At 71.4% G+C, this 57,671-nt stretch carries 49 protein-coding genes, 2 pseudogenes and 1 riboswitch (2 of these 52 cut by a window edge); of the genes and pseudogenes, 28 read left to right on the top strand and 23 right to left on the bottom strand.

From position 1 onward, the window contains the following. Positions 1–20, bottom strand: the start of a protein-coding gene (locus OHA73_RS06860) for a GNAT family N-acetyltransferase (protein WP_327654521.1). 724 nt of this gene lie to the left of the window's left edge; only the first 20 of its 744 coding nucleotides appear in the window; its start codon is at positions 18–20; its stop codon lies beyond the left edge, outside the window. A gap of 178 nt (positions 21–198) precedes the next feature. Between OHA73_RS06860 and def the strand changes: the two genes are divergently transcribed. Continuing rightward, positions 199–846 (top strand): peptide deformylase, encoded by a 648-nt coding sequence (gene def, locus OHA73_RS06865; protein ID WP_327654522.1) that lies wholly within the window; start codon positions 199–201, stop codon positions 844–846. Positions 847–849: 3 nt separating this feature from the next. Here def and OHA73_RS06870 read toward each other — a convergent pair whose 3' ends face one another. Next, positions 850–1,644: a VOC family protein gene (locus OHA73_RS06870; RefSeq protein WP_327654523.1), complete on the bottom strand. Its 795-nt coding sequence runs from the start codon at positions 1,642–1,644 to the stop codon at positions 850–852. Positions 1,645–1,795: 151 nt separating this feature from the next. Next, entirely contained in the window at positions 1,796–2,506 is a 711-nt protein-coding gene (locus tag OHA73_RS06875) for a class I SAM-dependent methyltransferase (RefSeq protein ID WP_327654524.1), read from the bottom strand. A 346-nt stretch (positions 2,507–2,852) separates the two neighbouring features. On the opposite strand from OHA73_RS06875, the gene rho reads away from it, so the two are divergent. The 7 genes from rho to OHA73_RS06910 all read left to right on the top strand — a co-directional run bounded on the left by rho (position 2,853) and on the right by OHA73_RS06910 (position 11,218). Further along, positions 2,853–3,998 (top strand): transcription termination factor Rho, encoded by a 1,146-nt coding sequence (gene rho / locus OHA73_RS06880; RefSeq protein WP_327654525.1) that lies wholly within the window; start codon positions 2,853–2,855, stop codon positions 3,996–3,998. A 29-nt stretch (positions 3,999–4,027) separates the two neighbouring features. Next, the gene (locus OHA73_RS06885) at positions 4,028–4,519 is read left to right on the top strand and encodes a GNAT family N-acetyltransferase (RefSeq protein WP_327654526.1); all 492 of its coding nucleotides are present in this window, start codon (positions 4,028–4,030) and stop codon (positions 4,517–4,519) included. Between the two features lie 65 nt (positions 4,520–4,584). Further along, the gene (locus OHA73_RS06890) at positions 4,585–5,103 is read left to right on the top strand and encodes an inorganic diphosphatase (RefSeq protein WP_327654527.1); all 519 of its coding nucleotides are present in this window, start codon (positions 4,585–4,587) and stop codon (positions 5,101–5,103) included. Then, positions 5,103–5,318: riboswitch (cobalamin riboswitch) on the top strand. (Overlaps the previous gene by 1 nt.) A 31-nt stretch (positions 5,319–5,349) precedes the next feature. Beyond that, entirely contained in the window at positions 5,350–6,468 is a 1,119-nt protein-coding gene (locus OHA73_RS06895) for a HoxN/HupN/NixA family nickel/cobalt transporter (RefSeq protein ID WP_266716333.1), read from the top strand. Positions 6,469–6,612: 144 nt separating this feature from the next. Further along, positions 6,613–8,619 (top strand): translation factor GTPase family protein, encoded by a 2,007-nt coding sequence (locus tag OHA73_RS06900; RefSeq protein ID WP_327654528.1) that lies wholly within the window; start codon positions 6,613–6,615, stop codon positions 8,617–8,619. 448 nt (positions 8,620–9,067) lie between these two features. Beyond that, positions 9,068–10,399 (top strand): hypothetical protein, encoded by a 1,332-nt coding sequence (locus OHA73_RS06905; protein ID WP_266716329.1) that lies wholly within the window; start codon positions 9,068–9,070, stop codon positions 10,397–10,399. A gap of 81 nt (positions 10,400–10,480) precedes the next feature. Then, positions 10,481–11,218, top strand: a complete 738-nt coding sequence (locus OHA73_RS06910; protein ID WP_327654529.1) for a dienelactone hydrolase family protein — start codon at positions 10,481–10,483, stop codon at positions 11,216–11,218. A 220-nt stretch (positions 11,219–11,438) separates the two neighbouring features. On the opposite strand, the gene OHA73_RS06915 is transcribed toward OHA73_RS06910, so the two are convergent. The 5 genes and pseudogenes from OHA73_RS06915 to OHA73_RS06935 all read right to left on the bottom strand — a co-directional run bounded on the left by OHA73_RS06915 (position 11,439) and on the right by OHA73_RS06935 (position 18,212). Next, a complete protein-coding gene (locus OHA73_RS06915) occupies positions 11,439–13,400 on the bottom strand; it encodes a M13 family metallopeptidase (RefSeq protein WP_266716325.1) in 1,962 nt (653 codons plus the stop codon). Positions 13,401–13,566: 166 nt separating this feature from the next. After that, positions 13,567–15,786 (bottom strand): NADP-dependent isocitrate dehydrogenase, encoded by a 2,220-nt coding sequence (locus OHA73_RS06920; protein ID WP_266716323.1) that lies wholly within the window; start codon positions 15,784–15,786, stop codon positions 13,567–13,569. A 194-nt stretch (positions 15,787–15,980) separates the two neighbouring features. Continuing rightward, positions 15,981–17,015 (bottom strand): PHP domain-containing protein, encoded by a 1,035-nt coding sequence (locus tag OHA73_RS06925; RefSeq protein ID WP_327658422.1) that lies wholly within the window; start codon positions 17,013–17,015, stop codon positions 15,981–15,983. Between the two features lie 230 nt (positions 17,016–17,245). Then, positions 17,246–17,776: pseudogene (locus OHA73_RS06930) on the bottom strand (DoxX family protein); the annotation flags it as partial. A gap of 40 nt (positions 17,777–17,816) precedes the next feature. After that, complete coding sequence (locus OHA73_RS06935) at positions 17,817–18,212, bottom strand: hypothetical protein (protein ID WP_266716321.1); 396 nt, start codon at positions 18,210–18,212, stop codon at positions 17,817–17,819. 209 nt (positions 18,213–18,421) lie between these two features. Here OHA73_RS06935 and OHA73_RS06940 point away from each other — a divergent pair, with 209 nt between their 5' ends. Beyond that, on the top strand, positions 18,422–19,807 hold the full coding sequence (locus tag OHA73_RS06940; RefSeq protein WP_327654530.1) for an MFS transporter: 1,386 nt from the start codon (positions 18,422–18,424) through the stop codon (positions 19,805–19,807). Between the two features lie 130 nt (positions 19,808–19,937). Here OHA73_RS06940 and OHA73_RS06945 read toward each other — a convergent pair whose 3' ends face one another. The 4 genes from OHA73_RS06945 to lnt form a co-directional block, all read right to left on the bottom strand. Further along, positions 19,938–21,869 (bottom strand): helix-turn-helix domain-containing protein, encoded by a 1,932-nt coding sequence (locus tag OHA73_RS06945; RefSeq protein WP_327654531.1) that lies wholly within the window; start codon positions 21,867–21,869, stop codon positions 19,938–19,940. 139 nt (positions 21,870–22,008) lie between these two features. Beyond that, a complete protein-coding gene (locus tag OHA73_RS06950; protein WP_267071659.1) occupies positions 22,009–22,797 on the bottom strand; it encodes a 3-hydroxybutyrate dehydrogenase in 789 nt (262 codons plus the stop codon). 55 nt (positions 22,798–22,852) lie between these two features. After that, positions 22,853–23,332 (bottom strand): NUDIX hydrolase, encoded by a 480-nt coding sequence (locus OHA73_RS06955; protein ID WP_266716313.1) that lies wholly within the window; start codon positions 23,330–23,332, stop codon positions 22,853–22,855. Between the two features lie 51 nt (positions 23,333–23,383). Further along, entirely contained in the window at positions 23,384–25,021 is a 1,638-nt protein-coding gene (lnt, locus tag OHA73_RS06960) for an apolipoprotein N-acyltransferase (protein ID WP_327654532.1), read from the bottom strand. Between the two features lie 349 nt (positions 25,022–25,370). Here lnt and OHA73_RS06965 point away from each other — a divergent pair, with 349 nt between their 5' ends. Next, entirely contained in the window at positions 25,371–26,303 is a 933-nt protein-coding gene (locus OHA73_RS06965) for an O-antigen ligase family protein (protein ID WP_327654533.1), read from the top strand. Positions 26,304–26,325: 22 nt separating this feature from the next. Here OHA73_RS06965 and OHA73_RS06970 read toward each other — a convergent pair whose 3' ends face one another. Together OHA73_RS06970 and OHA73_RS06975 are read right to left on the bottom strand one after the other, a co-directional pair. Then, positions 26,326–26,889 (bottom strand): hypothetical protein, encoded by a 564-nt coding sequence (locus tag OHA73_RS06970; protein WP_266716307.1) that lies wholly within the window; start codon positions 26,887–26,889, stop codon positions 26,326–26,328. A 90-nt stretch (positions 26,890–26,979) separates the two neighbouring features. After that, complete coding sequence (locus OHA73_RS06975) at positions 26,980–27,765, bottom strand: glutamate racemase (protein WP_327654534.1); 786 nt, start codon at positions 27,763–27,765, stop codon at positions 26,980–26,982. Between the two features lie 59 nt (positions 27,766–27,824). Between OHA73_RS06975 and OHA73_RS06980 the strand changes: the two genes are divergently transcribed. After that, on the top strand, positions 27,825–28,988 hold the full coding sequence (locus tag OHA73_RS06980; protein ID WP_327654535.1) for a glycosyltransferase: 1,164 nt from the start codon (positions 27,825–27,827) through the stop codon (positions 28,986–28,988). Positions 28,989–29,006: 18 nt separating this feature from the next. On the opposite strand, the gene OHA73_RS06985 is transcribed toward OHA73_RS06980, so the two are convergent. Next, on the bottom strand, positions 29,007–30,203 hold the full coding sequence (locus OHA73_RS06985; protein ID WP_327654536.1) for a TerD family protein: 1,197 nt from the start codon (positions 30,201–30,203) through the stop codon (positions 29,007–29,009). Between the two features lie 266 nt (positions 30,204–30,469). On the opposite strand from OHA73_RS06985, the gene OHA73_RS06990 reads away from it, so the two are divergent. The 4 genes from OHA73_RS06990 (at position 30,470) to OHA73_RS07005 (ending at position 35,172) form a co-directional block, all read left to right on the top strand. Further along, complete coding sequence (locus tag OHA73_RS06990; RefSeq protein WP_266716299.1) at positions 30,470–30,913, top strand: DUF6643 family protein; 444 nt, start codon at positions 30,470–30,472, stop codon at positions 30,911–30,913. Positions 30,914–30,989: 76 nt separating this feature from the next. Continuing rightward, a complete protein-coding gene (locus OHA73_RS06995; protein ID WP_327654537.1) occupies positions 30,990–31,814 on the top strand; it encodes an MOSC domain-containing protein in 825 nt (274 codons plus the stop codon). Positions 31,815–31,999: 185 nt separating this feature from the next. After that, complete coding sequence (locus tag OHA73_RS07000; protein ID WP_267071653.1) at positions 32,000–32,605, top strand: Rv1733c family protein; 606 nt, start codon at positions 32,000–32,002, stop codon at positions 32,603–32,605. 161 nt (positions 32,606–32,766) lie between these two features. Next, complete coding sequence (locus tag OHA73_RS07005; protein WP_266716293.1) at positions 32,767–35,172, top strand: right-handed parallel beta-helix repeat-containing protein; 2,406 nt, start codon at positions 32,767–32,769, stop codon at positions 35,170–35,172. Here OHA73_RS07005 and OHA73_RS07010 read toward each other — a convergent pair. Continuing rightward, positions 35,142–37,577, bottom strand: coding sequence for a hypothetical protein (locus OHA73_RS07010; protein ID WP_327654538.1), 2,436 nt, complete (start codon positions 37,575–37,577; stop codon positions 35,142–35,144). The genes OHA73_RS07005 and OHA73_RS07010 overlap by 31 nt on opposite strands. A gap of 236 nt (positions 37,578–37,813) precedes the next feature. Here OHA73_RS07010 and OHA73_RS07015 point away from each other — a divergent pair, with 236 nt between their 5' ends. Both OHA73_RS07015 and OHA73_RS07020 read left to right on the top strand, forming a co-directional pair. Then, positions 37,814–38,641 (top strand): DeoR/GlpR family DNA-binding transcription regulator, encoded by an 828-nt coding sequence (locus tag OHA73_RS07015; RefSeq protein ID WP_266716289.1) that lies wholly within the window; start codon positions 37,814–37,816, stop codon positions 38,639–38,641. A 116-nt stretch (positions 38,642–38,757) separates the two neighbouring features. Continuing rightward, the gene (locus OHA73_RS07020; protein ID WP_327654539.1) at positions 38,758–39,240 is read left to right on the top strand and encodes an SRPBCC family protein; all 483 of its coding nucleotides are present in this window, start codon (positions 38,758–38,760) and stop codon (positions 39,238–39,240) included. A 120-nt stretch (positions 39,241–39,360) separates the two neighbouring features. On the opposite strand, the gene OHA73_RS07025 is transcribed toward OHA73_RS07020, so the two are convergent. After that, entirely contained in the window at positions 39,361–40,533 is a 1,173-nt protein-coding gene (locus OHA73_RS07025; RefSeq protein ID WP_327654540.1) for a PLP-dependent cysteine synthase family protein, read from the bottom strand. Between the two features lie 322 nt (positions 40,534–40,855). On the opposite strand from OHA73_RS07025, the gene OHA73_RS07030 reads away from it, so the two are divergent. Next, positions 40,856–41,170: a hypothetical protein gene (locus tag OHA73_RS07030; RefSeq protein ID WP_266716285.1), complete on the top strand. Its 315-nt coding sequence runs from the start codon at positions 40,856–40,858 to the stop codon at positions 41,168–41,170. Positions 41,171–41,375: 205 nt separating this feature from the next. Then, a complete protein-coding gene (locus tag OHA73_RS07035; RefSeq protein ID WP_266716283.1) occupies positions 41,376–41,885 on the top strand; it encodes an ATP-binding protein in 510 nt (169 codons plus the stop codon). A 29-nt stretch (positions 41,886–41,914) separates the two neighbouring features. Here the strand turns inward: OHA73_RS07035 and OHA73_RS07040 are convergent. The 3 genes and pseudogenes from OHA73_RS07040 to OHA73_RS07050 form a co-directional block, all read right to left on the bottom strand. Continuing rightward, positions 41,915–44,404, bottom strand: a pseudogene (locus OHA73_RS07040) (ABC transporter permease); the annotation flags it as partial. Further along, on the bottom strand, positions 44,355–45,239 hold the full coding sequence (locus OHA73_RS07045) for an ABC transporter ATP-binding protein (protein ID WP_327654541.1): 885 nt from the start codon (positions 45,237–45,239) through the stop codon (positions 44,355–44,357). The pseudogene OHA73_RS07040 and the gene OHA73_RS07045, both read right to left, overlap by 50 nt. Further along, complete coding sequence (locus tag OHA73_RS07050; RefSeq protein WP_327654542.1) at positions 45,236–45,571, bottom strand: SHOCT domain-containing protein; 336 nt, start codon at positions 45,569–45,571, stop codon at positions 45,236–45,238. Before OHA73_RS07050 ends, OHA73_RS07045 begins: the two co-directional genes overlap by 4 nt. A gap of 263 nt (positions 45,572–45,834) precedes the next feature. Between OHA73_RS07050 and OHA73_RS07055 the strand changes: the two genes are divergently transcribed. The 5 genes from OHA73_RS07055 to OHA73_RS07075 all read left to right on the top strand — a co-directional run bounded on the left by OHA73_RS07055 (position 45,835) and on the right by OHA73_RS07075 (position 49,916). Then, positions 45,835–46,512, top strand: coding sequence for a DUF998 domain-containing protein (locus OHA73_RS07055; protein ID WP_327654543.1), 678 nt, complete (start codon positions 45,835–45,837; stop codon positions 46,510–46,512). After that, positions 46,509–46,880: an iron chaperone gene (locus OHA73_RS07060; protein WP_327654544.1), complete on the top strand. Its 372-nt coding sequence runs from the start codon at positions 46,509–46,511 to the stop codon at positions 46,878–46,880. The genes OHA73_RS07055 and OHA73_RS07060 overlap by 4 nt, the downstream gene beginning before the upstream one ends. A 156-nt stretch (positions 46,881–47,036) precedes the next feature. After that, positions 47,037–47,951, top strand: coding sequence for a phosphotriesterase family protein (locus OHA73_RS07065; protein WP_327658423.1), 915 nt, complete (start codon positions 47,037–47,039; stop codon positions 47,949–47,951). Positions 47,952–48,013: 62 nt separating this feature from the next. Beyond that, complete coding sequence (locus OHA73_RS07070) at positions 48,014–48,610, top strand: TetR/AcrR family transcriptional regulator (RefSeq protein ID WP_266716269.1); 597 nt, start codon at positions 48,014–48,016, stop codon at positions 48,608–48,610. Positions 48,611–48,722: 112 nt separating this feature from the next. Beyond that, positions 48,723–49,916, top strand: coding sequence for an MFS transporter (locus OHA73_RS07075; protein ID WP_327654545.1), 1,194 nt, complete (start codon positions 48,723–48,725; stop codon positions 49,914–49,916). Here OHA73_RS07075 and OHA73_RS07080 read toward each other — a convergent pair. From OHA73_RS07080 to OHA73_RS07090, 3 genes are all read right to left on the bottom strand, one after another. Continuing rightward, a complete protein-coding gene (locus tag OHA73_RS07080; protein ID WP_266716265.1) occupies positions 49,903–51,162 on the bottom strand; it encodes an ROK family protein in 1,260 nt (419 codons plus the stop codon). The two genes, OHA73_RS07075 and OHA73_RS07080, sit on opposite strands and share 14 nt — an antisense overlap. 78 nt (positions 51,163–51,240) lie before the next feature. Beyond that, positions 51,241–51,882, bottom strand: a complete 642-nt coding sequence (locus tag OHA73_RS07085) for an alpha-ketoglutarate-dependent dioxygenase AlkB family protein (RefSeq protein WP_327654546.1) — start codon at positions 51,880–51,882, stop codon at positions 51,241–51,243. 55 nt (positions 51,883–51,937) lie between these two features. Then, entirely contained in the window at positions 51,938–52,813 is an 876-nt protein-coding gene (locus OHA73_RS07090) for a polysaccharide deacetylase family protein (RefSeq protein WP_327654547.1), read from the bottom strand. A gap of 182 nt (positions 52,814–52,995) precedes the next feature. Here OHA73_RS07090 and OHA73_RS07095 point away from each other — a divergent pair, with 182 nt between their 5' ends. From OHA73_RS07095 to OHA73_RS07110, 4 genes are all read left to right on the top strand, one after another. Next, positions 52,996–54,765 carry a putative glycoside hydrolase gene (locus tag OHA73_RS07095; RefSeq protein ID WP_327654548.1) on the top strand — a complete coding sequence of 590 codons (1,770 nt, stop codon included), beginning with the start codon at positions 52,996–52,998 and terminating at the stop codon, positions 54,763–54,765. A gap of 200 nt (positions 54,766–54,965) precedes the next feature. After that, positions 54,966–55,553 carry a helix-turn-helix domain-containing protein gene (locus tag OHA73_RS07100; protein ID WP_266716257.1) on the top strand — a complete coding sequence of 196 codons (588 nt, stop codon included), beginning with the start codon at positions 54,966–54,968 and terminating at the stop codon, positions 55,551–55,553. A gap of 170 nt (positions 55,554–55,723) precedes the next feature. Then, a complete protein-coding gene (locus tag OHA73_RS07105) occupies positions 55,724–56,992 on the top strand; it encodes an MFS transporter (protein WP_327654549.1) in 1,269 nt (422 codons plus the stop codon). Between the two features lie 34 nt (positions 56,993–57,026). After that, positions 57,027–57,671 carry the start of an FAD-dependent oxidoreductase gene (locus tag OHA73_RS07110; protein ID WP_327654550.1) on the top strand. Its footprint extends 756 nt past the window's final position, so only the first 645 of its 1,401 coding nucleotides appear in the window; its start codon is at positions 57,027–57,029; the stop codon falls past the right edge of the window.

Consider the following 57,671-nt stretch of genomic DNA (forward strand, 5'->3'; position numbering starts at 1 on the left):
TACGTCTGCGTCTGCGTCATCCGTCGGAACCTTCGAACCTTCTCCTGTGCCACTGCCGCCCCATCCGTTCGGGGCGGCCACAGGATCAGAACCGCCGAAGGCGCCGACACATTCCCGGGCCCCTTCCCTGCCACCTTTCCGGCTCCCTTTCCGGACCCCGCACCACGCCCCCGCGATCACGCTTGGCATCCTGGCGCCATGCCGTTCACGTCACTGAGTGATCACGTCGAGTCCCTGCTCGCCGCCGAGGAGCCGCTGCCGATCGTCGCGGCGGGCGACCCGGTCCTGCGCCACCCCGCCGAGCCCGTCGACGGGCAGCTCCCGGACGAGCTGCTCGCCCGGCTGATCGCCGCGATGCGGGTCACCATGCACGCCGCGCCCGGCGTCGGCCTGGCCGCGCCGCAGATCGGGGTGCCGCTGCGGCTCGCCGTCATCGAGGACGCGGCGGCCGTGAGCGACGAGGTGCGCGCGGCGCGGGGACGGGTGCCGCAGCCGTTCCGCGTGCTGATCAACCCGTCGTACGACACTGTGGGACCACGGCACGTCGCCTTCTACGAAGGGTGCTTGAGCGTGCCGGGCTATCAGGCCGTGGTCGCCCGGCACGAGCGCGTGCGACTGCGCGCCCTCGACGAGCAAGGGCGCGCGGTGGACGAGGAGTTCACGGGCTGGCCCGCACGGATCGTGCAGCACGAGACGGACCATCTGAACGGCACGCTCTATCTGGACCGCGCCGAGCTGCGCTCGCTTTCGTCCACGCAGAGCAGCGCGGCAGTGGAGCGGTGGGCGCAGCCGACTCCCCAACTCGCCGCTCAGGAGCTGGGGTTCGAGCTTCCCCGGTCCGACTGACCGTCAGCCCATGTCCGGCATCTCGCCCTTGGTGGAGCTCACGTCGATGACGGAGAACGCCGCGCCCTGCGGGTCCCCGACCGCCGCGAACCGGCCGAAGGGGCTGTCCACGGGGCCGAAGTGCAGCTTGCCGCCCAGGCGTTGGACGGTGGCGACGGCCGCGTCGCAGTCCTCGACGACGAAGTACACATTGACGTACGAGGGGACGTGCGCGGGGAATTCGTCGGTCATCTGCAAGCGGCCCATGACCGGTTCGCCGTCCAGCATCCAGACGTTGAAGTCCATGTGCTCGTCGGCCATCTTCTGCACGTCGTAGCCGAAGACCTTCGGGAAGAAGGAGTCGGTCCGCCCGGCGTTGCGGGTGTTGACCTCGGCCCAGCAGAACGCGCCGGGCTCGTTGACCTTCTCGAAGCCCTCGTGGGTGTCGGGCTGCCAGACGCTGAAGACGACGCCCGCGGGGTCCTGGGCGGTGACCATCGTGCCGAAGGACGCGACCTGCATCGGGTCCATCATGACGCTGCCGCCCGCGTCCTTGATCCGCTCGGTGACCGACTCGATGTCGGCGGTGGCGAGGTACAGGTTCCAGGCGGGGTGCACGCCCTCCGCGCCGGGCATCTGCGGCACGAGAGCCGCGACCCGCTTGCCGTCGGGCGTCCTGGCCTGCGTGTAGTTGCCGAACTCGGCACTGCCCTCGTCGTAGGTCCAGCCGAACAGCTCCGTGTAGAAGCCCTTCGCGGCCTCCAGGTCGGGGAACATGGCGTCGGCCCAGACCGGCGCGCCTTCAGGACGAGCGGACATGACGCGACACCCTTCCGTCGGTCGCCGGGCACGACGCGGCCCGGCAGGTATGGCTACACGCTAGGCGCGGCGGGCGTGCGGCGCGATCCGGCGGACGCCACTTCGTCCTGCTGGACCCCGCCCATCGCCACTGCGTCCTACTGGACCCCACCTATCGGCGCGTCGCCACGACCAGCCCGCACCGCGGACTGCCGTCCGGCCGCTCGCCGAGCTCGGACAGCGCGTGGAGCGCCACATCGAACCCGGCGCGGTCCAGCTCCCGCCGTACGTCGCCGAGTCGGAACGGCCGGTAGTACATGACGAACGGGGGCCGCCACACCGCGTTGCGCACCCGCATCGCGCCGTCGAAGCCGAGCATCGCCCAGTAGCCCAGCGAACCGGGACCCATCGGCGCGGGCAACGGGAACGCGAACTGCCCGCCGGGGCGCAGCACTTGGCACACCTCGGAGAACAGCCGCGGCCACTCGCGCGGCAGGAAGTGCCCGAACGCCCCGAAGCTCACCACCAGGTCGAAGACCTCGCCGAAGGGCAGCGCGAGCGCGTCCGCGCGGACGCAGTCGGCCGTCGGCTCACCGCGCCGCGCGACGTCCAGCATGCCGCCGCTGAAGTCCACGCCCACGGCCCGCCCGACACCCGCCTCGCGCAGCACGCGCAGGCCCGCGCCGGTCCCGCAGCACAGGTCGAGCCCGGTGCCGTACGGGCCGAGCCCGGCGAGCGCGCGGCCCACCGCGTCCAGCACGACATCCGGGGTGCGGAACGGCGTCTCGTCGAATTTCGGCGCCAGCAGATCGTACCCCCGCTCGACCGAGGACAGCGCCTGAACGGCCAGCTCGCGGAGGGTGGGGCCCTGATCGGTGAACATGGCCGCTCAGCATAGGGCGCACCGGCCCCGAAGTCGGGGCTTGCCGCGCGGCGGGGATCGGGTGGTACTGTCAAGGCGGTACATGTGCTCGCCCGTTTCGAGGCGCCGGTACCGAATCTCTTTCTCCAGCGCTCCCGGTGCGACGGCTTTCCCGTCGCCACACAGCGCATGTCATCCCTGGTCAGCGGCTTCTGGCGGGCTCTTCACCCGTTGCCGCGGCACCAGGTTCTCCCCGGCCGCGGGGCGCGCTCAGCCGCCCCTGCCACTCGCCGGATCCCACCCCCTTCCCTGCACTTGTACGCCTGCCGCGTCCGCGGCTCGGCCCGCGAAAGGACCTGTGATCACCATGACCACGGCCACCACCATGAGCACCACCACAGCCACATCCCAAGAACCCGTCCGCGCCGCCGGCGTCCTCGACATCGGCGGGAACGGGACCGGTTTCCTGCGGGCGGCCGACCTGGAGCCCACGTCGCACGACGTCCAGGTCCCCGCCCACCTCATCCGCCAACTCGGCCTGCGCAAGGGCGACTTCGTCGAGGGAACGTGCGGGAAGCCGCGCAGCCTCGCGCACGTCGAGACCGTCGGCGGCGCCCCCGCTGCCGCGACCCGCGGCCGCCCGCGCTTCGCCGACCTCACCCCGCTCCACCCCAGCGAACGCTTCCGCCTCGAGCACCCGGCCGCGGGGCTCGCCGGACGGGTCGTCGACCTGTTCACGCCCATCGGCAAGGGGCAGCGCGGGCTGCTCGTCGCCCCGCCCAAGACCGGCAAGACGGTTCTGCTGCAGCAGCTCGCCGCCGCGTTCGCCGCCAACCACCCCGAGGTCCACCTCATGGTGGTGCTCGTCGACGAGCGCCCCGAGGAGGTCACCGACATGCGGCGCTCCGTGCGCGGCGAGGTGTACGCCTCGACGTTCGACCGCCCGGCGAAGGAGCACATCGCGCTCGCCGAACTCGCGGTGGAGCGCGCCAAGCGCCTCACCGAGCAGGGCCGCGACGTGGTGATCCTCCTCGACTCCCTCACCCGGCTGTGCCGGGCGCACAACAACGCGGCCGCCACCAGCGGCCGCACCCTGTCGGGCGGTGTCGACGCGGCCGCCCTGCACGGCCCGAAGCGCTTCTTCGGCGCGGCCCGCAACACCGAGGAGGCCGGATCGCTGACCATCCTCGCCACCGCCCTCGTCGACACCGGTTCCCGCGCCGACGACTACTACTTCGAGGAGCTCAAGAGCACCGGCAACATGGAGCTGCGCCTGGACCGCGTCCTCGCGCAGCGCCGCGTCCACCCGGCCGTCGAGCTCACCCCCTCCGGCACCCGCCGCGAGGAACTCCTGCTCCCCGCGCCCGAGTTGGCCGTCGTCCGCGGACTGCGGCGCGCCCTGCAGAGCCGGGACCCGGCCGCTTCCTACGAGGCCCTGCTCGACAAGCTGCGCCAGACCCCGGACAACGCCACGTTCCTGCGCCAGGCGCAGTCCACGGTGCCCGCCGCCTGACCCCGGCCCGGATGCGTAATACTCGGCACATGAACGCGAGCATGACGCGCCGTGGAAGGGGTCCCTCGATCACCGTCCGGCGGGCCACCGCCAAGGACTCCCGGCGTCTCACCCGCCTCGTGCGCGGCTCCAGCGCCTACCGGGACCCCTACGCCTCCATGGTCGCGGGCTATCGGGTGGGTCCCGACTACGTAGAGGCGCATCACGTCTACGTAGCAGTGGATCCGGCCGACGAGCGGGTGCTCGGCTTCTACTCGCTGCTCACCGCGCCGCCCGAGCTGGACCTGATGTTCGTCGCGGACGAGGCGCAGGGCCGGGGCATCGGGCGGCTGCTGGTCGACCATATGCGGGAGCAGGCGCTGGCCGCGGGCCTCGACCACGTCCGCGTCGTCGCGCACCCGCCCGCCGAGGGCTTCTACCGCTCCATGGGCGCGCACCGCACCGGCACCGTGCTCGCACGCCCGCCGGCCGTCGCCTGGGACCGACCCGAACTCGAATTCCCCATTCCCCCGGCCGCCTGAGGGGTTCCGCCCTTGCCCGGTACGGCGCACACTCGTGGGCGTCGGAATGCGGCAAGGAGGCCACATTGGGCAGCAGTCAGGCACGCGCCGAGGCGTTCGACGTGATCGTGGAGATCCCGCAGGGCTCACGGAACAAATACGAGATGGACCACGACATCGGGCGGATCCGGCTCGACCGGATGCTGTTCACGTCGACGCAGTACCCCGCGGACTACGGCTACATCGAGGGCACTCTCGGCGGCGACGGCGATCCGCTGGACGCGCTCGTCCTGACCGGCGACGCGACGTTCCCCGGTTGCGTCGTCGAGTGCCGGGCGATCGGCATGTTCGTCATGAGCGACGAGAAGGGTCCGGACGAGAAGGTGCTGTGCGTTCCCGCGCACGATCCACGGCACGACGCGGTCCGGGACATCGAGGACATCCCCGAGTTCGACCGCCTGGAGATCACCCATTTCTTCGAGGTCTACAAGGATCTGGAGCCGGGCAAATCGGTCGACGGCTCCCACTGGGAGGGCCGGGAGAAGGCGTACAAGGAGATCGGGCGGGCCCGCGAACGCGCTTCCGGTCAGCCAAAAGGGAGGTAGTAGGGTGGTCGGGCCGTGGTGCTCGGGAAGACCGGTGACGGCCCTTCAGGGGCCCATTCCGGAGCGGCCCTCGCCACTGTGATCGGGTTCCGGACAGTGACGTCCGGAGCGCGCCGTTCCACCCTGTGCGCCACTGGCGGCCGTCGGCCACCGGGAAGGCCGGAGCGTCGGGCACGCCCGTAAGCCAGGAGACCGGCCGCGGCATCTCACGAAGTGATCCACGAGGTGCTGGAGCGTGATCGACGCATGACCCTGCCCGGGGACTCCCCGACCCCTGCCCTGAATTCCCCCTCCCCCGCCTTCCGTTGGCGCCGCGAGGACACGCTGCGCACCGCGGGCCTGATCGCGGTGATCGCCGCGCTGCACGTCGTCGCGTTCGGCGTGCTGTTCCTGCTCGTCGTGCCCGAGCACTACGAGGTCGGCAACAAGGCCTTCGGTATCGGCCTCGGCATCACGGCGTACACGCTCGGCATGCGGCACGCCTTCGACGCCGACCACATCGCGGCCATCGACAACACCACCCGCAAGCTGATGGCGGACGGCAAACGGCCCGTCTCGGTCGGCTTCTGGTTCGCTCTCGGCCACTCCAGCGTGGTGGTCGCCATGGCGGCGCTCGTCGCGGGTGGCGCCGCGCTCGCGGGCACCCTGCTGAACGACGAATCGCGGACCCACCAGGTGCTCGGCGTCGTCGGCACCACCGTCTCCGGTTCGTTCCTGTATCTCATCGCGGCGCTCAACCTCGTTGCCCTGATGGGCATTCTGAAGGTCTTCAAGGCGATGCGCGCGGGCTCCTACGACGAGCGGAAGCTCGAGGAGCACCTGGATTCCCGCGGGTTCATGAACCGGATCCTCGGCCGTTTCACCAAGTCCATCACCCGCCCCGGCCAGATGTTCCCGCTGGGCTTCCTCTTCGGCCTCGGCTTCGACACCGCGACCGAGGTGACGCTGATGGTGATGGCGGGCAGCGGCGCCGCCGCGGGCCTGCCGTGGTATGCGATCCTGTGCCTGCCGCTGCTGTTCGCCGCGGGCATGAGCCTGTTCGACACACTCGACGGCACGTTCATGAACTTCGCCTACCAGTGGGCGTTCTCCAACCCGGTGCGCAAGGTGTTCTACAACCTCACCATCACCGGTCTGTCGATCGCGGTCGCGTTCTTCATCGGGACGATCGAACTCGTCGGCGTCCTGCACGACAAGCTCGACCTGAGCGACGCGGTGACCGACTGGATCGCCGGTCTCGATCTCGACAACGTCGGGTACGTGATCGTGGGCCTGTTCGTGGTCGTGTGGGCGGCGGCGATCGCCTACTGGCGCCTGGCGCGGGTCGAGCAGCGGTGGTCGGCGCGGGTGGCCGACGGCGCGTAATTCGGTTGCCGGGGCGCGCGGCCCCTGCTGCACTGAATGCAGCGGGCAATCCCGCGCGCCCCGACCGTGAGGACCGATCCATGCGCTCTGCAGACATGTTCCTTCAGAAGGCCCCTGCCCTCTCCCCCAAGGACATGACTGCCAGTGCACACACTGAATCTGGGCATTCTCGCGCACGTCGACGCCGGTAAGACCAGCCTGACCGAGCGGCTCCTGCACACGGCCGGGGTGATCGACGAACTCGGCCGGGTCGACGACGGGAGCACCCGCACCGACTCCCTCGACCTGGAGCGCAGGCGCGGCATCACCATCAAGTCCGCCGTGGCGTCGTTCCCGCTCGGCGACACCAACATCAATCTGGTGGACACACCGGGCCACCCGGACTTCATCGCCGAGGTCGAGCGGGTGCTCGGGGTCCTCGACGGGGCGGTGCTCGTCGTCTCGGCCGTCGAGGGCGTGCAGGCGCAGACCCGCGTCCTGATGCGGACGCTGCGCCGACTGCGCATCCCCACGGTGGTGTTCGTGAACAAGGTCGACCGCGGCGGCGCCCGCGAGGCCGCGCTCCTCGACGACCTGCGGCACAAACTCACCCCTGCCGTGGTCCCGATGAACACGGTGCCGCACGGCCTCGGCGGCCGGGACGCGCTCTGCGTCCCCTACGTCGCCCAGGACGCGGAGCATCGCGCCCGCCTGGTCGACGTGCTCTCCGCCCGCGACGACGCGCTGCTGGAGGCGTACGTCAAGGACGAGGGGTCGGTCACGTACGGCCGACTGCGCGACGCGCTCGCCGAGCAGACGGCGCGCACCGAGGCGCATCCCGTGTACTTCGGCTCGGCGATGACCGGGGTGGGGATCGACACCCTCGTGGACGGCATCACGCGCCTGCTCCCTCCTGCCGAGGAACTGCCCCAACTACCGCTCTCCGCCCGCGTGTTCAAGGTGGAGCGCGGTCCGGCCGGCGAGAAGATCGCGTATGCCCGCGTGTTCACCGGGACGCTGCGGGTGCGCGAACGGCTCGCGTTGCCCGGCGGCGGGGAGGACCGGGTGACGTCGGTGCGCGTCTTCGCGGACGGGGCGGACACACCACGCACGGAGGCGGGCCCAGGAAAGGTGGCACGCCTGTGGGGACTCGGCGGGGTACGTGTCGGCGACGACCTCGGCGAGCCCCAAGTCCCCGTCAAGGAGCACCACTTCGCGCCGCCCACTCTGGAGACGGTGGTCGACCCGGACCGGCCGGGGCTGCGCGGCGCCCTGCTCGCCGCGCTCACCCAGCTCGCCGAGCAGGACCCGCTGATCGGCCTGCGCCAGGACGACATCCGCCAGGAGATCTTCCTGTCGCTCTACGGCGAGGTGCAGAAGGAGGTCGTGCAGTCCACGCTCGCCGAGGAGTTCGGGCTCGACGTGACGTTCCGGGAGTCGACGCCCCTGTGCGTCGAGCGGCCGACGGGCTCCGGCGCGGCGGTCGAGGTCATGAAGGACGACGGGAACCCGTTCCTGGCGACCATCGGACTGCGGGTCGACCCGGCGCCGATCGGCTCGGGCATCGCGTTCCGGCTCGGCATCGAGCTCGGTTCCCTCCCCCTGGCCTTCATCAAGGCCATCGAGGAGACCGTGCACAGGACGCTGCGCCAGGGGCTGCTCGGCTGGCAGGTCACCGACTGCACGGTGACGCTGACGCGCTCCGGCTACGCGCCGCGGCAGAGCCACGCGCACGCCGTCTTCGACAAGTCGATGTCGAGCACGGCGGGCGACTTCCGCGGACTGACCCCGCTGGTCCTGATGAGCGCACTCGCGCGCGCGGGCACGGCGGTGTGCGAGCCGATGCACCGCTTCCGCCTGGACATCCCGGCCGACCTGTACGGGGCGGTACTGCTGGTGATCACCCGGCTGCGGGCCGTGCCGACGGGGCAGCACACGGACGGCGGGGCATGGACCACGGTCGACGGGCTGATCCCCGCGGCACGGGTGCGCGCCCTGGAGCAACAACTGCCGTCCCTCACCCGGGGCGAGGGCATCCTGGAGGCCTCCTTCGACCACTACGCCCCGGTCCGCGAGGACACACCGCGCCGCTCCCGCACGGACCACGACCCGCTGCACCGCAAGGAGTACCTGCTGCGGGTGGTGCGCGGGGCGGGGGCACGGACGGCGTGACGGTTGTGGGGCGGTCCGGGGGCCGGGGGCCGGTGGCCGGTGGCATCCGGGCGACCGGATCCGGGCGGACGGCCCGTGGCGGTTGAATCCGGGCCGTTTGGCCCACCCACGAGGGCCCCTTGGCCCCGTCCGTGACGGGGTCGCGCCCTGAGATGCTTCGAATTCGAGCCTCCCGTGCCTTCGCTCTCCCGCCGCGGCGCACGGTGGAGGCCGAGCACGGGCCCGCTGTTCGCAGAAGGGGGAGCCGCGAACAGCGGGCCCGTAAGCTCCGCAGCCCGTGTCACCGCCCGTGCCTGTCACCGCACGTGTCGCCGTCCGGGCCCGGGCCGACCGGGCGTCGCACACGTGCCCGGCGCGCCGCTGTGACAACTCGCGCGCAAAACGGCCCAATCGGAGCGATAAAGTGGCTCGTCAACCCGCACGTGCCCGATCACTCAGGAGTGCCTACGTGTCCGTAGCCATCGACTCGTCCGACGCCGCCATCCCGTCCGGCGACGCCGCCCCCGCGGAGCCCGTGCCCGCGCCGGCCGTCGCCCCGGACAGCAGCGCCGCCGCACCCGCGAACGAGGAGACGGCCGAGCCCGGGGACACCGACAACATGTGGACCCCGCCGACCACCGACGCCCCGACCGCCGACGCTCCCGACGACGCCGCGCCCGCCCCCGAAGGCACCCCCGACAGCGTGTCCGACAGCTTCTGGACGCCGCCCACGGAGGTCCCCTTCGCGGAAAGCTCCGTGGTTGACGACGAGGCAGCGGCCGACGACGACCCCGCCCCCGGCGACGTACCGGAGGCCATCACCCGCGACGCCCACGAGTTCGGCGTCTACGCCCGCACCGGTGGCTGGTCCTTCGCCCTGAAGGTGGCCCGCAGCGTCCGGCCCGGCGGGCAGTCCGCCGGGGAGTCCGCCAAGGTCTCCGCCCGGAAGTTCGCCGAACTCGCGGGCTGCTCCCCCGACCGCGTCATGCGGTTCTACAAGGCGTGGGACAGCGCGGCGGACGACGGTCTGGTCCCCCAGTTCGAGGCCCTCACGCCCGGTACCGACGTCGAACTCCCGGACGCCGACGTCTGGTTGTCGTACTACGTGTCCCGCAACAGCGCGACCTCGGTGCGCGGCCAGGCGATCACCGAGGCCGCCGAGTCCGAGGGCATCCGCCCGACGAAGGCCCTGGAGGTCGCGGAGAACCCGACGGCGCTGCGGGCCGCGATCCTCGCCGACCCCGGCACCGCAGAGGCCGCCCGCAAGGCGCTGATGGACCGCCTCGACGAGGACCCGGTGCTGCGCACGGGCATGGCCCGCGACATCGTGCGTACGGACGACCTGAAGAAGGCCGTCGCCGAGGAGACCAAGACCGGCGGCCAGCTCGAGTACGTTCGCAGGATCGCGGAGGAGGGGCAGGTCAAGACCCCCGCGGGCCAGAAGATCGAGGCCTCCCCCGCGCTGCGCGAGGAGGCAGAGCGGCACCTGTCCCTCATCGACGAGCTGGACGAGGACGAGGAGGCGGGCGAGTGGGCCCGCGAGGCGTACGACACCGTGCGCACGCTCGTCGCCGAGACCGTCGAGAAGGACCCCGAGCTGCGGGTGCAGGAGCGGCGCGCGAAGTTCTACAGCAGCCTGCAGAAGGCGACGAAGGCCTTCGAGGAGCTGACGTTCGACGACGTCGCCGCCGAGGAGATCGACGACATCGTCGAGGACGACATGCTGCAGCGCCTCGAGGAACTGCAGTCGGCGATCGCGACCTGCATCACGGCGCTCCAGTCGGCCCAGAAGAAGGACTGACTCCGGACGGGCTCCGGAGGGACTGACTCCGGTTGGACCCACGATGCCACCGCGGGACGCGCCGCGGTGGCATCGTGGCCCATGGCACACACCCCACAAACCCCGCAGACCCCGCACACCCCCAGGTCCACGGGCCGCCCGGCCCACCAGAACGTGACGTTCGACAGCCACGGCAGCACGGCCCACGGCTATCTGGCGCTCCCGGCCTCGGGGCACGGCCCCGGCGTCATCGTCATCCAGGAGTGGTGGGGCCTGACCGACCACATCGCCGACGTCGCCGACCGCCTCGCCGCCGAGGGCTTCGTGGCACTCGCGCCCGACCTGTACGGCGGGAACGTCGCGCACGACTCCGGGGAAGCGTTCCGCATGATGCAGGACCTGCCGGTGGAGCGCGGCGTGAAACTTCTCTCCGGCGCGGTCGACCACCTGCTCACCCTCCCCCAGACCACCTCCGACACGGTCGGCGCGGTCGGCTTCTGCATGGGCGGCGGCTTCGTCCTGTACCTGGCCGCGGCGGACCAGCGGGTGAGCGCGGCGGTCCCGTTCTACGGCGTGATCCAGGGCGAGATCCCGGACTTCTCCGGCCTGAAGGCGCAGATCCTGGGCCACTACGGAGAGCGCGACGAGGCGATCCCTCCGGCCACCCTCGACGGCCTCCGCACCGCGATGAAGAACCAGTCCGGCATCGACGCCGACTTCCGCATGTACCCGGCCGACCACGCCTTCTTCAACGACGGCCGCCCAGAGGTCTACAACGCGCAGGCGTCGGCCCAGGCCTGGTCATCAACACTGGACTTCCTGCGAGCCAAGCTGAACTGACCACATCAAGCCGCTCCCCCTTCAAGCCCCTGCGACGCTTGAGCAGCGGGTCAGAGGCGGAGCCCCGATCATTTAAGCCCCTCCGGCGATTGAGGAGCGGGGCCCGGGGCAGAGCCCCGATCTTTCAAGCCCCTGCGGCGATTGAGCAGCGGGGTCCGGGGCAGCGCCCCGAGACGTAGGGCCGGGAGGCGCGCACCTCCCGGCCCCGCTCAGGAACGTCTCACCAGATCCGAACCCGATCCCCCGGCGCAACCCACAACCCGTCCCCCACAACCGTGGCAAACGCCTCATGGAACTCATCCAGGTTCCGCACAATGTTCGCCCGGAACTCCGGCGGCGAATGCGGGTCGATCGTCAGGTACTGCTGCTCCTGCTCCGTGCGCCGCTTGGTGCGCCAGCAGTACGCCCAGTTCATGAACAGCCGCTGCGTACCGGTGAGTTCACCGTCACTCGGCACCGGCTCGTCGCCCAGCGCGATCTTGTACGCGGTGTGCCCGATGGTGAGCCCGCCGAGGTCACCAATGTTCTCGCCCACGGTCAGCGACCCGTTGACGAACTCCCCCGGAAGGTTCCGCGGCGAGAACCCGTCGTACTGCTTGACGAGCGCCTTCGACTTCGCCTCGAAGGCGGCCTTGTCGTCCGCGGTCCACCAGTCGTTCAGGTTGCCCGCGCCGTCGTACTGCGCGCCCTGGTCGTCGAAACCGTGGCCGATCTCGTGCCCGATGACGGCGCCGATGCCGCCGTAGTTCTCGGCGGCGTCGGCGTCCGGCGAGAAGAACGGCTTCTGCAGGATGCCGGCCGGGAAGCAGATCTCGTTCGTGCCCGGGTTGTAGTACGCGTTGACGGTCTGCGGCAGCATGAACCACTCGTCGCGGTCGACCGGCGCGCCGATCTTCGCCATCTGCCGGTCGTGCTCGAAGGCATCGGCCGCGTACGCGTTGGCCAGCAGGTCGTCGGGGACGACGGCGAGCCCCGAGTAGTCACGGAACGCGTCCGGGTAGCCGATCTTCGGCCGGAACGTGGCGAGCTTCTCGTACGCCCGGTCCTTGGTCTCGTCCGTCATCCAGTCGAGGCGGGAGATGGACTGGCGGTAGGCCTCGAGGAGGTTGGCGACCAGCTCGTCCATGAGCGCCTTGGAGCGCGGCGGGAAGTGCCGGGCCACGTACTCCTTGCCGACGGACTCGCCGATGGCGCCCTCGACGAAGGCGACGCCGCGCTTCCAGCGGGCGCGCAGCTCCGGAGTGCCGTTGAGCGTCTTGCCGTAGAACTCGAAGTTCACGCGCACGAACGGCGTCGACAGGTACGGCGCGGCGGAGCGCAGCACGCGCGCGAGCAGCCAGTCGCGCCACTGCTCGATGGGAACCTCGGCGAGAACCGCGGACAGATGCGTCAGATACGAGGGCTGGCGCACGCACGACTCGGCGAGGGTCTCGTCCTTGCCGCCGAGCCCGGTGACGTAGCCCCGCCAGTCGAACGACGGGGCGAGAGCGGTGAGTTCATCGAAGGTGGTGAGGTTGTACGTCTTCTGTACGTCGCGCGTCTCGGCGCGCTCCCAGTGGCCCTCGGCGAGCCGGGTCTCCAGGGCGAGGACGGTGCGCGCGGCGGAGGCGGGGTCCGCGTGCTCGCCGAGCGTGAACAGCTCGGTCAGGTACGCCTCGTACTTCTCGCGGATCTCGGCGAACTTCTCTTCGCGGTAGTACGACTCGTCGGGCAGGCCGATGCCGCCCTGGAGGATGTTGAAGAGGTAGCGGTCGGAGTTCCGGTCGTCGCTGTCGATGTAGGCGCCGAACAGGCCGGAGCCGCCCTTGCGCTCGAAGCGGCCGAGGAACCCGGCGAGCTGCCGCACGTCGTCGAGCGCCGCCACCTCCTCGATCAGCGGGCGGACCGGGTCGAGCCCGCGGGCCTCGACGGCCTCCTCGTCCATGAACGACGCGTACAGGTCGGCGATCTTGCGCGCCTCGTCCGCGTCCAGGCTCGTGGGGCCGCCGGCCGCGATCTCCTGAATGATCTCCTTGACCCGCTGCTCGGCCACGTCCACGAGCTCCACGAAGGGGCCCCAGCTGGAGCGGTCGTCGGGGATCGGCTCGGTCGCCAGCCACTGGCCGTTGACATGCCCGAAGAGGTCGTCCTGCGGTCGGATCGCCGGGTCCATGCCCGGGCGTGCGTCATCCAGAGTGCTCATCGCTGCACCCTACCCAGGTCAGGGCGTAGGGAGAGCGTCAAATACGGGTGCTTCCGCGCAGCGTGAACAACACTGCCCCGGTCGGCACGGGGCCGACCGGGGCAGTGTTCGCGCAACGCGGATGAGACGCGGCTCAGACGCGACTCATCCGCGACTCAGACGCGCATCAGGCGAGCGAGGCCAGCGCCTCGTTCAGCGTCTGCGACGGGCGCATGACCTTGTCGGCCTTGGCCGAGTCGGGCTGGAAGTAGCCGCCGATGTCGGCCGGGGAGCCCTGCACGGCGATCAGCTCGTCGACGATCTTCTGCTCGTTCGCGGAGAGCTTCTCGGCGAGCGGGGCGAAGGCCTTGGCGAGCTCCGCGTCCTCGGTCTGCTTGGCCAGCTCCTGGGCCCAGTACAGGGCGACGTAGAAGTGGCTGCCGCGGTTGTCGATGCCGCCGAGGCGACGGGTCGGCGACTTGTCCTCGTTGAGGAACGTGCCGGTGGCGCGGTCCAGGGTCTCGCCAAGGACCTTCGCGCGGGCGTTGTCCGTGGTGGTGGCGAGGTGCTCGAAGGAGACGGCCAGGGCGAGGAACTCACCGAGGGAGTCCCAGCGCAGGTAGTTCTCCTTGACGAGCTGCTGGACGTGCTTCGGGGCGGAGCCGCCGGCGCCCGTCTCGAAGAGGCCGCCGCCGTTCATCAGCGGGACGACCGACAGCATCTTGGCGCTGGTGCCCAGCTCCAGGATCGGGAAGAGGTCGGTCAGGTAGTCGCGCAGCACGTTGCCGGTGACCGAGATGGTGTTGAGGCCCTGGCGGATGCGCTCGACGGAGAGCTTGGTGGCGTCCTCCGGGTTGAGGATCCGGATGTCCAGGCCCTCGGGGGAGAACTCCGGCAGGTACGCCTCGACCTTCTTGATCAGCTGGGCGTCGTGGGCGCGGCCCTCGTCCAGCCAGAACACGGCCGGGTCACCGGTGGCGCGGGCGCGCGTCACGGCGAGCTTGACCCAGTCCTTGATCGGGGCGTCCTTGGTCTGGCAGGCGCGGAAGATGTCGCCCTCGGAGACCTGCTGCTCCAGGACGACGTCGCCGGCCTGGTTGACCACGCGGACGGTGCCGGTGGACTTGATCTCGAAGGTCTTGTCGTGGGAGCCGTACTCCTCGGCCTTCTGCGCCATGAGGCCGACGTTCGGGACGGTGCCCATGGTCGACGGGTCGAAGGCGCCGTTGGCGCGGCAGTCGTCGATGACGGCCTGGTAGACACCGGCGTACGAGGAGTCCGGGATCACCGCGAGGGTGTCCTGCTCCTGGTCGTCCTTGTTCCACATGTGGCCGGACGTACGGATCATCGCGGGCATGGAGGCGTCGATGATGACGTCGGACGGCACGTGCAGGTTGGTGATGCCGCGGTGCGAGTCGACCATGGCCAGGTCGGGACCGGCGGCCAGCTCGGCGTCGAAGGACGCCTTGATCTCGGCGCCGTTCGCGAGGGTCTCGAGGCCCTTGTAGATGCCGCCGAGGCCGTCGTTCGGGGTCAGGCCCGCGGCGGCCAGGTCGGCGCCGAAGCGGGCGAAGGTCTCCGGGAAGAAGGCGCGCACGACGTGACCGAAGATGATCGGGTCGGAGACCTTCATCATGGTGGCCTTCAGGTGCGCGGAGAACAGCACACCCTCTTCCTTGGCGCGGGCGATCTGCGCGGTCAGGAACTCGCGCAGCGGCGCGACGTGCAGCACGGAGGCGTCGACGACCTCACCGGCGAGGACCGGTACGGACTCGCGCAGCACGGTGGTGGTGCCGTTGTCGGCGACGAGCTCGATCTTCAGCTTGTCGGCGGCCGGGAGGACGGTGGACTTCTCGGTCGAGCGGAAGTCGTTCTCACCCATGGTCGCGACGTTCGTCTTGGACTCGGCGGTCCAGGCGCCCATGCGGTGCGGGTGGGCCTTGGCGTAGTTCTTCACCGAGGCGGGGGCTCGGCGGTCGGAGTTGCCCTCGCGCAGGACCGGGTTGACGGCGGAGCCCTTGACCTTGTCGTAGCGGGCGCCGATCTCGCGCTCCTCGTCGGTCTTCGGCTCGTCCGGGTAGTCCGGCAGCGCGTAGCCGTGCTCGCGCAGCTCGGCGACAGCGGCCTTGAGCTGCGAGACCGAGGCCGAGATGTTCGGCAGCTTGATGATGTTGGCCTGCGGCGTCTTGGCCAGCTCGCCCAGCTCGGCGAGCGAGTCCGGGACGCGCTGCTCCTCGGTCAGGTACTCAGGGAACTGGGCGAGGATGCGCCCGGCCAGGGAGATGTCACGGGTCTCGACGCCGACACCGGCGGTGGACGCGTAGGCCTCGATGACCGGCAGGAAGGAATACGTCGCGAGGGCCGGGGCCTCGTCAGTGTGCGTGTAAATAATGGTCGAGTCAGTCACCGGGTGCTCCGCTTCCACGTCTTCCACGTCGTCTGCAGTCTTGGATCGGATTGCTCGACATCAAGATATCTCCTCCCCGGCCAGGATCCGAAAGGGGTCCACCCGCCAAGATCTTTCCGGCCCCAGGGCGACCAGGCGCATTTCAAGCCCCTGCGGCGATTGAGCAGCGGGGTCCGGGGCAGAGCCCCAATCTTTTACGCCCGTGCGGCGTCACCCGCACCGGTCCAGGCCAGCACCTTCTCCACCGGCCACGTCGTCACCACCCGCTCCGCCGGAACCTCGCGCTCCTCGGCGCGGGCGCAGCCGAAGAGCTGCCAGTCGAGCTGCCCGGGCGCATGCGCGTCGGTGTCGATGGCGAAGAGGGTGCCCGCCTCCACCGCCTTGCGGAGCAGACGCCGGGGCGGGTCCAGCCGTTCGGGACGGCTGTTGATCTCCACCGCCGTGCCGGCAGCCGCACACGCCGCGAACACCTCGTCCGCGTCGAACTGCGACTCGGGCCGCCCCCTGCCCGTGACCAGCCGACCGGTGCAGTGGCCGAGGATGTCGGCATGCGGATTGCCGACGGCGGCCACCAGGCGCCGGGTCATCGCCGCGGCATCCATCCGCAGCTTCGAGTGGACCGAGACGACGACCACGTCCAGGCGGTCGAGCAGCTCCGGTTCCTGGTCGAGCGAACCGTCGTCGAGGATGTCGCACTCGATGCCGGTGAGCAGGCGGAACGGCGCCCAGCCCGCGTTGAGTTCGGCCACCACGTCCAGTTGCTCGCGCAGCCGCTGCGACGACAGGCCGCGGGCCACCGTGAGGCGCGGCGAGTGGTCCGTGAGCACCGCCCACTCGTGGCCGATGTCCCGGGCCGCGCGGCCCATCTCCTCGATCGGGCTGCCGCCGTCCGACCAGTCGGAGTGCAGATGACAGTCGCCGCGCAGCAGGGAACGCAGCTGCACGCCCACGTCGCCCTCCAAGGGCACCGTGCGGGCCAGCTCGTCCTCCAGATGCGTGAGGTAGTCCGGGATCTGCCCGGCGGCCGCCTCCCGGATCACCGCGGCGGTCTTGGGCCCGATGCCCTTGAGCGACTCCAGGGAGCCGGCCTCGACGTGCCGCGCGACCTCGGCGTCGCCCAGCCCGGTGATCACACCTGCGGCGGTGCGGAACGCGCGCACCCGATAGGTGGGCGCGCCGTCCCGCTCCAGCAGGAACGCGATCCGTTCCAGCGCCCGCACGGGCTCCATCGCCACCTCCGGCCACCTTCGCGTACGTCTCCAGCGTGCCGTACGACCCGGTGACCGGCATCCGTGAACGCCGCGGGCGGCGAATCTCAGAGGTGCTTGTCGATGGCCTGCTGGGCCTGCGCCGGCAGCGCACGCACGTGGTCGGCGGCATCGCGCACGCTCTGGGTCGCCCCGCGAGTCGCCCCGAGGGTCGCTCCACGCACGGTGTCGGCCGCATCGCGGCCGGCGCCACGCACGGTTCCGGTGGCGTCCCGCAGCGTGTGAGTCGCGTCCCGCAGCGTGTGGGTCGCGTCGCGCCGTGCCCGGCGTGCCGACGAGCGTCCGGACGCGGCGGCGCCACGGGCCCGATAGGCGGCCGACGGCTTTCCGTGCGTGTCGGCCGCCGTGATGAGCAGGCCGCCCATCAGGGACACGTTCTTCAGGAACTGGGTGCGCTGTTGGGCGCGTTGCTCGGGATCCTTCTCCTTCCACCAGGCGTGGCCGGCCAGCGTCGTCGGCACGAGCGTCCCGGCGAGGGCCAGCGCGGCGAGCCGCGGGGCGATCCCGGCGGCGAGCAGCAGCCCGGCCCCGACGTGCACCGCGCCGTTGATCCGGACCAGTTGCTCGGGGTCCTCCGGCAGCCGGGGCACGCGGGAGGCCACGGGAACCGCCACCGGTTCCGCGGCGGGCGCCACGCGCTCAGGGGCACGGAGGGTGGACAGCCCGCCGGCCACGAACGCGGAGGCGAGCATCGGACGTGCGCATTTCCTCAGTACAGCCATGCTTCGCCGCGTTCCCCAACTCCGCGCACTCAGTCCAGGATCATGGACGCCGTCCCGCGCGGCGCCCCACGGCGTACGACGCGGCGCCGACGGCCGTGACCCCGGCCCCGACGCCCATGGCCAGCATCTTCCGGTGGGCAACGGCGGTCCAGGCCGTCCGGGCCACGGTGGTGACCTGCCCGGTCGCCGCCACGGCCGCCTGCCGGCCGGCCTCGACGCCCCGCGCCGCGCTGCCCACGGCATCGGCCGCGCCCTCGGTGACCCGCTCGGCCCCGCGCTGCGCGGCCACGGCCGCGTCGACGGCCTTGGCCTCGGTCTTCTCGGCGGCGTCACCCACGGGAGCAGTCGCCTTGTCGGCGCTGTCACGCGCCCGGGAAGCGGTCTTCCGCTTCGTCGTCTCGTTCTGCTGATCCGTTCCCTTGTTCGGTTCACTCATGGAGTCCGGGTTAGCCCTCGACGGTCATCACAAACCCGAAACGCTCCCCCAACTCGTAGCCGTCGGACCGGAATCGGACCGGACGTCCGTGTCCGGCGGCCACAGTCCGCCCCGAAAGTATGGTGTCCCACCACATGTGCCGCTGACCTGCGTGTTCCTACCTTGTGCCAGCAGATACACGTCCCCACCAACGCCTGGAAGTGGTGCACATGGCCTCCGCAGCAACCGCTCCGCCAACACCCGGAAACCTCAAGCGCATTGTCGCGGCGAGTCTCATAGGCACCACCATCGAGTGGTACGACTTCTTCCTCTACGGCAGCGCCGCGGCGCTGGTGTTCAACAAGCTCTTCTTCCCCGACTCCGATCCCCTGGTCGGCACCCTCCTCTCCTTCCTGACGTACGCCGTCGGGTTCGCCGCCCGCCCGCTGGGCGCGCTCGTCTTCGGGCACTACGGCGACCGGCTCGGCCGCAAGAAGCTCCTCGTGGTGAGCCTGCTGATGATGGGCGGCGCCACCTTCGCCATCGGTCTGCTCCCGACCCACGCGACCGTCGGCACGGCCGCGCCCGTACTGCTCACCGTGCTCCGCCTGGTCCAGGGCTTCGCTCTCGGCGGCGAGTGGGGCGGCGCGGTGCTCCTCGTGTCCGAGCACGGAGACGCCCGGCGCCGCGGCTTCTGGGCCTCCTGGCCGCAGACGGGCGCGCCCGCGGGACAGCTCCTGGCGACCGGCGTGCTCTCGGCCCTGACCGCCCTGATCTCGGATGCCGCGTTCACCGACTGGGGCTGGCGGATCCCGTTCCTCCTCTCCGGCGTGCTCGTGCTCGTGGGTCTGTGGATACGTCTCTCTGTCGATGAATCCCCCGTCTTCAAGGAGGCGTTGGCCCGCGCCGAGGCCCGCAAGTCCGTCTCCGACACCGTGGAGAAGCTGCCGCTGGTGGCCGTCCTGCGGCACCACTGGCGCGATGTCCTGGTCGCCATCGGCGCCCGCATGGCCGAGAACATCAGCTACTACGTCATCACCGCCTTCATCCTCGTGTACGCCACCACGTCGGCCGGCGTCTCGAAGCAGACCGCGCTGAACGCCGTGCTCATCGCGTCCGCCGTGCACTTCGCCGTGATCCCGGCCTGGGGCGCCCTCTCCGACCGGGTCGGCCGCAGGCCCGTGTATCTGCTGGGTGCGGCGGGCATCGGCCTGTGGATGTTCCCGTTCTTCTCCCTCATCGACTCGTCGAACTTCGGTGGTCTGCTCCTCGCCGTGACCGTCGGCCTGGTGCTGCACGGCGCCATGTACGCCCCGCAGGCCGCGTTCTTCTCCGAGATGTTCGCGACGCGGATGCGCTACTCCGGGGCGTCGATCGGGGCGCAGTTCGCCTCGGTGGCGGCGGGCGCGCCCGCACCGCTCATCGCGACGGCTCTGCTGTCCGCTTACGGCTCCTCGACGCCGATCTCCCTGTACGTCATCGCGGCCGCGCTCCTGACGCTGATCGCCGTGGGCCTGGCGAAGGAGACCCGGCACCGCGACCTGTCCGACCTGGACGCCGTGGGCTCGGACGACGCAGTACGCAGCGACGACCCGGTGAAGCTGCACGGCGCCTGACGGCGTGCGGCGCCTCACCCCCGCCGGCCCCGTGGTCGCGGACTCGGGGCTCGGGGCTCGGGGCTCGGGGCTCGGGGCTCGGGGCTCGGGGCTCGGGGCTCGGGGCTCGGGGCTCGGGGCTCGGGCGGGGTCAGGCTATGTCCGGGGCCGCCAACCGGTGCAGCCGCAGGGCCAGTTGGATCTCCAGCGCACGCTCCGGCGTCTGCCAGTCCTCGCCGAGGAGCCGGCCCACCCGCTCAAGACGCTGCGCGACCGTGTTCACGTGCACGTGCAGCGCGTCCTTCGTGCGGGCCGGGCTCATGCCGGACGCGAAGTAGGCGTCGAGGGTGCGCAGCAGGTCGGTGCCTCTGCGCTCGTCGTAGGTGATGACCTCGCCGATCGTGCGGGCGACGAATCCCCCGACGTCCCGGCTGTCGGCGAGCAGCAGCCCGAGGAACCCGAAGTCCTCGGCCGCCGCGCCCTGCCCGGACCTGCCGAGCAGCCGCAGCGCGTCGAGGCAGCGCTGCGCCTCCACATACGCGGCGGCCGCTCTCTCGGTCCACCCTGCCAGGCCCTCGACGGGGGCCGAGGCGCCCACGGTGACGCTCTCGTGGATCGCCTCGGAGAGCCGGCCCGCGACATGGGACGCCAGCTCCGACGCTGCGGTGGTGTGCGCCGGAAGCAGCAGGACGGTGCCGCCGTCCCGCGCGGCGGCAAGGCCGTGCCGGGTCGCCGCGAGGTGGTTGGCCGCGGACCACAGGCGGCGACGCGCGGCCGCCTCCTGCTCGGCGTCACCGGTGCTCTCCAGGCGGGCGGCGAGCACCACATGGGTCGCGTCGAGGTCGGCGTGAAGCCGCTCCGCCCTCTCCCGCAGCAACCGCGGGTCCCGGTCGCGCCCGTCAAGGAGGTCGTCCAACAGCTCGCCCCTTACCCGCTGTTCGGCCTCGGCCGCGGAGCGCCGGGCGAGCAGCAGCAGCGAGGTGACCATGGCGGCGCGCTCCAGGGTGCGCTGGTCGACCGGGTCGAGGCCGGGGTGACCGCGCAGTACGAGGGCGCCGAGCAGCTCGCCGCCGGCGGCGACGGCCGCGACCCAGTCGTCGCGGTGTCGCACCGCGTGCCCGTCGGCTCGGGACGCTTCGATGGCGTGGCCGGGCGCCTCCTCGGCGTCGGTGAACTCCACGGTGCCGTCGAGGACTTCGGAGACGGCCGCGGCCACGTCGTGCACTCCGCCGCCACGCAGCACCAGCTCGGCGAGCCGGTCGTGCACGTCGGACGCGCGCTCGATGACGCCGCTGCGGTCACGGATGATCTCGTTGGCGCGCTCCAGCTCGTTCAGCGCCTGCCGGGTCTCGGTGAGCAGGTTCGCGGTGTCGATGGCCGCGGCGGCGAGCGCCGCGAAGGAGCCGAGGAGCGCGATTTCCTCGCGCTCGAAGACCCGCGCGCGCCGGTCGGAGGCGAACAGCACCCCGATCACTTGTGCCCCCAGCATGAGCGGCACGCCGAGGATGGCGACGAGCCCCTCGTCCCCCACCCCCGCGTCGATGGTGCGGGTGTGCTGGAAGCGCACGTCGTGCCCGTAGTTGTCGGTGACGTAGGGCCGCGCGGTCTGTGCGACGAGGCCGCCGAGGCCCTCGCCCATGCCGAGGCGGAGCTGCTGGAAGCGGGCCGCGACCGAGCCCTCGGTGACCCGCATGTAGGTGTCACCCCTGACCGGGTCGTTCAGCGTCAGATAGGCGACGTCGGTGCCGAGCAGCGAGCGGGCCCGCTGGACGATGGCGTGCAGCACCGCGTCCAGGTCGCGCAGGCCCGCGAGGTCGTGCGCGGTCTCGAACAGTGCGGACAGCTCCGCCTCGCGGCGCCGCCTGCCCTCCATTTCCGCGCGCACGCGCAGCGCGAGCACCTTGGCCGCTTCGAGTGCCGCTATCCGCTCGGGCGTCGTACCCTCGGCCCGGGCGAGCAGCACGGGCTGTTCGTAGGCATCGGCGGAGGCGCCCCTGGCGAGCAGTTCCAGGAACGGGGCCTGCGGGTCCTCGGTGGTCACCGGGCCGGAGGCGGCGTCTGAGTGCGGTTGGTGGCGCGACATGCGGACAAGGATTACCCGTCGAGCGGTCGGGCCTGCTAGCCCTGTGGACAACTCGGGTCGTCACGAAATCGCGGTCACCCGGTCGAGGGACCGCGTTCCGTGCGAAAACAACCCGAACCCGGCAAATGGTGGGGCGGAATCAGTGGGCGGACCAGCCGCCGTCGAGAACGAGGGACGTGCCGGTCATGAACGAGGCCTGCGGCGTGCACAGATACGCGACGGCCTCGGCGACCTCGGAAGGTTCGATGAGCCGCTTGATCGCGCTGTCCTGCAGCATCACCTCGCCGAGCACCCGCTCCTCGGGGATGCCGTGCGCGGCGGCCTGGTCGGCGACCTGCTGCTCGACGAGCGGCGTGCGCACATAGCCGGGGTTCACACAGTTCGATGTGACGCCGTGCGCCGCCCCTTCCAGCGCGGCCGTCTTCGACAGTCCCTCGAGCCCGTGCTTCGCGGCCACGTACGCGGACTTGTACGCGGAGGCCCGCAGCCCGTGCACCGACGACACGTTCACGATGCGGCCCCAGCCCTGCCCGTACATGTGTGGCAGCGCCCCGCGCAGCAGCCGGAACGGGGCCTCCAGCATCACGGTCAGCACGGTGTGGAAGACCTCGGGCGGGAACTCCTCGATGGGCCGGACCAGTTGGATCCCGGCATTGTTCACGAGGACGTCGGTGCCGGCCGCCGCCTCCTCCGCGGCGTCGAGGTCGGTCAGATCCAGGACGTACGCCTCGATGCCGTCGGCCTCCCCGGCCAGCGCCTCGAGCCCCGCCGCGTCCCGGTCCACCGCTCTCACCTTGGCGCCCGCCGCGGCGAGGCGCAGGGCGCAGGCCCGGCCGATGCCACTGGCGGCGCCGGTGACGAGCGCGGTGCGCCCGCCGAGATCCAGCTCGGGGGCGGTGGGTGCGGTCAGCGGGGTGTGCGGCGTCATGACTCGCACCCTAGGCAGCTGATCAGCACCGCCCGATGTGGGCAGCACCCATACTTCAGCGCTCGGTCATGGTCTCGAACCATGTGGGTCCCTCCGCCTGCGCCTGCTTGATCCGGAACAGCGCGAACTCGTCGAGCGGCGGCAGCGCGTCCAGGGCGAACCAGGCGACGTCCAGCGACTCGTCGTCGTTGACGCGCGCCTCGCCGCCGGTGGCCCGGCAGCGGAAGGACGTGTCCATGAACTGGCACTGGTCGCCGTTGGGGTACGTGATCGGCTGCAGGGCCTGCACCAGCACGACCCGCTCGACGACGCATTCGACGCCGGTCTCCTCGAACACCTCACGCGCGGCGACATCCGCGGGCTGCTCGCCCGGCTCGGGGATCCCACCGATGATCGACCACTTGCCGGTGTCGGCGCGCCGCCCGAGCAGCACCCGTCCCTCATCGTCGAAGACGACGGCACTGACCCCCGGCAGAAGCAGCAGCTGGTGGCCCGCGGTGGCCCGGATCGTACGGATGAATTCAGGAGTCGCCATGCCGACGAGCCTACCTGTAGGCCCCAACGAACCGGCAGGCCACAAGCCCCGTCAGGCGTCCGAGCGCCGCCCCGCGCGCGCCCGCACGACGGCCCAGCCGAGGCCCCCGACACCGATCGCGACGAGCAGCGCCTCGGGCCACTCGCCCGCGCGCGTGGCGAGCGTCTGCGACGTCCGCTTCGGGACGTCGGCGATCAGGGTCGCCGGCTCGAACATGCCGGTCTGCTGCTCGATCGTGCCATCGGCCCGGATCACGGCGCTGACCCCGCTGGTGACCGGGACCATCACGGCCCGGCCGTGCTCGACGGCCCGCACCCGGTCCATGGCGAGCTGCTGGTACGTCATCTGGCTGCGCTCGAACGTCGCGTTGTTGCTCGGCACGGACAGGATCTGCGCGCCTTCCCGGACCTGGTCGCGCACCGTGGCGTCGAACGCGGCCTCGTAGCAGGTCACGTTGCCGACCTTGGTGCCCGCCATGTCGAAGACGACGGCCTTCTTGCCGGGTACGAACTCGCCCGCCCGGTCGACGTCCTTGCTGAAGATCCGGAAGAAGCTGCGGTACGGCATGGTCTCGCCGAAGGGCTGCAAGCGCCGCTTGTCGTAGACGGCGCCCGGGCCCGTCTTCGGGTCCCACTGGATGAGCCGGTTCCGGGGCTTGCCGTCCGCCGGGGTCACGACAGCTCCCACCGAGATGGGCACTCCGACGGCCTGCGCGGCCTTGGTGATCTCGTCGTAGGCGTCCTGGTTGACGTACGGGTCGATGTCCGAGGAGTTCTCCGGCCACAGCACCAGGTCCGGGCGCTTCACCTGTCCCGACTTGATCTTCGCGGCGAGCTTCATGGTCTCGCGCACGTGATAGTCGAGCACGGCGCGGCGCTGGGCGTTGAAGTCGAGGCCCATGCGCGGCACGTTGCCCTGGATGAGCGCCACGCGCGCGGTGCCCGCCTCGGCGCCGGTCGCCACGAAGGGCATCGCGACCGCTCCGGCGACGACCGGAGCGACGGTGAACGCGGCCGCGGCGGCAATGCCCTTGTCCTTCAAGAAGGACAAGCCCTTGAGAGGCGACGCGTCCTCGGACGAGGCCCGGCGCACCTTCCTGACGCGCAGCGCGAGGGCCCCGAGCCCGAAGCCGCACAGGACCACACCGAAGCCGAGAAGCGGAGTGCCACCCAGCGAAGCGAGGGGCAGGAACACCCCACTGGGCTGCCCGAACGCGACCTTCCCCCAAGGGAATCCACCGAACGGGGCACGCGCACGCAGCGCCTCGGACGCGATCCAGACCCCACTGGCCCACAGCGGCCACAGCGGAAGCCGCGACACGTAGGCAATGCCCATGCCCGCGAGCGAGACCAGCAGTGCCTCCGCGGCGGCGAGCGCCAGCCACGGCAGCGGACCGACGTCGACGCCGGTCCAGGAGAGCAGCGGCACCAAGTAGGCGAGCCCGAAGGCCAGGCCGAGTCCGAAGCCCGCCCTCAACCGCCGCCCGTACACAGCCACGCCGAACAGTGCGAAGGAGATCGGCGCGAGCCACGGGAGCTCGCGCGGCGGAAAGCTCACGTACAGGAGCAGCCCGGCGATCACCGCGAACGCGAGGGGCACGAAACGCCGCAGGTGAGAACGGACCTTCGAGAGCACAGACTGCTCTGCGGGCTCGTCCGACGGGGCTACGGGAGGTGCGGTGGCGGTCACCCGGGGAGTGTACGGCGCGCCGCTGTCACGCCGACATGCCGGTCGGCGGGCGCCCCGCGTCGACCGCGCAGGCGGATCGTTCCTGTGCAACACCGGCCCGCCTCGGCCCACCAGCCGTTACGGTGTGCCCAAGTCCCCGATGCCGCGGCCACTTCCGGCCACGCATCCGGGGCCCGTCTACGTCGGGGGGCGGCGGATGGGTGCGACGGGGTGGTCAGCGGGTGCGGCGACAGATGCTGCGCTGGAACGGCGTGGTGGAGCGTCCGATGCCATCGGGGTCGCGGTCCTCGGGTGTTGCGCGGCATGGTCCCTGATCAGCGCGACGGCACGCGCGGGCAGACCGGAAGGCGTGCTCCTGGCCGTGCTCGCCGTGATCGCGGGGTTCGCGTGCGGACGCATCGGCGGGGCGCTCGTCCCGGTCGCCTCGTCCTGTGCGGTCGGACTCGGCGGCCTGTGCCTCGCGCTCACCGCTCCGTACGCGGTGCCCACACCTGATGTCGTGACGCCGATGGGCCGGGTCGGCGCGACCGCGGCGCTGCTCGCCCTGTCCACGGGGGCGCTGTGCTGCGCGGCCTGGTCGGCGCGGCGGCGGGCTGCGCGGATCGCGCTGCACCTCTTGGCGGCGGGCAGCGTGGTGGTGGCCGCCGTCGTCGACTCACCGGGCGGGATGACGGCGTGCGCCGGCGTCGTCCTGTGCTCGCTCGCGGCGGCCCGCCTACGACGCCGGGCGATCGGCCTGAGCGGTCTCGGCCTCTCCACGGCCGTCATGGCCGGTCTCGGTGTGGCGCTCGCCAAGAACGTCCTGCCGTCCGGCCCGACGGCCTCCCTGGAGGCGTGGCTCTCGCCGCGGCGGATCCTGCTGTGGCGCGACGCCCTGCACCTCGCCGAGAACGATCCCGCCCTGGGCACGGGCCCCGGACGCTTCGAGGACCTCAGCCCGACGCTCGCGCAGTCGCCGCTCTCCGACGGCAAGCCGCACTCCGCCGTCCTCCAGATGGCGGCCGAGCAGGGACTCGTCGGCGTCCTGCTGCTCGCAACGGCCTACTGCTGGCTGCTGTACGTCCTGTGGCGCTCGGCGCGGTCGACCCAGGTGGTGCTGGCGGCGGGTGCGGCGCTGACCGCGGTGGCCGCGATGGCGCTGGTAGGCAACGCGCTCAGCTTCACGACCGTGACGGCGGGCGTGGGCCTGCTCGCCGGGATCGGCACGGCCGAACCGTTCACGGACGGGCCGCCGGACGACGACGTGGCCGCCCCGGAATTCCTCCGGAGCGGCCACGACTGAGTTGACCCGCCGGGTCCTGCGGTCAGACGACCGGACCCGCGTGCGGCCGCTTCAGGCGGTCGCGGATATGCCGCACCGCGCCCTCCGCGTCGTCCACGGTCACCGTGAACCTGCGGCCGTCACCGAGGACGAGCACCACGCCCTCGCCGCGCCGCACCACGACGGCCGTGCCGATCTCCGGGCGCCAGCGGTAGCCCCAGCCGCCCCACTGCCGGGGCGTGACGCGGGGCGCGAAGTCCGCCTCGACCACATGGGCGAGCGGGATACGGCGGCGCGGGAGGCCCACGTGGCCGCAGCGCACCTCGAGGTGGTCCTTGTCGACCTTCACCGCGACGTGGAGGAAGGCGAGGGTGCCGAACAGGATGAGCAGGCCCACGGCGATCAGGCCGACCACGGACATGGCCAGGGCGAGTATGCCGGTGGCCCAGGAGTTGTCCACGGCCAGCTCGATGCCCAGAGCCAGGCAGGCGAGCCCGCCACAGGCCAGGATCCACTGCACACGGTTGTGTGCGCGGCCGGTCCAGATGTCGGTCACGGGGGCGGAAGAGCGTCGCCCTGAGTGCTCGTCGGGGGCGTGTTCCCTCATGGAATCGAGCCTACTCATGTTCCGCGGGTCCGGCACCGGCTTGCGCAGCCTTGTGGGCCGGACCGGGCTGAGCCGGGCCGGTGCGGTCGCTCAGCCCGCGTGGCTCAGCGCCTGGAGGTCACGGCCTTCCGCGTAGGCGAGTGCCTCCTTGGGAAGCGTGTCCTCCCGGCCGCCCAGCAGCACCGTGAGCCTGCCGCGCGCATCGGACCCGGCCTGCGGGCCCTCGCCGATCCGGCGCAGCGCCTGCGCGGCGACGGCGCCCGCGCTGCTGTGCAGGGCGAGCAGGTCCGCGTCGGGCTGCTGCACCGCGGAGCGGATACGCTCCGCGACCAGCTCGTAATGGGTGCATCCCAGGACGACGGCCCTTACATCACGGGGCGTGAGGGCGGCCGCGGCCTCGATGGCACGGTCGATGCCCTCCTCGTCGGCCCACTGCACCGCGTCGGCGAGGCCAGGGCAGGGCACCTCGGTGACCTGGGCGCCGCCTCCGAAGTCCCGGATCAGCGCCTGCTGGTAGGGGCTTCCGGTGGTCGCGGGCGTGGCCCAGATGGCGACCTGGCCGCCGCCCGCGGCAGCGGGCTTGATCGCGGGGACGGTGCCGATGACGGGGATCTGCGGCTCGAGCCGGGCGCGCACGGCGGGCAGTGCGTGCACGGAGGCGGTGTTGCAGGCGATGATCAGCGCGTCCGGGCCGTGCGCGGCGGCGACCTCGGCGACGGCGAGCGCCCGCTCGGCCACGTCCTCGGGCGTGCGCGGCCCCCACGGCATGGTCTCCGGGGCGGAGGAGAGCACGAGGTCGGCGTCCGGGCGCAGGCGCCGTACCGCCGCAGCGGCCGCGAGCAGTCCGATTCCCGAGTCCATCAGCGCGATCTTCACCCGGAAACCATAGACGATCGGTCCGACAATGCCCGTGCCGGTGGGGCAGACTGCGGCGGATGGACGTCGTTGTGTGGATCACCGCGGCTTCGCTCGCCGCATGGCTGTGGCTACTGCTGTGCCAGGGCTTCTTCTGGCGTACGGACCTGCGCCTGCCACCGCGCACCGAGCCCGGAAGCTGGCCGGATGTGTGCATTGTGGTGCCGGCCCGCGACGAGGCGGAGGTGCTGCCGGACAGCCTGCCGTCCCTGCTCGCCCAGGACTATCCGGGGCGGGCGGAGATCTTCCTGGTGGACGACGGCAGCTCGGACGGCACGGGCGAGGTGGCACGCACCCTCTCGGAGCGGTTCGGCGGGCTCCCCCTCACGGTCGACTCACCCGGCGAGCCGCCCCCGGGCTGGACCGGAAAGCTGTGGGCGGTGCGGCACGGCATCGGCCTGGCACGCGCGCGTGACCCCGAGTTCCTCCTGCTGACCGACGCCGACATCGCGCATGAGCCGGACAGCCTGCGGGAGTTGGTGGCGGCGGCGCGCACGGGCTGCTTCGACCTGGTGTCGCAGATGGCGCGGCTGCGGGTGGAGAGCGTGTGGGAGCGGCTGGTCGTGCCCGCGTTCGTGTACTTCTTCGCGCAGCTGTACCCGTTCCGTTGGATCACACGGCAGGGCGCACGCACGGCCGCCGCGGCGGGCGGCTGCGTGCTGCTGCGCACCGAGGCGGCCGAGCGGGCGCGGATCCCGGACGCGATCCGGCAGGCGGTCATCGACGACGTGTCGCTCGCACGGGCCGTGAAGCGGTCCGGTGGGCGCATCTGGCTGGGCCTCGCCGAGCGCGTCGACAGCGTGCGGCCGTATCCGCGCCTCGCGGATCTGTGGCGCATGGTGTCCCGCAGCGCATACGCACAGCTGCGGCACAACCCGCTGGTGCTGCTCGCCACCGTGCTGGGGCTTGCCCTGGTCTACCTGGTGCCGCCCGCGGCGCTGTTCGTCGGCCTGTTCTCGGGCAGCGCGCCGGCCGCACTGCTCGGCGCGCTCGCCTGGGCGGTGATGGCGGGAACGTACATCCCCATGCTGCGCTACTACCGGCAGACGCTGTGGCTGGCGCCGCTACTGCCGTTCACCGCGCTGCTGTACCTCCTGATGACGGTGGATTCCGCTGTGCAGCACTACAGGGGGCAGGGCGCGGCCTGGAAGGGGCGTACGTACGCCGCGCCCGATCGAGGGTGAACACCTCGCCGCGGAACGCTACTTGCGGCCCCGTGTCCAGTTCATGCCCCACCCGTAGGCGCGGTCCACGGTGCGCTGCGGGCTGACGCCCCGGTCAGGGACGAGATAGCGGGCCTCGCGCTGCACGGTCAGGTCGCCGCCGTCGTTCGTGAGCAGGGCGAGCGCGCACACCGTGGAGGGCACCGTGCACTCGTCCAGGGAGAAGTCGATCGGGGCGCCGTGCGCCGGTTGGAGCGTGACCGTCGCATGGAGGTCGGCAAAACTGCGCGCGCCTTCGTAGATGGTCACGAAGACGAGGATGCGGCGGAACGCGTCCGTGCGGTCGAGGTTGATGGTGAGGTTCTCGCCGGCGGTCAGGCCTCCGCTGCGGTCGTCGCCGTCGAGGTGGATGTACGGGGCCTCGCCCAGCGCCCCGAAGGCGTTGCCGAGGGCCTGCACCACTCCCTTGCGCCCGTCGGCCAGTTCGTACAGGGCGCACAGGTCGAGGTCGAGGCTCCGGGCGCGCCTGCTCCCCCGGCCGCCGAACTGCTTGAGCACCTCCCAGTTGAGGTTCACGCGCAGGGCGCCGGACGTACCGCCCTGCTTCGCCAGGGAGACGGTCGGAGCGGCCTTCGTCAGCGTCACCTTGGTCGGTTGCACGGGCGCCGCGCGTGTGGGCGTCGCCGATGGCGCGGCGGCGGGCGGCGCCGCCTGCTTCGGTTCGTCCACCGTGATGCCGTAGTCCCTCGCGAGGCCCGCCAGGCCGCTGTCGTAGCCCTGGCCCACGGCCCGGAACTTCCAGGCTCCCTGACGGCGGTACAGTTCACCGAGGACAAAAGCTGTCTCCACCGTCGCGTCCGCGCTTTCGTAGCGGGCGAGTTCGGCCCCGTCCGCCGCGTCGACGACGCGGACGTACAGGCCAGGCACCTGTCCGAACGCCCCGCCGTCCGCGGACGCCGCGAGGACCACCCGCTCGATGGCGGGCTCCACGCGCGCGAGGTCGACGAAGAGGGTGTCCGTGACGGTGCCCCCGCTGGTGGACCTGCCCTCGTGCCGGACCGCCCCGGAGGCGTGCGTCGGCTGGTTGTAGAACACGAAGTCCGCGTCCGAGCGGACCTTTCCGGAAGCGAGCAGGAGCGCCGAGGCGTCGACGTCGGGTACACCGGGGCCTGAACGTCGGCCCAATTCGACGCGTACGGCGGTAGCAGGCACCCCGACATTCGACCCTTTAGCCATTGTCATGTCCGCCCCAAACGCCTGCCCTCGGCTTACCGTCCAACCTATTCCCTGGAGCCTTCCGGCTCCCAGAGGCCCGTTCGAAGATCACTGGCCAACCGCCGGTAACCCCCCGAAATTTTGGGCTCTACAGGAAATCTGCCCCGGGCGACGACCGTTTTCCCCAAGTTCGCTCGCATTGAGGACGCGCGGTCACACACGACACGCAAAAGAACCCTCTTATCGGTCTACCCCAACGACCACATCGTGGGCTTAACTTATGTGTCATGACCTCCCCCCGCTCCACATATGGCGGCGGTTACTACTCCGCGCCGTCCTTCCCGGACACTCCGATCTACGACTCACTCGTCGCGGAACGGGGTACGCCGCAGATCGCCCCGATCCGGGTTCCCTCCGCGTACGAAAGCAACAGCCACCTGCCGGCGCTGCCTGCCGCGCTGCCCGCCCTGCCGTCGGCGCCCTCCGCGCCCTCGCCGCAGTACGGCTATCCGCACCCGCAGAACGCCCCGATGCAGGCGGCCCCGACCGCGTACATTCCGCAGCAGGCGAGCGCCCAGCGCGGCTATCCGGGCCAGCAGGCCCAGCAGCAGCCGCAGCGTCCCGCGCCCGGCCAGGCGACCGGTTACGAGGCAATGCGCCCGGCCACGCCGCGGCCCGCCCCCGCGCCGTACGAGGATCCGTACAACCGCCAGCAGTACCGCGGTTACTGACCCGACACGGCCGGAACGCTCCGGCCCACCACAGCAGCCACGGGCGATGTCCGTGGCTGCTGGCAGAATTACCGGCATGTCGCAGCCAGTACTCAGTTCGATCCATGTCCACCCGCTCAAGGCGGTTCGGGGGCACGCTCCGCGCGAGGCCGCCGTGGAGCCGTGGGGCCTGGCAGGGGACCGGCGCTGGGTGCTGGTGGGCACGGACGACAAGATCGTCACCCAACGGCCGCATCCGCGCCTGGCGTTGGCCGCCGCCGAGCAACTGCCCGGCGGCGGCGTTCGCGTGTCGGCTCCGGGCATGGACCCGCTGACCGTCGAGATACCCGGGCCGCGGGAGACGACCACGATCGAGGTCTGGTCGGACAAGGTCGAGGCGGTCCCCGCCGACCGCGCGGCCCACGCGTGGTGGAGTGCGTACCTGGGCACCGAGATACGCCTGCTGCATCTGGACGACCCGGCGACCAGACGCCCCATCGACCCGAAGTACGCGCGCCCGGGCGAGACAGTGAGTTTCGCCGACGGCTACCCGCTGCTCCTGACGACGCTCTCCTCGCTCGACGCCCTCAACTCCTTGATCGCTCAAGGTGACCACGCCGACGAGGGCCCGCTGCCCATGAACCGGTTCCGGCCGAATGTCGTCGTCTCCGGCACGCCTCCGTGGGCGGAGGACGACTGGTCGCGCATCGCGATCGGGGACGTCACCTTCCGTATCACCAAGAAGAGCGGCCGCTGCGTGGTCACGACGACGAACCAGCAGACCGCGGAGCGTGGCAAGGAACCCCTGCGCACGCTGGCGCGACACCGCCGCTTCGGCGACCAACTGTGCTTCGGCACGAACCTGGTGCCCGAGTCGACGGGCACCGTGCGTATCGGAGATCCCTTGAGGATCCTCGAATAACCGTCATCCGGCTGGGGAACCCGGCGCCGCGGCATGCTCGTTGAGAGACAATGGCAGTGTCGGAAGCGCCGGTGGGCAGGGGCGAGCCAGGACCTGGAGCCAGGTGACGTCGCTCTCTCTTCTCTCCTCCGGCATGCGGGCGCTGCCGTTCGGGGTTATGACAGACCCGGAAGGGGGTGCAGACCGTGCGAGCGTTGATCGGGCTATGGCGCTGGCGTCACAATCCGGTGTGCCGCGGGACCGACCTGGCAGAGGCCTGGGTCGCCCTGGTCGCACTGTTCCTCATCGTCGTCGCCGCGCCGCTGGCCGGCGTCGTCGCGGGGTCCATGTCGCGTGACGCTCTGTATCGCTCCGTGGAGGAGCAGCGCAGCATGCGCCACGAGGTGACGGCGACCGTGGTGCACAAGGTGGCACAGCCGCCGCTCGATCCCGACCCGGAGACCTCCACGGCGCGTGACGCACACACACGCGTGGTGGCGACCTGGAAGGCGCCGGACGGTTCGACCCGGCAGGACCGCGTCGTCGCCGCCCTCACCACCCCGCACCGCGGCGACAAGTTCACCGTGTGGACCGACGACCAGGGCCGCGCCGTCGGCCGGCCCCTCGACCGGCCCACCGCCGCCACGCACGCGGCGCTCGCCGGATTCGGTGCGGCCGTCGCCGTCACCGGCCTGGTGGAAGGCACCCGGCGCCTGGTCCTGTGGCGCATGCTGCGCCGCCGGTACGCGCGTTGGGACAGCGCCTGGGACATCGCCGGACCCGACTGGGGCAGGACCGGCACGGGCAGCTGACCGCCGCCCACAGGCTCGTCGCTCTGGTCAACTGCCGTGCTCCGCGCACGCTACGGTGGAGCCACCTTTTGGCAGGCAGAGCGCAGGAAGCAGCCAGGGACAGCGCCCCGCGAGGCGCGCACAACTTCCTGCGTAAGACGAGGTGGGGGCAGATCAGCGCCATGGCACAGGGCTCGGTCCAGGTGACGCACGCCGGTACTTCGCGGTGGCGGCGCCGCACGGGTGAGTATGCGTCGCTGGCAGCCGCCCTGGAGGCGGCGACCGACGGTGACGTACTGACCGTGGCCCCCGGTACGTACCGGGAGAACCTGGTACTGCGGCGGGCCGTCACGCTGCGTGGCCCCGAGGGCTCCCCCGGCTCCGTGCGGATCGCGCCCGCGGACGGCGTCCCCGTGACCGTACGGGCCTCCGCGTCCGTGCGTGATCTACAGGTCGAAGGGCAGGACGCGGCGGCGCCCGCGCTGCTCGTCGAGGAGGGCGCCCCGGAGATCGTCGGCGTCCGCGTGGTGACCCGGTCCGCGACCGGCGTCGAGGTCCGCGGCGGCGCCCGGCCCACGGTGCGGCAGTGCACCGTCGACAACCCCGGCGGCATCGGCATCGCCGTGCTCGACGGCGGGGGCGGCGTGTTCGAGGAGTGCGAGGTCGTCGCCGCCGGGCAGGCGGGCGTCGCGGTGCGCGGGGGCGCGCATCCGCGGCTCGAGCGCTGCCGGGTGCACCACACGTCGGGTGCGGGCCTGTCCGCGACCGGTGAGCACTCCGGCCTGGAGGCCGTGGGCTGCGAGGTGTACGAGGTCAAGGGTTCCGGTGTGCAGATCACCGGGCGGGCGGCCGCGCACCTGACCGACTGCGATGTGCACCGCACGACAGGGGACGGCGTCACGCTCGACACGGACGCGGTGCTCACCCTCGCCGACTGCCGCGTCCACGACGTCCCGGAGAACGCGATCGACCTGCGCTCCCGGTCCGTGCTCACGCTGACGCGTTCCACCGTGCGCCAGTTCGGGCGCAACGGTCTTTCGGTGTGGGACCCCGGCACGCGCGTGGACGCCAACCAGTGCGAGATCCACGACAGTACGGGCGACTATCCGGCCGTCTGGGTCAGCGACGGAGCGACCGCCGTGCTCGAATCCTGCCGGGTGCACGACGTGCCGGACGCGCTGTTCGTGCTCGACCGCGGCTCGCGCGTGGACGTCGTCGACAGCGACCTCTCCCAAGTGCGCAACACCGCCGTGTCGGTGAGCGACGGGGCGACCGCGCAGCTCGACGACTGCCGCATCCGCGAGGCCGCGACGGGCGCCTGGTTCCGCGACCACGGCAGCGGCGGCACGCTCGCCAACTGCACGGTGGACGCCACACAGACCGGCGTGATCGTCACGAAGGGCGCGGACCCCACGATCGAGCGCTGCACGGTCACCTCGCCCACCGAGGCCGGTTTCTACGTGTCGGCGGGCGGCCGGGGCAGCTTCCACGGCTGCCGGGTCGCGGACAGCGGCGGCTTCGGCTTCCACGTCATCGACGGCTGCCGTACGAGCCTCAAGAAGTGCCGTACGGAACGGTGTTCGCGTGGCGGCTACGAGTTCGCCGAGGACGGCCCGCTGATCGAGGACTGCACGAGCGACGAGAGCGGCGGTGTGAGCCCCGGTGCGACGGCGGCCCCGCAGCCGGCCGTGCAGACCGCGACGCAGACCGTCGGCCTGCTCAGCGCCGTGCCCGACCAGCGGCCCGTGGCGGCCCCTCAGGAGCCCGCGGAGGAGTCCCGCACATCCAAGCTCGTTCTCGGTGAACTCGACGCTCTGGTGGGCCTGGAGAGCGTCAAGCGCGAGGTGCGCGCCCTCACCGACATGATCGAGGTGGGCCGCAGGCGCCAGGAGGCGGGCCTCAAGGCGGCCTCCGTGCGGCGGCACCTGGTGTTCACTGGCTCCCCCGGCACCGGCAAGACGACGGTGGCGCGCCTGTACGGCGAGATCCTCGCGTCGCTCGGCGTCCTCGGCCAGGGACACCTCGTAGAGGTGTCCCGTGTGGATCTGGTCGGCGAGCACATCGGCTCCACCGCGATCCGCACCCAGGAGGCCTTCCAACGGGCCCACGGCGGCGTCCTGTTCATCGACGAGGCGTACGCCCTGTCCCCCGAGGACTCCGGGCGCGACTTCGGCCGCGAGGCGATCGACACGCTCGTGAAGCTGATGGAGGACCACCGTGACGAGGTCGTCGTGATCGTCGCCGGCTACACGGCGGAGATGGAGCGCTTCCTGTCCACCAACCCCGGTGTGGCCTCCCGCTTCTCACGGACCATCACGTTCTCCGACTACGTGCCCGAGGAACTGCTGCGGATCGTGGAGCAGCAGTCCGACGAGCACGAGTACCGGCTCGCCGACGGGACGCCGGAAGCACTCCTCAAGTACTTCACGGCGCTCCCGAAGGGGCCCGCGTTCGGCAACGGCCGCACCGCGCGGCAGACGTTCGAGTCGATGGTGGAGCGGCATGCGGGCCGGGTCGCCCAACTCGACGACCTGGACACCGACGCGCTCACGCTGCTCTACCCGGAAGACCTGCCCGAACTGCCCTGAGGCTGCTCGGCGTCGGGCCGCTGCTGCGGTACGCCCGGCTTGAGGCGGGCGAGCAGCCGGGCGCGCTCCTCGGCGAAGACCGGGTCGGCCTGGTAGTCGCCGTGGCCCAGGATCGGTGCGGGGAGCGGGTGTTCGGCGGTCCGTCCGTAGGCGAGCGGGTCGAGGAGTGCCGCGTGGTCGACCTGCGGACCGCACTCGCCCGGCAGGTTGATCGGCCCGCCGATGGGGTCGGTCCTGCGGTGCAGATTGCGCCAGCAGTCGACCTGGCGGTGCAGCGAGGCCAGCGCCTCGGGTCCGAACTGGGCCGGGAACCAGCGCCCGTACAGCCGCTCCAGGGGCGATCCGTAGGTGAGCAGTCCGACGCGCTTTCTTACGGAGGGATGCAGTTGCCAGGCGGCGGCCGCCGCGAGGACGCTGCCCTGGGAGTGCCCGGACAGGATGAGCCGGCCTCCGGTGGCCTGTGTCCAAGTGGCCATCCGCCAGGTCAGGTCGGGGACGGCGCGCTCGGCGTAGCAGGGGGGCGCGAAGGGGTGCGCGGCACGCGGCCAGAAGGTGCCCACGTCCCACAGGATGCCGATGGTGCGGCGTGCGGACGCGTCCTTGTAGGCGCGGCGTCCCCAGGTGACGAACAGTATGAAGCCCAGGCCGATGAGCCAGGAGCCGAGCGCCTGCGCCGAGTCGGCCGCCCCGGCCACGATCGCGTACGAGCCCTGGGCCGCGGTGCCCGGCACCTTCCCTGTGGTCCAGGCGCCGACCACGGCGAGGGCGCCGAGCAGCAGCGTCACCGAGGAGACGACGCCGATCATCACCGGCGCCTTGTCGGTGAGGGCGGCACGCGCGCGTGTGCCCGCGATGCGTGACGTACGGGCGGTGTCCGGGGGTTCGCTGGTGCTGCCCGGCTTTTCGTCGAGGTGGTAGTCGACCGCCACTTGGGCCGTCTCGCGCTTCTTGATACGGGCCGTGCGCAGGGCGAGTGCGCCGCACAGGACGGCGACCACGATCAGCAGCGGCGGGATGACGGAGGCCTGCCAGGTGAGCAGCACGGGCGGGCCCTTGATGAGGCCGCTGGTGCCGTCCAGCCAGTCGGCGACGCGCTGCGCCACGCCACCGCTCATGACGCCGCCGAGTGCGCACGCGAGCATCGCGGTGGCGGGACCGCCGAGGCCGCGCAGCGCGGTGCGCGGGTCGCGGGCCGTGCGGTAGATGGCGTGCGCGACGAAGGCCAGGGCGATCACGAGCGCGCCCTGGACGAGGGTGATGCCGCCGAAGCTCATGTCGCCGGGCAGCCGTCCGAAGGACTGCCATCCGGGGCGCGACCAGGCCGCGTACACCATGGTCACGAGGAGCAGGACGAGCGCCGCGTAGGGCAGGGCGCGTACCACCGTGCCGTCCAGGGTGTCGTCGACCCGGCTCTCGCAGCGGCCGCGGTGCACGACGACGCCGATGACGGCGAGGGTGCCGAGGACCAGTGCGCCCACGATCAGCCAGCCCAGCACGTCGAGCAGGGCAGGACCGCCGGACGCCCGGTCGAAGCGGGCCGCGGACGTGCCGACGGCCGCGGCCACGGTGAGCAGTGCGGCCGCGGTGTGCGCCGAGCGCAGGCGGGCGACGAGGCGGCGGCCGTACCAAAAGCCGGGCCTGCCGAGCGCGTTGTCGATCTCGCCGTCGGTGGGCTCGGCCATGTGCGGCAGCGGGTGCTGCGCCTCGTACGCGCTCCAGGTGCGGTGCGAGAGGTACCAGAGCAGACCTGCCAGGGCGGTCGGGACGAGCGAGGCGAGCGCGAGGCGGCGGCCGGGCTGGCTCCACCAGCCGCCGCCACCGTGCGCGTCGACGGAGAGGAAGCCGAGCCAGGCCCGCTGCTCGGCGCAGGCCGGTGTGCCCGCGCACTGCCAGGCCGTCAGGTCAAGGGCGACCTCGCACGCGGCGCCGACCAGCAGCACCGTGAGGGTGAGCGAGAGGAGGCGGACGAGCAGGCCGTAGAGGCGTACGGTGCGGGATCTGCGGCGGGCGTTGGGGCGCATCCAGTGGGACAGGTTCACCACCATGAAGGGGAGCAGCAGCAGCCACAGCGCCCGTGATCCGTTGCCCGAGGTGAGGTTGCACCAGACGTACGCCTCGGGGACGGGCTTGCCCCGGTAGTCGTCGGGGCGCGACTCCGCGTCGGCGTCCTCGCCGCGCCGGAAGACGGCCGCCGTCTCGTCGCCCGAGACCCGCACCGGCTGCGGGTCGTCGAGCATCTCTTGAGGAGTGGTGCCGCCGACTCCGTGGACGAGAAGTTCCAGAGCGGTCTCGTCCGTGGTCGTGGGCGGTGTCGCGGATGGCGTGGTGGACGGCTTCGCGGAGGGCGTCGTCGCCGGTTCCGCCGTGGTGCCGTTCCGTTGTCCGTGCTCGTGTGTCGTGCTCATGTGTCCCCCGTTTCTGAACACGACCAGGATCTCGGCCCGGCGCCCCTTCGGGCACCCCTCGTCACGGAATCTCCCCGAGGTGCCCCACCCCATTCACCCCTTGGCGCCCCCTCGCGGCGCAGGTCGGCAGCGCAGGCGGTGGTCCCGGTGTCGGTGGCGCGTGCGAGGATGACGAGAAAGCGCTGGCCGGTACGGCGGTGGTGGCAGGCGGGACGAGCCGAAGGGATCCGACGGACGTGAGCGAGAATCAGAACCTGCTCGCGGAGCAGCGCCGCGCCCTGATCATCGACGAGGTCCGTCGGCGCGGCGGCGTCCGGGTCAACGAGCTGACCAGGAAGCTCGGCGTCTCCGACATGACGGTGCGGCGCGATCTGGACGCGCTGGCCCGGCAGGGCGTCGTCGAGAAGGTGCACGGCGGCGCGGTCCCGGTCGTCGAGGCCAGCACCCATGAGCCCGGCTTCGAGGCCAAGTCCGGCCTGGAGTTGACGGCCAAGGAGGACATCGCGCGCGCCGCGGCGCCGCTGGCCGCACCCGGCACGGCGATCGCGCTCTCCGGTGGTACGACGACGTTCGCGCTGGCCCAGCAGTTGCTCGACGTACCGGACCTCACGGTGGTGACCAACTCGGTGCGCGTGGCCGACGTCTTCCATGCGTCGCAGCGCGGTGCGGCGTCCCGACAGGGGGCGGCGACAGTGGTGTTGACCGGCGGGGTGCGCACGCCGTCGGACTCGCTGGTGGGCCCGGTCGCCGACCAGGCGATCGCGGCGCTCCACTTCGACGTGCTGTTCCTCGGGGTGCACGGCATAAGCCCGGAGGCCGGCCTGTCCACGCCGAACCTGGCGGAGGCGGAGACGAATCGGCGGCTCGTGCAGTCCGCGCGGCGGGTCGTCGTGGTGGCGGACCACACCAAGTGGGGGACGGTGGGGCTGAGTTCGTTCGCCTCGCTCGACCAGGTGGACACGTTGGTCACGGACGGCGGGCTGCCGGTCGAGGCGCGGGCCGAGGTCGCCGAGCACATGCGGCTCGTGGTGGCCGGGGAACCCGAGGACGGTACAGACATCTGACGGTGCGCCAGTTATGGTGACCGGGACCGGTCACCTGGAGCACATCAACTTGGCTACGGGCGACGCCCGTTGACCCGGGTCGCGTCCGCCGCTTCAACCTTGGGGGTTGAACCTTCATGGCACGCCGACTTCGCCCCGTCGAGCTCGACTTCGTCGACAGCGCGCCCTTGCGGCTCGTGTTCGCCCGTGAGGTGTCGGCCTCCCCGGACGCCGTGTACCGGGCGCTCGCCGAGGACGTCGTCGGGTGGCCCCAGTGGTTCTCCGCGGTGACGCTCGCGCGGCCGCTGGACGGTGGGGCGCGGCGGGAGGTCCGGCTCAAGGGTGGGACGCGGTTCCTCGAGACGATCGTCGCCGCCGAGCCCGGTGACGTCTACGCGTATCGCGTTGACGAGACCAATGTGCCGGGGATACGGGCGATGGTGGAGGAGTGGCGGATCGAAGGGGTTCCCGGTGGGGGATCTCGGGTGCGGTGGACGTTTGCCGTGGATGCGGGTGCAGGGGTGCGGGCGGGGATGAAGGCTGGGCGGGGTGGGCTGGGTAGGGCGTTTCGGGGGGCCGTGGGGGCGCTTGATCGACGGCTTGCGGCTGCGCCGGCGTAGGGGCGGGTTGGTCGTTGCGCCGCGGCGGGGTTGCGGTCGCGGGGCTCCGCCCCGGACCCCGCGAGTCTCGTCCCGGAGCGGGGCTTGAATGGCTCGGCCGCCGCCGAACCCGCCTCAGCGTCAATCGGTGGCGGGGCTTGATGTACCCGGCCACTCCCCCGTCTCCAGTAGGCGGGTGATCGCTGTCGCGTACGGGGTGATGTCCAGGGATTGCTGCCGCAGCCAGTCGTCCGAGTAGTACTTGTCCAGGTAGCGGTCGCCCGGGTCGCAGAGGAGCGTCACCACGCTGCCCGTGCGGCCCTCCGACACCATTTCCGCGACGATCTTGAGGGCGCTCCACAGGCCCGTACCCGTCGAACCGCCCGCCCTGCGGCCGATGGCCGACTCCAGGGCGCGGACCGCCGCGACGCTCGCCGCGTCGGGGACCTTCATCATGCGGTCGATGGCACCTGGCACGAAGCTCGGTTCCATGCGGGGGCGGCCGATGCCCTCGATGCGGGAGCCGCAGTCGCTCGTCGCGTCGGGGTTGTCGGTCGTCCAGCCCTCGAAGAAGCAGGAGTTCTCGGGGTCCGCGACGCAGATACGGGTGTCGTGCTGCATGTAGTGGACGTAGCGGGCGAGCGTCGCCGAGGTGCCGCCCGTGCCCGCCGTGGCGACGATCCAGGCGGGCTCCGGGTAGCGCTCCAGAGCGAGTTGGCGATAGATCGACTCGGCGATGTTGTTGTTCCCGCGCCAGTCCGTGGCCCGCTCCGCGTACGTGAACTGGTCCATGTAGTGGCCGCCGGTGCGGGCTGCGAGGGCCGCGGACTCCGCGTACATCGTCCTGGAGTCGTCCACGAAGTGGCACTGTCCACCGTGGAATTCGATCAGGCGGCACTTCTCGGCACTCGTCGTACGCGGCATCACCGCGATGAAGGGGACACCGATCAGCTTCGCGAAGTACGCCTCCGACACCGCGGTGGAGCCGCTCGACGCCTCGATGACGGGGCGGCCGGGGCGGATCCAGCCATTGCACAGGCCGTAGAGGAAGAGCGAGCGGGCCAGACGGTGCTTGAGGCTGCCCGTGGGGTGGGTCGACTCGTCCTTGAGGTAGAGGTCGATGCCCCAGTGCTCGGGGAGCGGGAAGAGCAGCAGGTGCGTGTCGGCCGAGCGGTTGTTGTCCGCCTGCACCTTGCGTACCGCCTCTTTGAGCCACTCACGGTAGCCGGGGTCCGTGTGGTCGACGTCGAGCGTCGGCAGGGGGCCGGACGCCGCACCCTCGCCTGTGGGCCGACCTTGTTCCGTGGTGCTCACCGATTGGCTCCTTCTCGTCGTGCCCGGCCGTCGTTTCCGCGCTCCGGTCCCGGGCGCCGACGGCAGCCGGACACCACGATCATAAGCACCTTGCGCACGCTTCTCACCTGCATAAATGCATCTTTGAGCGTCTCAAAGGAACGCCTGGGAGGGCGGCGGAACACGTGCCCGGGGTCCCGGGAGAGTGCGGGAACGTGCGTGCGAGGGGGCGTACGCCGGAGCTGCCCCCAATGCTTCACAGCGCGTCCACATGTGCACTGGTGCTCCTGGCCAGGTGCGTGCAGACTGCACCGCAGACACCCACTCGAGGGGGCGAAACGGCATGGCGGAGCCGGAGTTCACGGCGACGGGCGTGCGCATCGGCCGACGCCTGCGATCACTGACCCGGGCGGGACAGGTCCGGATCACGGACGGCAGGCTGGAGTTGCTCACGAGCTACGGGAGCGAGATCGACAGCGCCCCGTTGGGTGAAGTCCGCGCGGGCAGGCCGTGGTTCGGCGCCGAGGACCGGGCGATGGCCGACGTGGACGGGCGGCGTTATCTGCTGCACCTCGGCGGACAGGGCGGCGCCTCGGGACCGCCCGCGGCCCGGCGGTTCATCGAGGCCGTGCGCGCCGCCACCGCGCACACCGGATAGCACCCGCCCCGCAGCGAACACCCGGCGAAGTTGCACGCCCACGCCCCCTGGGTCACGCTGGTCACACATCACTACTCAGGGTTTACCGGCGATAACGCTGCGAACCAGCCCGCCGGACACGGAGCGGGCAGTCCTGTCACAGCACGGTCGCACCGCTCGATCCGTTTTCGTCTTCTTCCGGACTCAATTTCGGGGAGTCGTAGCCGTGATCAGCCAGCCGAACAGGCATTGCACGGTGGAGCTCCAAGCCCTGCCGTCGCGGATAGGTCAGGTCCGCAGAATCGTATCGGCGCAGTTGCGCTACTGGCATCTCGATCCGTTGATCGAGATGGCCGCGCTCTGCGTCACCGAGCTTCTGACCAACGTCCACCGGCACGCCGGACCGGACAAGCTCTGCACCGTCGAGATCGAGCTGCTCAGTGGCACGCTCAGGGTCTCGGTGCACGACCATGACCCGAGGCTCCCCGAGGTACGGGACGCCGACCCCCTCGCCACCTGCGGCCGCGGTCTCGCGATGATCGCCGCGTTGAGCGAGAGCTGGGGCGTGCGCCCGCACGGCGAGGGCAAGGTCGTCTGGTTCGCCCTGCCGGCCACCGCCGCCTCGATGGCCATCGCGCCGTACCCGGTGTACGCGACGCATCCCGCGCGCCGCACGGACACGCACGAGCGCAAGGTGTCCCCGCATGCTCCCGCCCGGTCGGCCGTCGCAGGCTGACCGGGCGGTGATCACCGAAGGTACGTCGCTCACTCGGTGGCGATGGCCCGCAGCACGTCCAGGCGTGCCGCCCTGCGGGCGGGGCGCAGGCCGGCGAGGCCGCCGGCGGCGAGCCCGACGAGTGCCACGACCGCCAGCTGGACCGGCGGCAGCGCGAACGCGAAGGCGCTGTCGCTCGCCCCGTCGGACGCCTTCACCAGCACCCAGCCGAGGAAGCCGCCGAGCACGAGTCCGCCGGCCGTGCCGAACGCGGCGACGAGCACCGACTCCCAGCGGACCATCGCCCGCAGCTGCCCGCGGGTCTGGCCGACGGCGCGCAACAGGCCCAGCTCCCGGGTCCGTTCGTGCAGGGCGAGGGTCAGGGTGTTGGCGATGCCGAGCAGCGCGATGACGACGGCCAGGGCCAGCAGCGCGTAGACGAGCGTCAGCATCATGTCGATGCCGGACGCCGAGGACTGCGCGTACGCGTCGCGGGTCTGCACATCCGGATTGCCGTACGCCGCCGCGACCTTCTCGACCGCCTTCGTACCGTCGGCCGCCGAGACGCCGTCCTTGAAGGTGACGGAGACCAGCCTGTCGGCGTCCTGCGTACGGTGGGGCGCCCAGGCCTCGCGCGAGATCACGTAGTCGCCTGCGAGCTCGGACCGGCCGAAGACGGCGCGGACCGTGAAGGGTTCCTTCTTGCCGTCGGTGAAGGCGAGCCGTGCCGTGTCGCCGACCGCGAGGTGCTGCTTGTCGGCCTCGGTGCGGGTGATCGCGATGCCGTTCTTTCCGAGGTCGCCCATCGAGCCGCCGACCGTGCCGAGGTCGAACGACTTCGCGAGCGCGGCCGGGTCGGCGACAGTGAGGGCGCGCCCCTTGCCTTCGACGTCGGCGACGCCGCTGCCGAGGCCGACCGACGTGGCCACCTCGGGCCGCTCGGCGATCGCGGGCGCCAGTTTGGGGCTGAGGCCGCTGCCGCCGGCGCCGAAGGACGGGGTGGAGACGGCGACGTCGCCCGCGAAGGAACGGTTCACGGTCTGGTCCATGGTCGCCTTCAGCGAGGCGCCGAAGACGGTGAACAGGGAGACCACCGCGACGCCGATCATCAGGGCGCTCGCCGTGGCGGCGGTGCGCTTCGGGCTGCGCAGGGCGTTGCGCCTCGCGAGCCCGCCGGTGACGCCGCGCAGCCGGTCGAGCGGCGCGCCCAGGGCCCGTACGGCGGACGTGGACGCGACGGGACCGAGCACGACGAACGACGCGAGGACCAGCACGGCGCCGACGCCCGCGAGGGTGATCGACGGGGACGCCAGGACGCCGACGAGGGTCACCGCGATCGCGGCCGCGCCCAGCACACCACCGATGACGGCGCGGCGCCGCGAGGCACCGGAGTCGTCGACGGAGCTGTCGCGCAGGGCGGCCAGCGGCGCGGTGCGTCCGGCGCGCAGGGCCGGCAGCAGTGCCGAGCCGACGCACACCACGATACCGACGGCCAGCGGCAGCAGCATGGACAGCGGGCTGATCACCAAGTCCCCTTCGGGGAACGGGAATCCGATGGCGGGGAACAGCGCCTGGAGCCCGGCCGCGATGCCGATCCCGCCCGCGAGCCCGGCGACCGAGGCCACCACGGCGACCGCCGTCGCCTCCACGAGGGTCGCCGCCGCGATCTGCCGGCGGGCCGCGCCGAGTGCCCTCAACAGGGCGTTCTCGCGGGCGCGTTGGGCCACGACGATGGCGAAGGTGTTGTGGATGGAGAAGGTCGCGACGAGCAGCGCGACGCCGGAGAACACGAGGAGGAAGGTCGTGAACAGGCTGAGGAACTGGCCGGAGATCATGTCGGTGTTCTCCTGCGCCGACTCGTCACCGGTGATCGCCTCAACTCCCTTGGGCAGAGCGGCAGTCAGGCTGTCGACGAGCTCCTGCTGGCTGACGCCGGGACCCGCGCGCACCTGAATGGTGGACGCCTCTCCCGGCTTCGGGGTGAGGTACTTCTCGGCGTCGGCGCGGGTCATGCCGGTGAAGGTGGTCTGCGCCATGCCGTCCTCACCGCCGAAGGTGGCCAGGCCGACGATGGTGACCTTCACCGGGTCGGGCGTGCGCAGCGTCGTCGTGTCGCCGACCTTCAGATCGCCGGTTTTCGCGGCGCCGCGGTTGATGACGACCTCGCCGCTCTTGCGCGGAGTGCGGCCGTCGGCGAGCTGGTACGCGTTGAGCTCGGGGTCGTCGATCCAGTTTCCGGCGAGGGTGGGCGGGCCCTGGCCGCCGATGGGTTCGCCGTGGGCGTCGACGAGTTGGCCCGCGCCCTGGATGTTCGGCGCCGCGGCGGCGACGCCCGGCACCTTCGCCAGGTCGTCGGCGAGCGAGGCGGCCACCGGGCGGCGGGTGCCCTGGCTCTCGCCGGGGGTGGTGATGACGTTGCCGGAGCGTACGACGGCGTCGGTGCCGCTGCTGGCGCCCGCGAACATCGAGTCGAAGCTCGCGCGCAGGGTGTCACCCATGACGAGGGTGCCGGCGAGGAAAGCGACGCCCAGCAGGACCGCGCTGACCTCCAGCCGTTGACGTGGTGCCGCCGAATGACGGGGTGCCGCCGAATGATGTGGTGCCGTCGAACTCCGTCGACGCGGGCCCGTCGAAGGCCTTCATCCGGTCGAGGACCCGGTCCGCGGTCGGCCGTTCCATCCGGTCGACGAGGCGGCCGTCCGCGAGGAAGACGACCTCGTCGGCGTGGGCGGCCGCGACCGGGTCGTGGGTGACCATGACGACGGCGCGCGAGGCCTGGCGGGCCGTGTCGCCGAGGAGGCGGAGCACCTCGCCGCCGGAGCGGGAGTCGAGGTTGCCGGTGGGTTCGTCGGCGAAGACGACGTCGGGCCGGCCCGCGAACGCCCTTGCCACGGCGACGCGTTGCTGCTGACCGCCGGAGAGTTCGGCGGGCCGGTGGTGCAGCCGGTCGCGCAGCCCGACGACGTCGACGAGTGCGTCGAGCCACTCGCGGTCGGGGCGTTCGCCCGCCAGGTCGATCGGCAGCGTGATGTTCTCGGCGACGTTCAGCGTCGGGACGAGGTTGAACGCCTGGAACACGAACCCGACGCGGTCGCGCCGCAGCAGGGTGAGCCGCCGGTCGTCGAGCGAGCCGAGGTCGGTGTCACCGATGTACGCGGCCCCCTCGGTGAGGGTGTCGAGGCCCGCCGCGCAGTGCATCAGGGTCGACTTCCCCGAGCCGGACGGGCCCATGATCGCGGTGAACCGTCCGGCCCGGAAGCCGACGCTCACGCCGTCGAGGGCACGGACGGCGGTGTCCCCGGAGCCGTACACCTTGACGGCGTTGTCGACGCGCGCCGCGAGTGCGGTGGGGGTGAGCGTCGTGGCGGTGCTCATGACGCGCCGCCCTTCGCCTTGCCGTCGACGCCGTACGCGCCGTACTGGCCGTAGTGGCTGTCGTGGCCGAACTCCTCGTTCAGGACGGTGAGTCGGCGCCAGTACTCGTCCTCGTCGATCTCGCCGGCGGCGAAGCGGCGGCCGAGCACGGCGATCGGCGAGTTCTCGTCGAAGCGGGGGCCGACGGGGCGCCACGGTCCGCGCCGGCCGCGCCAGACGGTGCGGCGCAGCAGGGTGACGACACCGACGACGACGGCCGCCCAGATCAGCGGGAAGAACAGGATCCAGGGGCCGGGGCCGTTGCCGGGGCCGAATTCCGCGAGGGTCTGCATCCGACTCATCTCCTCTTGTTCCGGTGGCGCCGGGGCGGTGTGCCGGGCGTCCACTCGTGGTGATGACTCGAGCGTCCCGCCGGGAGGGGGCCCGGGTCGTCGTACGGCCAGCGGCACTGTGCGTACCTCCGCGGGAGTACGTGAGGGGGGCGGGGCTGCTCCCTGCCGCCCGGTCGACCCTGATACGTGTCAGGGGCCGGGTCAGGGGCGGCTCCGGGGCGGCCCCCATGTGGGCGGGGCCTGCCGGGCCGGAGGATCGGAGCGTGCCCACTCCGAGACGAGACACCTTCAGCCGACGCTTGAAGTTCACCGGCCACGGCCATCTGCTCGCCCCCGCGGTCTGGACCGCCGTGGTCGTGGCCATGATGGCGGCGTTGCTTGCGCCCCGGGACACCGATCCGGGACTCAGCCCGATGTCCCTCACCGTCAGCGACTTCGCCGCCCTGGACCGCGGTGGACCGATCGAGACCGCCATGGCCTCGCTCGGCCTCGTCTCGCTGCTGCTCCTCGTGGTGGCGAGGAAGCGGCTCCCGGCGATGCGCGGGCTGCCGTCCGTGCTGCTGACGGTCTGGGGTGCGGGGCTCGTGCTCGCGGCCGTGGTGCCGACGGATCCGCTCACCACGCAGCTGACCGGGTCGGCGTATGTGCACCGCTACGCGTCCGTCGCGGCGTTCGCGGCGCTGCCGGCGGCCGGGCTCGTCCTGGCCGGGCGGCTCAGCCCGGCAGCGGGGCGGACCGCGTGGTGGTTGCGCGTGCTGTCCCTGCTCGCGGTGGTCGGGGCCGGGGTGATGGCGTACTCGGCGGGGCCGGGTGGCCGGGAGCTGATCGGTCTGGTCGAGCGAGTGATGCTCGGGTGCGAGGTGATCATGCTCGGGGTGCTCGGCCGGTACGTTCAGCGCCTCGCGCGCGGGGGCCGCGAGCGTGCCAAACTGGCGCCATGAGCAAGGCGGAGACCACGGACGAGTACTACGAGGGCTTCGACGGTCAGGGCCGTGAACTGCTGGAGCAGGTGCGCGCCTTGGCCCACGAGGCGGTTCCCGAGGCGACCGAGGCGATCAAGTGGGGGACCCCGGCCTGGATCCACCCGTCGGGGACGATCCTCTTCATGGTGAACGGCTACACGAAGCACGCGAACGTCGTCTTCACCCCCAGCACCCGCGCGGCGTTCGACGCCGACCTCGCCGACTTCACCACCGGCAAGGGCTCGGTGAAACTCCCGTACGGCCGGCCCGTGCCCGGTGAGCTGCTGCGGCGGATGATCGCGTACCGGGTGCGGGAGCACGAGGTCGAGGGTGTGCGGTGGATGTAGCCGCGGCGCCTCCCACCCCGTCCCCCACTGCCGACCACTGAGGACGCGATCCATGCACGCGATGCAATACGAGATCACCCCCAGGACTCCCGGCGACCGCTACCCGGTCCCGCACCTCTCCCAGCCCGAACGCGACAGCCTGCCGTGCGGGCGGCAGTGGTGAGCGGGGCCGTCCGCGGCGTCCAAGGCGACCTGGATCCAGGGCAGTTGGGCATCGTCGACGCACACGACCACCTCTTCTTTCGCAGCCCCGTGCTGCCGGGACAGGAGCTGGACGACGCCGGACTCGCCCGCCAGGAGCTGGAGGCGTACGCGGCCGTGGGCGGCGGCACCGTGGTGCAGTGGACGCCGTACGGGCTCGGCCGGCACGCGGCGGAGCTGCCCGCGCTCGCGGTGGCGACCGGAGTGCACATCGTGGCCGCCACCGGACTGCACCAAGCGGCCCACTACGCCGAGGAGTTGCTGGCCGAGCGGCGCGACGAACTCGCCGAGGTCTTCGTACGCGAGCTCACCGAGGGCATCGCCGACAGCACCGTACGCGCCGGTCTGATCAAGGTCGCAGGCGGCTTTCACGCACTGGACGCGCACGCCCGCTGGACGATGGCGGCCGCCGCCGAGGCACACCACGCGACCGGGGCGCCGATCGCCGTCCACCTGGAGCTGGGCACGGGCGCACTGGACGTACTCGACCTGCTGTGCGAGGAGTTGGAGGTGCCCGCGCACCGCGTCATCCTCGGCCACCTCAACCGCTCCCCCGACCTCGTGACCCACCGGGAGGCCGCGGACTCGGGGGCGTACCTGGCCTTCGACGGCCCCTCACGGGCGAACCACGCCACGGACTGGCGGATGCCGGACGCCCTCGCGGCCCTGTCCGACGCGGGCCACGCGGACCGCCTCCTGCTCGGCGGCGACACCACGACCGCCGGGGCCCGTTCGGTGACCGGCGGCCCCGGTATGCCGTACCTGCTGCGCCGGGTACGCCCGCGCCTCGAAGCGGTGCTGGGCGAGGGGACGGTGGAGCGAATCCTGGTGGACAATCCGGCGCAGGCGTTCTCGGTCGAGTGGCGGTGAGGGGTGTGCGTGACCGGGATCACGTATTGCACCGAGCGATCCAAAACAGGTAGCGTTCCCGTATGGCCCGACCGAGGATGTTCGACGAGGAGCGGGCCCTGGACGCGGCGATGCACGCCTTCTGGGAGCACGGCTATGAAGCCACCTCCACGCAGGACCTGTGCACCGCCACCGGGCTGGGGCGCAGCAGCATCTACAACACGTTCGCCAGCAAGCACGACCTGTTCACGCGCTCGCTGACCCGTTACATCGAGCGGATGACGGCGAACCAGATGGAGATCCTGGAGGACGCGGAGGAGTCGCCGCTCGACCGGATCCGTACGTTGTTCGCGACGACGGTCGACACCGAGTCCGGGACCCGTAAGGACGGCCACAGCCGTGGCTGCCTCACTGTGAACACCACCGTGGAGTTCGCGGGGCGCGATCCCGAGTCGGCGCGTCTGGTCGAGCGGGATCTCGATGTCCGGCTCGCCGCCCTGCGGTCCGTGATCACGGCCGGGCAGACCGACGGCTCGATCACCTCGAAGCGGCCGCCGGAGGAGCTGGCACGCTTCCTCAACACCGTGATCGGCGGGATGCGCGTCTCCGGACAAGGGGGCGCCGACCGCGCCACTCTTGAGGCCACGGCACACATCGCCCTGGACGCCCTCACCGGCTGATCTCCTCACCCCAGTACCGCAGTTGGATCGCAGTCGAGTACCGCGTCGTGCTCAGTCATGCCCTGATTTTGTACTGCTCCATCCAAAACAAACACCTCCCGGAGGGACACCCATGCCACGCGCCGTATACGTCTTGGCCCTCGGCATCTTCGCCATGGTCACAAGCGAGTTCGTCGTCGCCGGTCTGATGCCGCAGATGGCGCACGGCCTTGATGCGACGATCCCGCAGATCGGGTATCTGATCACCGCCTTCGCCGCGGCCATGGCGTTCGGCGGCCCGTTCCTCACCGTCGCGCTCCTGAAGGTCCCTCAAAAGCGGGCCCTGATGGTGCTGTTCACGGTGTTCCTCGCCGGCAATGTGCTGGCCGCGACCGCATCGACGTACGCGGTGATGCTGGCGGCGCGAATCGTCACCGGCGTCGCCTCGCAGGCCTTCTTCGGTATCGGTCTCGCGATGTGCGCACAGCTCACCCGGCCCGAAGTCCGCGGCCGCGCCGTCTCCGTGGCGCTCAACGGGCTGATGCTCGGCACGCTGCTCGGGCTTCCGCTGGCCACGTTCATCGGCGACCGGCTCGGCTGGCGTGCCGCGTTCTGGGTGATCTCGGGGATCGCGGTGCTCGCCGCGGCGGCGACGCTCGTCGGGGTGCCGGACGTGCCGAAGGACGCGGGCGCCGGTCAACTGCGGGAGGAATTCGGCGTGTTCCGCTCCGCGCGGCTGTGGTTCACGCTGTCGACCAGCACGCTCGTGATCGGCGCGACGTTTGCGGCGTTCAGCTACCTGGGCCCGATCCTCACCGAGATCTCCGGATTCGGCGCGGGCACCGTGCCGCTCCTGCTCGTCGCCTACGGGGCGGCGACCGTCATCGGCAACACGGTGACGGGACGCCTCGCCGACCGGCACACCCTGACCGTGCTGCTGGCCGGGCTCGCCCTCAACTCCCTCTTCCTTCTGGGGTTCGCGCTGTTCGCCCAGGTGAGTGCCGCGGCCGTGGTGTGCATGCTGGGCATCGGTCTGGTGGGTGTCACCATGAACCCGGCGATGGTGGTGCGTGTGCAGCGCAGAGGGAACGCGGGGGCGCTGGTGAACACCGTGCACTCCTCGTTCATCACCCTCGGCATCGTCATCGCCACCTCGGTGGGCGGTGTCGTCATCGACGCGTACGGGCTGCGGGCGCCGCTGTGGATCGGTCTGGCGCTCGCGGTCGCCGGGATCGCCTCGCTCGTGCCGGATCTGATGGCGCGGAGGGACCAGGTGGCGAAGCCGCAGGAGCCGGTCATGGAGCCCGTCGGCGTCACCCCCCGCTGAGCGCCCCCAGGGGATCGTCGAGGACCGGCTGCCAGGCCAGTTCCGCCGCGCCCACCAGGCTGTTGTGGTCCAGCGTCGACGCCAGGATCGGGACGCTGCCGCTGCGGCCCCACAGGCTGCGGTCCGCCACGACGGCCCGGAGGCGCTCGGGGTCGGCGTCGAGGAGGGTGCGGTGGAGGCCGCCGAGGACGATGCGGTCCGGGTTGAGGATGTTGACCAGGCCGGCGAGGCCGAGGCCGAGGCGGTCGATGAGGAGGGCGGTCGCCGCGCGGACGTCCGGGTCGTCCTTCGCCTCGGTCAGCAGGCCGCGGGCCTGTTCCAGGAGTGAGCCGCCGGGGTCGGGGGCGCGGCCCGCCGCCGTGAGGAAGGCGAGCGGGTCGGCCTCGACGTCCAGGCAGCCGCGGCTCCCGCAGTGGCAGGGGCGTCCCTCGGGGTTCACGGTGAGGTGGCCGACCTCCAGGGCGAGGCCCGAACTGCCGGTGTGGAGGTGGCCGTCGAGGACGAGGGCGCCGCCCACTCCGCGGTGCCCGGTCGCCACCAGCAGCAGGTCGCGCGCGCCGCGCCCCGCACCGTGGCGGTGCTCGGCGAGCGCGCCCAGGTTGACATCGTTGGCCGCGAACGCCGGGATGCCGAGGCCCGCTTCCCGTACGCAGTCGGTGAAGATCTGCCGCACCGGGGCGCCCACCGGCCAGGCCAGGTGGAGGGGGTTGAGGGCGGTGCCATCGGGTTCGGCGACCGCGGAGGGGACGGCAAGACCCGCGCCCACGCAGCGTCGCCCCGTGGAATCGAGGAGCCGGACGCCCGCCTCCACCACCGACCGCAGTACGTCCGCCGGGTCCGGGTCGATGATCTCGCAGCCCGGCGTGGTGGCGACGATGCCGCCGCCGAGGCCGACGAGCGCCGCCCGGTAGCCGTCGGAGTGGACCTGTGCCGCCAGCGCGACCGGTCCTTCGTCGGCGACGGACAGGCGGTGCGAGGGGCGGCCCTGGGAGCCGGATGCCGCGCTCGGCTTCGCGTCGATGCGGATGAGGCCGAGCGCCTCCAGCTCCGCGGCGACGGCACCCGCGGTCGCGCGGGTCACACCGAGCTCGGCGGTCAGCACGGCGCGGGTGGGAGCCCGCCCGGTGTGGACGAGTTCGAGCGCGGGACCGAGCGCGCTGCGCCCCCGCTCCAGACGCGGTGGCCGCCCGGCCGTGTCGCCCGCCGTGTGGCCCCCGGTCCCGGAGGCCGCCTTGCCGCCGCTCATCAGCAACTCCTCGCCCTGATCACGCTCAGGAATGTTAGCCGGTGAACGCCCCGTGGCCGATCCGTGCGCGCACCCCGTCTACAAGCCGCTGACCCGCAACGTGATGTTGAGCCGCCCGCTCAGGCCGAGCCCGGGCGTCGCCGTCCCCGGCTCGGTCCTCGGCACCCCGTGGTACGCGAACCGCGACGCGCCGCCGAACACGAACAGATCCCCGCTGCGCAGCTCGACGTCGGTGTACGGCTTCGTACGGGTCTCGGTGTTGCCGAACCGGAAGACGCAGGTGTCACCGAGGCTGAGGGACACGACCGGCGCGGTCGACTTCTCGTCGCGGTCCTTGTGCATGCCCATGTGGGCGTCGGTGTCGTAGTAGTTGATCAGGGCGATGTCGTAGGGGTCGGCCGGGCCTTCGCCGTAGGCCGCCGCGACCGCCCGCCGGCCGAGCGCCACCAGCTCGTCCGGCATCGGCTTCACCGCCTCCCCGTCGCCGTCGACCGCGGTGCGCGCGTAGCCGTACGGGAACCAGTGCCAGCCGAGGCCGAACTGCCGCACGCTCATCCGGCCCCCGCCCGGCAGCCGCACATCGCGCAGGCCGGCGGGCGGGCGCGCCCAGGTGCGGCACAGCTCGATCAGGCGCCGCTGTTCCCGCTCGTCGAGCCAGTCGGGGACGTGGACGGCGCCGGGGGCGATCTCCGTGCGGTCGCGGGCGAACAGTTCGTTCATGGGTCCAGTGTTCCCGAAGACACGTGGGCCGGTGCGGCTCGGTACGGTGTGCGGCTCAGTACGGCCGCAGCTCCCCCTTCTCCGCCCCCTTCCCCGGCCGCGCCGCCGTGTCCTTCGGGTACGAGATGTGGTCCGGGTCGCCGTCGGATGTGTAGCGCGTGAGTTTTCCGGCGGAGAGCTGGTCGAGCCAGTGTGTGGAGCTGTAGTTGGCGTCCTTGCCCTTGGCGGGGGCCGAGCGGATGCGGGGGATCGCGGCCGGGTCGAAGGAGTCCGCGTACGGGGAGGGGGCCGGGTTCGCGCCGACGAGGTAGACGCCCCGGTTCTTGTACGCCGTGCCGGACGCGCTGCCGGTCAGGGCGAGGTCGGCGGGTTCGGGCTGAATGCCGTACGGGAGGGCGAGGGAGCGGACGTCCGTGCCGGGGACGTCGCGCACGATGGAGCGCTGGCCATTGGCGATCTGGGCGCGCGCCTCGGCGGTGCCGCTCTGCGCGAGGTCGGCGTGGTCGAGGGTGTGGTTGCCGATCTCGAAGCCGTTCTTCTTCAGCCAGGTCAGGGCCTTCTTCTGGCCGGTGGCTGCGAAGGCGTCGCCGTTCACGAAGAGGGTTGCGCGGGCCTTGAAGCGCGGGTGGTCGCGGGCGACGGCGCGCAGGACACCGACCGCGCAGTCGTCGGTGGGTTCGCCGTCGGCGCCGAGGCGGAGCTGGCTGTCGGTGGAGTCGTCGAAGGTGAGGACGACCGGGTGGGCGCCGGCCGGGATGTCGATCCTCCCCGTCTCGTACTCGCCCGCGGTCACGGGCACGTACCCCTCGCGCACCAGGCGTTCCAGTTCGGCGCGGAGGTCCTTGGGTGTCCGGTCGTACGCGCTCTTCGGGTGCTCGACGATCTGGTGGTACATGAGCACCGGCACGGCGCCCAGTTCGTTGGCGCGCACCTTTTCCGGTGCCGGAGGTTTGGCCGGTTTCGCTGCCCCGGACGAGTGTCCTGAGCCCGGGGAGTGGGAATCCTGCCGGTCACCGGCGGACTGCGGAGGCTTGGCTCCATCAGCCGGCGCATCGCTCCCGGTACCGCCACAGGAGACAGCGGCCATCGCAAGGACCAGAGCAGATACGGCAGTTGTGCCGGAACGGTGAACACGAGGAACGCGAAGAAGACGAGGACGACGAGGACGACGCTGTAGACCACGACGCACGAGACCTCCTGGAGGATCTGCTGATGCGGCTCGACTGGAAGAACTGGCTCCGCTCCCCCACCTCCCGCTCATCCGGTTCCGTTTCCGACCCTGCGGCCAGCGCTTCCCCGGCGGGCTTCCCGCGCAGACGGCCGGTCATCCTCGTCTGCGTACTGCTCGCACTGGTTCTCGCCATAGGCGGCACACTCTCGCTACGCGCCGCACACGGAACCACCCTGAACCTCGTGGGCCTGCCCAACGACGGCAAGCTGGGCGCGCAGCTCCTGCGCACGGGAGAGTTCGAAGTCGCGGGCGCCGAGGGCGACAAACTCAAGGGCACCAAGGTCACCCTCGACGGCAAGCCCCTGCGGACACGGGCCGCGCACGGCAGCGCCGGCGCCCTCTCCGTCGGCCTGGGTGACATCAAGGACGGCACACACGAACTGCGCGTCACCCACCCCGGTTCCTGGCCCACCGGTGACACCGAGGTCGTCCGAAAACTGACGGTCGACACCGAGGCACCCCGCCTCAAGGTGGCCGACACCAAGGCGGACGGCTTCCACGAGCCCGTCACCGTCAGGGGCACGGCGGCCGGCGCGCAGCGAATAACCGTCGCGGGGCACACGGCGAAGCCCGCGAAGGACGGCGCCTTCGCCGTCCGGCTCCCGCGTCCACCGGGACGTACGACGGTCACGGCGACCGACGCCGCGGGCAACACCGCCCGCCATGAGGCCGAACTCACCGTGCACCGGCCGCTGTTGAAGGCCGTGCACGTCAGCGCCCAGGGCTGGGCCTCCGACGCGCTGCGCGAGCCGGTCATGAAGATGCTGAAGCAGAAGAAGATCAACGCGGTGCAGCTCGACATCAAGGACGAGCTCGGCGAGGTCGGTTACGCCTCCAAGGTGCCACTCGCGAAGAGCGTCGGCGCCGCCAAGGGGTACTACGACGCGAAGAAGGCCGTCAAGGAGATCCACGCCGCCGGCGGCACGGTCGTCGGCCGCATCGTCGCCTTCCGCGACCCGATCCTCGCCACCAAGTCCTGGAAGTCCGGGCACCGCGACCGTGTGGTGCGGACCCCGGGCGGGGGCGCCTACAACGGCGGCAGCTACGGCCAGTTGTCGTTCACCAACTTTGCGAACAAGGAGGTGCGGCAGTACAACATCGACCTGGCCGCGGAGGCCGCGAAGCTGGGCTTCGACGACATCCTCTACGACTACATCCGCCGCCCCGACGGCCCGATCCGCAAGATGTCCTTCCCGGGCCTCGGTGACACCACGCCCGAGCGGTCCGTCGCCGATGTCGTCGGCGAGACACGTGCCGCCGTCCGCAAGCACAACGCGTTCCTCGGTGTCTCGGTGTTCGGCATCGCCGTCGACCGGCCGAAGGAGATCGCCCAGGACGTCGGCCTGCTCGCGCAGGAGGCCGACTACATCTCGCCGATGATCTACCCCTCGCACTGGGCCAAGGGCGAGTACGGCGTCTCCGACCCCAACTCCCACCCGTACCCGATCACCAAGCGCTCCCTCGCCGCGTTCGCGAAGAAGACGCGGCACACCGACGCGCAGATCGTCCCCTGGATCCAGGACTTCTCCCTCGGCGTCTCCTACGGCGACAAGGAGGTCCGCGCCCAACTCGACGCGGCCCGCTCCGACGGCATCAAGGGGTTCCTGCTGTGGAATCCGGGGGTGCGCTACCACGAGGGGGCGTTGGGCTGAGGGACGGGTGAGCCCCTTGACCGAACGGGTGGGTCCCTCCACCCCGTGGGGCGGGCCCTCCACCCCGCCGTCTTTTTCATCATCCTGAAGAATTTCAACATGACCCTTGTCGGGCGCGGCGTCGTGCAGTTCAATCGTCATTGAGCCCGCCGGTGTCCGTGCCGCGCGGGGACAGTCGACCCGACAAGGCAGGTACGTCCATGAGCGAGGCCAAGCCCGATGTGGACGCCCTCGTCGCCACGGTGGGACTGCAGGTGCGGGCGGCCCGCAAGCAGGCAGGGCTCACTCTGGACGCGCTCAGCAAGGCGGCCGGCGTCAGCGTCGGCCTCATCAGTCAGGTCGAGCGGGGCAAGGGCAACCCGTCCTTCGCCACGCTCGCCCAGATCGCGCACGGCCTGGACATCCCCATCGGCCGTCTCTTCCACCTGGCGGACCAGGTCTCGCCCGTGGTGCGCCACGACGAGCGGCGAGTCCTCGACTTCCACGGAGCCGCCGAACTGACCGGCGCGCGCTACGAGTTGCTCACGCCGACCCTGAGCGGGGCGCTCGAGTCGATCTGGGTGGAGACCGAGCCGGGGCACGACACGAGCGACACCCCGTTCCGACACAACGGCGAGGAGTTCGGCATCGTGCTGAGCGGGGTCAAGGACGTCTACCTCGACGGCGTCCGACACCGCCTGTACCCCGGTGACTCCATCACGTACTCCAGCAGCGTGCCGCACTGGTACGCCAACCCCGGTGACGAACCGGCCAGTTCGGTCTGGGTGATCACGCCGCCCACTTGGTGATCCCCACCGGCCCCGCCGACCCCGCTTCCCGAGCCTGAAGAACAAGCCCCACAGCAGAAGACACCCCACCGGACGCGCCCACCGCAGCGCGCGCCCGTCATCCGCGCACGCCCGATCCTCGACCAGCGAGGTGCCTGATGGCATCGCTTTTGCAGAGATCCCCTGCCCGTGTGCCGGTCTCCACCCGTCGTGCCCTACTCGCCCTCGGCGGCGGAAACGCCGTCGAGTGGTACGACTGGATGGTCTACGGCCTGCTCGCCTCCTCCATAGGCCCGCAGTTCTTCCCCTCCTCCAACCCCCTGTCCTCCACCATGTCCGCGCTCGCCGTCTTCGCCGTCGGCTTCGCGGCGCGCCCGCTCGGCGCCGTCGTCTTCGGCCGGATCGCCGACCGGGCGGGACGCAAGGGAGTGATGCTCTTCTCGATCGGCTCGATGGTGGCGACCAGCCTGGTCATCACCGTGACCCCCACCCATGCCGCGATCGGCACCTGGGCGGGCGTGATCCTGCTCCTGTGCCGGATCGTGCAGGGCGTGTCCACCGGCATCGAGGCCCCGCTCAACTCCACGTACGCCGTGGAACTCGCGCCCGAAGGACACACCGCCCGGTTCGGCGCGATCATGGGGTTCTACGTCCAAGTGGGCATCGTGGGCGCGTCGTTGGTGTGCTTCGGCGTCAGCTCGGTGATGAGCCAGGACGCACTCGACTCCTGGGGCTGGCGCATCCCCTTCGCCATCGGCGCGCTCGCCGGAGGTGTCTTCCTGTGGCTGCGCAGGGCGCTCCCGGAGACGCTGGAGAGCACCGCAGCCGCCGCGGACGACACCGGGGACGCGGCACCCGCAGGACCGTGGGCCGAACTCGCCCGCCGCAAACTCGCCCTGCTCACCATCGTGTTCGTCGTCGCCGGCGCCCAGGCCATCAACTACACATGGACGACCGGCCTGCCCAACCTGGCCCGCACCACCCACCACGAGGACAGCTCGGCCGTCTTCGCGATCACCACGCTCTCCGGAGTCCTCGTCGGGTGTCTGTACCCGCTGGTGGGGCGGATCGCCGACCGCTCGCGGATCTCCCGTACGTTCTGGATCTCGCGGCTCGGCACCGCCGCGCTCGTCTTCATCGTCCTCGTGTACCAGGGCCCGGGACTCACCCGGTTCACCGTGGTGATGCTGGTCGGCGCGCCCGTCCTCGCGTTCACGATGGGCCTGTACAACACGGTCGCCGCCACGCTCATGCCCATGCACTGCCGGGTCACCGGTGTCGGGATCGGCTACGCCGTCGGCGTCGCGGGCTTCGGCGGCACCGCCCCCTACGTCCTGCTCTGGTTCCAGAACCACGGCGCGGCCGCCGCGTTCCCGGTGTACGTGGCCGTCCTGTGCCTGCTCAGTGTGCTGCTCTACCGGCTCGCCTTCGCCCGCGGCGCGGTCCGCGCCGGCGACTGACCGCGGCCGTCACCCTCAACGTAAGGACATCGCTGTGCCTGTAGTTCCCCCTGCCCTGACGGGCGACCGCATCGCTCTCGAAGCGGTCGAGGCCCCCGTCGTCCAGCGCTCCGACGTCGTCGTCGTGGGCGGCGGACCGGCCGGCGTCAGCGCCGCCGTCGCCGCCGCGCGGACCGGCGCGAGCGTCACCCTGCTCGAACGCTACGCGGCGCTCGGCGGACTCGCGTCCGGCGGCATGGTCCTGGTGCTCGACGACATGATCAACGGCGACGAGATCACCGTGACCGGCGTCGTCGACGAGTACGTGGAGCGGATGGCCAAGCTCGGCCTCGCCGTCTATCCGCCGGTCGAGGACCGCTATTCCTCACCCGAGATGTGGGCCAAGTGGGGCCGCTGGGGCTCCTTCGACTTCCACCAGCACATCAACCCCAAGCCCATCTGCTACGCCGTCGCGTTCGACCCGGACGGCTGGAAGCGGGTCTCCAACGACCTGGTGCGTGAGAGCGGTGTCACGCTGCGGCTGCACAGCTGGTTCTCCCGGCCGATCGTCCAGGACGGTGTGCTCAAGGGTGTCGTCTGCGAGACCAAGTCGGGGCCGCAGGCGGTCATGGGCGATGTCGTCATCGACACCACTGGTGACATCGACGTGGCCGCCCGCTCGGGCGCCGCGCACACCAGC

Source organism: Streptomyces sp. NBC_00483, assembly GCF_036013745.1.
In the GTDB taxonomy this organism is placed as follows: Bacteria; Actinomycetota; Actinomycetes; order Streptomycetales; family Streptomycetaceae; genus Streptomyces.

What these genes read in the sequence shown, in the direction of transcription:
- def (WP_327654522.1), top strand. Translation starts at nt 199, where the DNA reads ATGCCGTTCACGTCACTGAGTGATCACGTCGAGTCCCTGCTCGCCGCC.
- OHA73_RS06870 (WP_327654523.1), bottom strand. Translation starts at nt 1,644, where the DNA reads ATGTCCGCTCGTCCTGAAGGCGCGCCGGTCTGGGCCGACGCCATGTTC.
- OHA73_RS06875 (WP_327654524.1), bottom strand. Translation starts at nt 2,506, where the DNA reads ATGTTCACCGATCAGGGCCCCACCCTCCGCGAGCTGGCCGTTCAGGCG.
- rho (WP_327654525.1), top strand. Translation starts at nt 2,853, where the DNA reads ATGACCACGGCCACCACCATGAGCACCACCACAGCCACATCCCAAGAA.
- OHA73_RS06885 (WP_327654526.1), top strand. Translation starts at nt 4,028, where the DNA reads ATGAACGCGAGCATGACGCGCCGTGGAAGGGGTCCCTCGATCACCGTC.
- OHA73_RS06895 (WP_266716333.1), top strand. Translation starts at nt 5,350, where the DNA reads ATGACCCTGCCCGGGGACTCCCCGACCCCTGCCCTGAATTCCCCCTCC.
- OHA73_RS06910 (WP_327654529.1), top strand. Translation starts at nt 10,481, where the DNA reads ATGGCACACACCCCACAAACCCCGCAGACCCCGCACACCCCCAGGTCC.
- OHA73_RS06915 (WP_266716325.1), bottom strand. Translation starts at nt 13,400, where the DNA reads ATGAGCACTCTGGATGACGCACGCCCGGGCATGGACCCGGCGATCCGA.
- OHA73_RS06925 (WP_327658422.1), bottom strand. Translation starts at nt 17,015, where the DNA reads ATGGAGCCCGTGCGGGCGCTGGAACGGATCGCGTTCCTGCTGGAGCGG.
- OHA73_RS06935 (WP_266716321.1), bottom strand. Translation starts at nt 18,212, where the DNA reads ATGAGTGAACCGAACAAGGGAACGGATCAGCAGAACGAGACGACGAAG.
- OHA73_RS06940 (WP_327654530.1), top strand. Translation starts at nt 18,422, where the DNA reads ATGGCCTCCGCAGCAACCGCTCCGCCAACACCCGGAAACCTCAAGCGC.
- OHA73_RS06945 (WP_327654531.1), bottom strand. Translation starts at nt 21,869, where the DNA reads ATGTCGCGCCACCAACCGCACTCAGACGCCGCCTCCGGCCCGGTGACC.
- OHA73_RS06950 (WP_267071659.1), bottom strand. Translation starts at nt 22,797, where the DNA reads ATGACGCCGCACACCCCGCTGACCGCACCCACCGCCCCCGAGCTGGAT.
- OHA73_RS06955 (WP_266716313.1), bottom strand. Translation starts at nt 23,332, where the DNA reads ATGGCGACTCCTGAATTCATCCGTACGATCCGGGCCACCGCGGGCCAC.
- OHA73_RS06970 (WP_266716307.1), bottom strand. Translation starts at nt 26,889, where the DNA reads ATGAGGGAACACGCCCCCGACGAGCACTCAGGGCGACGCTCTTCCGCC.
- OHA73_RS06980 (WP_327654535.1), top strand. Translation starts at nt 27,825, where the DNA reads ATGGACGTCGTTGTGTGGATCACCGCGGCTTCGCTCGCCGCATGGCTG.
- OHA73_RS06985 (WP_327654536.1), bottom strand. Translation starts at nt 30,203, where the DNA reads ATGGCTAAAGGGTCGAATGTCGGGGTGCCTGCTACCGCCGTACGCGTC.
- OHA73_RS06990 (WP_266716299.1), top strand. Translation starts at nt 30,470, where the DNA reads ATGACCTCCCCCCGCTCCACATATGGCGGCGGTTACTACTCCGCGCCG.
- OHA73_RS06995 (WP_327654537.1), top strand. Translation starts at nt 30,990, where the DNA reads ATGTCGCAGCCAGTACTCAGTTCGATCCATGTCCACCCGCTCAAGGCG.
- OHA73_RS07005 (WP_266716293.1), top strand. Translation starts at nt 32,767, where the DNA reads ATGGCACAGGGCTCGGTCCAGGTGACGCACGCCGGTACTTCGCGGTGG.
- OHA73_RS07010 (WP_327654538.1), bottom strand. Translation starts at nt 37,577, where the DNA reads ATGAGCACGACACACGAGCACGGACAACGGAACGGCACCACGGCGGAA.
- OHA73_RS07020 (WP_327654539.1), top strand. Translation starts at nt 38,758, where the DNA reads ATGGCACGCCGACTTCGCCCCGTCGAGCTCGACTTCGTCGACAGCGCG.
- OHA73_RS07030 (WP_266716285.1), top strand. Translation starts at nt 40,856, where the DNA reads ATGGCGGAGCCGGAGTTCACGGCGACGGGCGTGCGCATCGGCCGACGC.
- OHA73_RS07045 (WP_327654541.1), bottom strand. Translation starts at nt 45,239, where the DNA reads ATGAGCACCGCCACGACGCTCACCCCCACCGCACTCGCGGCGCGCGTC.
- OHA73_RS07050 (WP_327654542.1), bottom strand. Translation starts at nt 45,571, where the DNA reads ATGCAGACCCTCGCGGAATTCGGCCCCGGCAACGGCCCCGGCCCCTGG.
- OHA73_RS07060 (WP_327654544.1), top strand. Translation starts at nt 46,509, where the DNA reads ATGAGCAAGGCGGAGACCACGGACGAGTACTACGAGGGCTTCGACGGT.
- OHA73_RS07070 (WP_266716269.1), top strand. Translation starts at nt 48,014, where the DNA reads ATGGCCCGACCGAGGATGTTCGACGAGGAGCGGGCCCTGGACGCGGCG.
- OHA73_RS07075 (WP_327654545.1), top strand. Translation starts at nt 48,723, where the DNA reads ATGCCACGCGCCGTATACGTCTTGGCCCTCGGCATCTTCGCCATGGTC.
- OHA73_RS07080 (WP_266716265.1), bottom strand. Translation starts at nt 51,162, where the DNA reads ATGAGCGGCGGCAAGGCGGCCTCCGGGACCGGGGGCCACACGGCGGGC.
- OHA73_RS07085 (WP_327654546.1), bottom strand. Translation starts at nt 51,882, where the DNA reads ATGAACGAACTGTTCGCCCGCGACCGCACGGAGATCGCCCCCGGCGCC.
- OHA73_RS07100 (WP_266716257.1), top strand. Translation starts at nt 54,966, where the DNA reads ATGAGCGAGGCCAAGCCCGATGTGGACGCCCTCGTCGCCACGGTGGGA.